Here is a 57,671-nt window from a genome sequence, read left to right as displayed (position 1 = left end):
GGCCGGATAAGCGCAGCGCCATCCGGCAAATATACGGGCACGATGATTACAGCGCGGCGATAACCGCCTGCTGCTCAATCAGCTTCGCTTTGGCTTCCGCGTAACCGTCCAGCTTCTCACGCTCTTTGGCGATCACCGCTTCCGGCGCACGAGCGACGAAACCTTCGTTGGAAAGTTTGCCTTCGATACGGGCAATCTCACCTTCGATTTTCGCCACTTCTTTCGCCAGACGCGCCAGCTCATCTTCTTTGTTGATGAGGCCAGCCATCGGGATCAGCAGTTCGGCGCCGTCGATGATTTTGGTCACGGAAACCGGACCTTTGTCATCGGCAGGCAGCACGGTGATGCTTTCCAGACGCGCCAGGTTCAGCAGGAAGCTACGGTTGTCGTTTACACGACGCATCGCGTCAGCGCTGCAACCACGCAGCAGCAGCTCCAGCGGTTTGCCCGGCGCGATGTTCATTTCCGCACGGATATTACGTACGGCGACGATCGCCTGCTTCAGCCATTCGGTATCGGCCAACGCGGCTTCATCAACCTGCGCGGCGTTATATTCCGGGAACGGCTGCAGCATGATGGTGTCAGCGGTAATACCGCAAATGACCTTCACGCGCTGCCAGATGGTTTCGGTGATGAACGGGATGATCGGATGCGCCAGGCGCAGCAGACCTTCCAGCACGGTGACCAGCGTATTGCGGGTGCCGCGCAGTTCAGACTCGGAACCTCCGGTCATCACCGGTTTGGTCAGCTCCAGATACCAGTCGCAGAACTGGTTCCAGGTGAACTCGTACAGAATGCCCGCGGCGATGTCGAAGCGGAAGTTATCCAGCGCTTCGCGGTACGCTTTAACGGTCTGGTTGAATTCAGCCAGGATCCAGCGGTCTGCCAGCGACAGGGTCATTTCGCCGCCGTTGAAGCCGCAATCCTGACCTTCAGTGTTCATCAGCACAAAGCGGCTGGCGTTCCACAGCTTGTTACAGAAGTTACGGTAACCTTCCAGGCGCTTCATATCCCAGTTGATGTCGCGGCCGGTCGAGGCCAGCGCCGCCAGGGTAAAGCGCAGGGCGTCGGTGCCGTGCGGCTCAATGCCGTTCGGGAACTGCTTCTCGGTACGTTTGGCAATCTTCTCAGCCAGCTGCGGCTGCATCATGTTGCCGGTACGTTTTTCCAGCAGTTCCGGCAGAGAGATGCCGTCGACCATATCCAGCGGGTCAATGACGTTACCCTTGGATTTGGACATCTTCTGGCCTTCGTCGTCACGGATCAGACCGGTCATGTAGACGGTATGGAACGGCACCTGCGGCTTGCCGTTTTCATCTTTGATGAAGTGCATGGTCATCATGATCATGCGGGCAATCCAGAAGAAGATGATGTCGAAGCCGGAGACCATCACGCTGGTTGGGTGGAACTGACGCAGCGCGTCGGTGTTTTCCGGCCAGCCGAGGGTGGAGAAAGTCCACAGCGCGGAGGAGAACCAGGTGTCGAGAACGTCTTCGTCCTGACGAAGCGCAACGTCGGCGCCGAGGTTGTTTTCCTGGCGGACTTCGTCTTCGGTACGGCCTACATAAACGTTGCCGTCGTTGTCGTACCATGCCGGGATACGGTGACCCCACCACAGCTGACGAGAGATACACCAGTCCTGAATATCACGCATCCAGGAGAAGTACATGTTTTCGTACTGCTTCGGCACGAACTGAATGCTACCGTTTTCAACGGCTTCAACCGCTGGTTTCGCCAGCACGTCGGCACGGACGTACCACTGGTCGGTCAGCATCGGTTCGATAACCACGCCGCCACGGTCGCCGTAAGGAACGGTCAGGTCGTGCGGTTTAATTTCTTCCAGCAGGCCCAGCGCGTCAACGGCTGCGACGATGGCTTTACGGGCAGCAAAGCGTTCCAGCTTCTGGAATTCAGCCGGAATCGCGTTGGAGTAAACGTCGGACTCTTCGCCTTTGGTGTCGTACACTTCCGCAGTTTCACGGATGTCGCCGTCAAAGGTCAGAATGTTGATCATCGGCAGGCCGTGACGTTTCCCGACTTCGTAGTCATTAAAGTCGTGCGCCGGGGTGATCTTCACGCAGCCGGTGCCTTTTTCCATGTCGGCGTGTTCGTCGCCCACGATCGGAATACGGCGGTCAACCAGCGGCAGGACAACGAATTTACCGATCAGATCTTTGTAGCGCGGATCTTCCGGGTTAACGGCCACGCCGGTATCCCCGAGAATGGTTTCCGGACGGGTGGTAGCGACGACCAGGTAATCTTTACCGTCTGCGGTCTTCACGCCGTCGGCCAGCGGATAGCGGATGTGCCACATCGAGCCTTTGGACTCGCGGTTTTCCACTTCCAGGTCAGAGATGGCGGTGCGCAGTTTCGGATCCCAGTTCACCAGGCGTTTGCCACGGTAAATCAGGTCTTCTTTGTACAGGCGAACAAAGACTTCTTTCACGGCATTGGAAAGACCTTCGTCCATGGTGAAGCGCTCGCGCTCCCAGTCAACGGAGTTGCCGAGACGGCGCATCTGACGGGTAATGGTGCCGCCAGATTCCGCTTTCCACTGCCAGATTTTGTCGATAAACGCTTCGCGACCGTAGTCGTGACGAGTTTTACCTTCTTCAGCGGCAATCTTACGCTCAACCACCATCTGGGTCGCGATACCCGCGTGGTCGGTACCGGCCTGCCACAGGGTGTTTTTGCCCTGCATGCGCTGGTAGCGGATCATCGTGTCCATGATGGTTTGCTGGAAAGCATGACCCATATGCAAACTGCCGGTGACGTTCGGCGGCGGGATCATGATGCAGAAGGACTCTTTGCTTTCATCGCCGTTAGGTTTGAAATAGCCCTGCTTTTCCCAGTGCTCGTAAAGCGGCTGTTCGATATCTTGTGGGTTATATGTCTTTTCCATTATTTCCAGGTTGCCGTATTCAGGTTAAAACCAGCCACGCGGTATGCTTTGTAGCGATCGCGTGCCGATTGTTTCAAAGAATCTTCGTAAGGGACGAAGTCTATCACTTCTGTGAAAGCGGTGGCAAAATCTGCAAAGCCAACGCGCAAACTGATCAGCAGGTCGCGCGGGCTGCTGTTGCGTTTTTCCGGCCAGGCAATCTCTACCGGCGAGCCGCCTCTGGGACCTTCACCCGCCAGATTATGCGGCACGAAGCTTTCTGCCGGTCTTGCCCACAGGGCTTCATCAAGGCGAAAGGCCTGCTTTTCGTTTTCGCAGGCGATCAGCACACGCTTGCCAGCACGCCAACGTTCTGCGGCAATTTCACACACCAGTTGCTCGACGGCGCTTAAGCCATCAACGGTAGTGTCATTATCCAGAAGATAGAACGTCGCATTCTTCATATATGGGGCTTCTTGTGGTGGATTTAAATACAAGGCCGGGTGACCCGGCCTTTTCGCCTGATGGCGACGCTCGCGCGTCTTATCAGGCCTACAGCTTACTGCTTTGTAGGCCGGATAAGCGTAGCGCCATCCGGCATTTACACATTACTCGTCGCCGTTAAATCCGGCGCGATTGAGCAGGAACTGCGACAGCAGCGCTACCGGACGACCGGTGGCGCCTTTGGCTTTACCGGAACGCCATGCGGTACCCGCGATGTCCAGGTGCGCCCAGTTATATTTACGGGTAAAGCGCGACAGGAAGCAGCCCGCGGTGATAGCGCCGCCAGGACGGCCGCCGATGTTGGCCATATCCGCAAAGTTGGACTCCAGTTGTTCCTGGAATTCATCACCCAACGGCAGGCGCCACGCGCGGTCGCCCGCCTGCTCGGAAGCACCGATCAGCTCGTGCGCCAGCGGATTGTGGTTCGACATCAGGCCGGTGATGTGATGACCCAATGCAATCACGCACGCGCCGGTCAGCGTTGCCACATCAATGACCGCTTCCGGTTCAAAACGCTCGACGTAGGTTAACACGTCGCACAGTACCAGACGGCCTTCAGCATCGGTGTTCAGTACTTCAACGGTTTGACCAGACATGGTCGTCAGCACATCGCCTGGGCGATACGCGCGGCCGCCCGGCATGTTTTCGCAGCCCGCCAGTACGCCGACGACGTTGATTGGCAACTGTAGCTCCGCCACCATGCGCATCACGCCGTAAACCGCTGCCGCGCCGCACATGTCGTATTTCATCTCATCCATACCTTCGGCAGGTTTGATGGAGATACCGCCGGAGTCAAAGGTTAACCCTTTACCCACCAACACGATCGGGCGTACGTCTTCGGATTCGACACCTTTATACTCAATCACCGACATCAGCGATTCATTTTGCGAACCATTGCCGACCGCAAGATAGGAGTGCATGCCCAGCTCTTTCATCTGCTGCTCACCGATGACGCGAGTGACAACATTTTTGCTATAGCTGTCAGCCAACTGACGCGCCTGAGAAGCCAGGTAGGCGGCGTTACAGATATTCGGCGGCATATTGCCGAGATCTTTTGCCGCTTTGATCCCGGCGGCAATCGCCAGGCCGTGCTGAATGGCACGTTCACCGCTGGTCAGTTCGCGGCGGGTCGGTACGTTGAAGACCATTTTACGCAGCGGACGACGTGGTTCGCTTTTGTTAGTCTTCAACTGATCAAAGCTGTACAGCGTTTCCTGGGCCGTCTCAACGGCCTGACGTACTTTCCAGTAGTTATTGCGGCCTTTGACGTGCAGCTCAGTCAGGAAACAGACGGCTTCCATCGAGCCTGTATCATTCAGGGTATTTATAGTTTTCTGAATGACCTGCTTATACTGACGTTCATCAAGCTCACGCTCTTTACCACAACCGATGAGGAGAATTCGCTCCGACAGGACATTAGGAACATGGTGTAGCAACAGGGTTTGACCCGGTTTGCCTTCCAGTTCGCCACGACGCAGCAGCGCGCTGATGTACCCGTCGCTGATCTTGTCGAGCTGCTCTGCAATCGGAGAGAGGCGGCGTGGTTCAAAGACGCCCACAACGATGCAGGCACTCCGCTGTTTCTCCGGGCTACCGCTTTTTACACTGAACTCCATGCACTACGCTCCTGAATCTTAAAGACAACGGCGGTGGCTACGGATAGAATTGCAAGCTTTCGTAACTCATTCCCGCTGTTGCGGTGACTTCGTGTTAATCTTAACGTTATTACGGCATTGGCACGTCAGAACAATTTCTGAGAGGTGGATCCGTTGAGTATAATGATCTTAGCGACGATTTCGACGACTCAAGAGAATAAATGACGTTTAAGCCATGAAACAAGCTAAATTCCGGCAAAAGACGGGTTTTTACGGGCGTATTTAAAGTGATAATCATAAGATATCTGGTTCGGGAAACGCTCAAAAGCCAACTTGCGATCCTTTTCATCCTGCTTTTGATCTTCTTTTGTCAAAAGTTAGTCAGGATCCTTGGTGCGGCGGTTGACGGTGATATCCCGGCGAATCTGGTGCTCTCGCTGCTGGGGCTGGGCGTGCCAGAAATGGCGCAACTTATCTTGCCCTTAAGCCTGTTCCTCGGGCTGCTGATGACGCTGGGCAAACTGTATACCGAAAGTGAAATTACGGTCATGCACGCCTGTGGGCTGAGCAAGGCTGTGCTCGTGAAAGCGGCGATGGTGCTGGCGTTGTTTACCAGTATTATTGCGGCGGTTAACGTGATGTGGGCCGGACCATGGTCCTCCAGGCATCAGGACGAAGTGCTGGCGGAAGCGAAAGCTAACCCCGGCATGGCTGCGCTTGCTCAGGGGCAATTCCAGCAGGCGACTAACGGCGGTTCGGTGCTGTTTATCGAAAGCGTTGACGGCAGCAACTTCAAAGATGTGTTCCTCGCGCAAATCCGCCCGAAAGGTAATGCCCGTCCTTCGGTGGTGGTGGCTGATTCCGGACATCTTACCCAGATGCGCGATGGCTCCCAGGTCGTGACGCTGAACCAGGGCACGCGCTTTGAAGGGACTGCGCTGCTGCGTGATTTCCGCATCACTGACTTCCAGGATTATCAGGCGATTATTGGCCATCAGGCTGTGGCGCTGGATCCAAACGATACCGACCAGATGGATATGCGTACGCTGTGGACGACCGACAACGATCGTGCTCGCGCGGAGCTGACCTGGCGTATCACGTTAGTATTCACCGTATTTATGATGGCGCTGATGGTCGTACCGCTGAGCGTGGTGAACCCGCGTCAGGGGCGCGTACTGTCGATGCTGCCCGCCATGCTGCTCTATTTGCTGTTCTTCCTGGTCCAGACATCCCTGAAGTCGAACGGCGGCAAAGGTAAGCTGGATCCGGTGTTCTGGATGTGGACGGTTAACCTGGCGTATCTGGCGCTGGCGATTGTACTTAACCTCTGGGATACGGTGCCTATGCGCCGCTTGCGTGCCCGTTTTATGCGTAAAGGAGCGGTATAATGCAGCCCTTTGGTGTACTTGACCGCTATATCGGTAAAACCATTTTCACCACCATCATGATGACGTTGTTCATGCTGGTGTCGCTCTCCGGGATCATCAAGTTCGTCGACCAGCTGAAAAAAGCCGGGCAGGGGAGCTACGATGCGATGGGCGCCGGGCTGTATACCCTGCTCAGCGCACCAAAAGATATCCAGATTTTCTTCCCGATGGCGGCGCTGCTCGGCGCGTTGTTGGGGCTGGGCATGTTGGCCCAGCGTAGTGAACTGGTGGTAATGCAGGCTTCCGGATTTACCCGTATGCAGGTGGCGCTGTCGGTAATGAAAACCGCGATTCCGCTGGTGCTGTTGACGATGGCCATCGGTGAATGGGTGGCGCCGCAGGGCGAACAGATGGCGCGTAACTATCGTGCCCAGCAGATGTACGGTGGCTCGCTGCTCTCTACGCAGCAGGGATTGTGGGCGAAAGATGGTGACAGCTTTGTCTACATCGAGCGGGTGAAAGGCGACGCCGAGTTAGGCGGAATTAGTATTTACTCCTTTAATGATAAACGTCGTTTGCAGTCCGTTCGCTATGCCGCGAGCGCGACGTTTGACCCGGAGCAGAAGGTGTGGCGTCTGTCGCAGGTGGATGAATCTAACCTGACCGATCCAAAGCAAATCACTGGTTCGCAGATGGTGAGCGGGACCTGGAAAACCAACCTTACGCCGGACAAGCTCGGCGTCGTCGCGCTGGATCCTGATGCGCTCTCGATTAGCGGTCTGCATAACTACGTGAAGTATCTGAAGTCGAGCGGCCAGGACGCCGGACGTTACCAGCTCAATATGTGGAGCAAAGTCTTCCAGCCGTTGTCAGTGGCGGTCATGATGCTGATGGCACTGTCGTTTATCTTTGGCCCGCTGCGTAGCGTCCCGATGGGCGTGCGCGTGGTGACAGGGATTAGCTTCGGTTTTGTGTTCTATGTGCTGGACCAAATCTTTGGCCCATTAACGCTGGTGTACGGCATTCCGCCGATTATCGGCGCGTTGCTGCCTAGCGCCAGCTTCTTCCTGATAAGCCTGTGGTTGATGCTGCGTAAGTCGTAATATCCGCCCCTCCCGTAGTGCGGGAGGGGCATTTCACTGCTAGCGTTTTCTGCCGCCCATCAAACTTCCCAACATGCCGCGAATTATCTGATTAGTGACCTGTCGCGCCGCGCTTTTCGCCACGCTCTGTACTACGCCATCGCGCTTACCGCCGCGTGGTCCGGTGCTGCCAAACAGAATATCTTTCAACCCCCCGAGAATACCGCCATCCACGTCGATCGCTTTACCGTTGGCGGGAGGCGTATTTTGCTGCTCGGTGCTGGCCTGTACGCCTTGCTGTAAACGCTCATAGGCGGACTCACGGTCGACCTCTTCCTCATATTTTCCATACAATGAGGAGTGATTAATCAGCCCGTTGCGCTCGTCGTCGGTTACCGGTCCCATGCGCGAGCACGGCGCAATTACCATCGCCCGTTCCACTACGGAGGGGCTACCTTTGGCATCGAGGAAGGAAATTAGCGCTTCGCCGGTACCCAACTCCTGAATGGCTTTTTCAGTATCAAATGCCGGATTGGCGCGCATAGTTTGCGCCGCGGTTTTCACCGCTTTCTGATCTTTCGGCGTGAAGGCGCGCAGGGCATGTTGCACGCGGTTTCCCAACTGCCCGAGTACGTTGTCCGGAATATCGGAAGGGTTTTGTGAAACGAACCACACGCCGACCCCTTTCGAGCGGATCAGGCGGATCACCTGTTCAATTTTATCCAGCAGCACCTGCGGGGCGTCATTGAACAACAGATGGGCTTCGTCGAAGAAGAACACCAGTTTTGGCTTCTCCAGATCGCCGGCTTCCGGCAGTTGTTCATACAGTTCGGAGAGCATCCACAGCAGGCTGGCGGCGTACAGTTTGGGCATCTGGTACAGCTTCTCGGCGCTGAGGATGTTGATTACCCCTTTACCGCTGGCGTCAGTGCGCATCCAGTCTTTGATATCCAGCATCGGCTCGCCAAAGAAGTGCGCCGCTCCCTGTTGTTCCAGCGACAGCAGTCCGCGCTGGATAGCGCCCACCGAGGCGCTGCTGATGTTGCCGTACTGGTTCTGGAACGATTTAGCGTTATCGCCGATGTACTGCGTAATGGCCCGCAGATCTTTGAAATCGAGCAGCAACAGACCCTGGTCATCGGCAATACGGAAGATAATATCCAGCACGCCGGACTGCACATCGTTGAGATTCAGCAGACGCGCCAGCAGCAGCGGCCCGAGGTCAGAGACCGTGGCCCGCACCGGGTGGCCTTTTTCGCCGAAGATATCCCACACCGTGACCGGATTCGCATGCGGTTGCCAGTCGGTAATGCCGATGTTTTTCAGGCGGGCGAGCAGCTTTTCAGAGGCTTGTCCTTCCTGCGCTACGCCGGTTAAGTCACCTTTTACGTCGGCCATAAATACCGGCACGCCAATCTCAGACAGCGATTCGGCCAGTTTCTGTAGCGTGACGGTTTTACCGGTCCCGGTCGCGCCGGTAATCAGCCCGTGACGGTTGGCCATGCCTGGGAGTAAAAACAGTTCGGTGTCCGGCGTGCGGGCGATTAGCAGGGGTGCGCTCATTGAGATTTCCTCCATTTATCCTGCCTGGAGTATAGGCAATATGAATGAAAGAAAGTATGAGCAAGGGAGATAAAAAATCTTAAAGCGTATGGCCGTGATAAATCTGATACCCCAAATCCACGGTGTTGTGGTTATGGTCGTTGTTCTTGATTTTGCTCAGCAACATTTGCGCCGCCATACGGCCAATGTCGAAACGCGGGGTGATCACGCTGGCGAGGCTGGGGATCATCTGCCGCCCCATTTCCAGTCCGTGAAAACCAGCAATCGAGATCTGTTCCGGAACGGCCAGCTCGCGTTCGCGGCACAGCAGCAGCGCGCCCATCGCAATATCGTCGTTGGTGCAAAAGACGCCGTCTAAATCCGGATGCGCGGCGAGCGCGTCCCGCATCATCTGGGTGCCGAGATGAATGGAAGAAATAGAACGCGGATTAACGCGCAGTGGCGACAGACCCCGCCGCGTCATGGCATCGCAATAACCGCGATAGCGCTGTTCATCGCGCACGTCGTCTTTCGAACCCAGATAGAGGATTTTGCGGCGCGGGCGTTTATCCAGCATGGTGCTGACCATATCAAACGCCGCCTGACGGTTATCAAAGCCCACCTCCATGTCCAGACGGTCACCCTGAATATCCATCAGCTCGACCACCGGAATATTGGCTGAACGCAGAAATTTAACCGTGCGCAGAGTGTGATATTTCTCGGACAGAATAATGCCGTCGATATTGTACGACAGCAGGTTGATCACCGACTCTTCCTCGGATTCCCGGTCATAATTGTAGTTGGCGATCAGCGTCTGATAGTTATGGTCCGAGGTGACCGACTCAATACCGGCCAGAATGTCAGCGAACAGCTGGTTTTGAAACGAGGGGATCAGCACGCCGAGCGTATAGCTTTGCGCATTCAGCAGCATCGCGGGCGCGCGGTTGGGGATGTAATTAATCTCCTCCATAATCTGCGCAATGCGTTCACCGGTTTCCTTTGCGACCTTTTTCGGCGAGCGAATGTAGCGGCTCACCGTCATTTTGGTCACGCCCGCCAGTGTGGCGATATCTTGCAAAGAAATTCTGTGGTTCCTCATTTTCTCTCCCGTGCCGGGGAGCGCTGACCTGTGCTCCCCGGTGATGACCGTCTTAATGCAGGATGGCGTTCAGCGCCAGTACGCCCAGCAGACCCATAATGGAAATCAGTGTCTCCATCACCGTCCAGGTACGCAATGTTTCCCCAACGCTGAGATTAAAATAGCCTTTAAACAGCCAGAATCCCGGATCGTTAACGTGGGAGGCAATCACGCTGCCCGCGCCGGTAGCCAGCACCATCAGCGCCGGGTCGGCATGCGTGACGTTAATAATCGGCAGCACCACGCCTGCGGTGGTGATCGCCGCCACGGTCGCAGAACCGAGCGCGATGCGCAGCAACGCGGCGACCGTCCAGCACATCAGCAGCGGAGAGAGCGACGTGCCGGTCATCAGGTGCGAGATATACTGCCCCACGCCGCTGTCGACCAGTACCTGCTTAAACGCACCGCCCCCGGCGATGATGAACACAATCATCGCGATTGCGCCGATAGAGTCGCCAATGATATCCATAATTTGCTCGATCGTCCGTCCGTTACGTCGACCAAGGGTAAAAATGGCCAGCACGATGGCGATAAACAAGGCGACCGCAGGGTTGCCGATAAACTCAAAGAATACCCGCACGCTGTTGGACTTCGGCAGCGTAATTTCACATACCGCCGCCACCGCCATCAGTATGACCGGGATAACCGCCGCAAAGATACTGTTCCAGAACGACGGCATCTCTTCTTCGGTGAACAGATGCGGGTTGAATAACCCTTCCGGCGGCGCTTTCTCAAAGCGGGTCAGCAGTTTAGAAAACAGCGGCCCGGCGACAATTACCGTCGGGATGGTAATAATAAAACCGTACAGCAGGGTGGTGCCGAGATTGGCCTCGAAAATGGTGGCAATCGCGGTGGGGCCCGGATGCGGCGGCAGGAAACAGTGGGTTACGGACAGCGCCGCCACCATCGGCACGCCGACATACAGCAGCGGCAGACCGGAAGAGGCCACCACCGTAAATACCAGCGGCAGCAGCAGAACAAAGCCGACTTCGAAGAACATCGCCAGACCGACGACCAGACCGGTGATCACCAGCGCCCACTGCACACGTTTCTTACCGAACGTGTCAATCAGCGTGGTGGCGATGCGCTGGGCTGCGCCGGTATCGGAGATCAGCTTGCCGAGCATCGCGCCAAACCCGAGGATCATCGCCAGCCCGCCGAGCGTACCGCCGATCCCATTTTGTATAGAGTGCAGAACGGCCTGAGCATCCATCCCTTCGGCAAAACCGACGACCGCCGCCACCAGGACCAGCGCAATAAAGCCGTTAACTTTAAAGCCAATCATCAGGACCAGAAGCAGCGCGACGCCTGCCGCAATTATTATTAATGGCATAATCGTTTCTCTTATATCCCCGTCATACTTCAAGTTGCAGGTGTGTTGGCTGCGCTCACTCACCCGAATCACTTACTCAAGTAAGCTCATCGGGTTCATTCACTTGCCGCGTTACTCGACCTGCGGCCTCGCCCCTTCGGGGCCAGCGCAAGCGCTGTTCAAAATGCTTTTGGCATTTTGTCCTGCAACTCGAATGATTTCGGGTGGGTGCCAAAATGCAGCGCCTGGGCGCTGCGTGATGTTGCGTTGTGTTGTATCAGACGGCGACCAGCATGCCGCCATCGACGAACAACAGGTGCCCGTTAACAAAATCGGATGCTTTGGAAGAGAGGAATACCGCCGCGCCGATCAGCTCCTGCGGATCGCCCCAGCGCGCGGCTGGCGTACGTTTGCACAGCCAGGAGGTAAAGGCTTCATCCTCGACCAACGCTTTAGTCATCTCGGTTTTGAAGTAGCCCGGCGCGATACCGTTGACCTGGATATTGTGGCGCGCCAGCTCAACACACATTCCGCGGGTGAGCATTTTCACCGCGCCTTTGGAGGCGGCGTACGGCGTAATGGTGTCGCGGCCCAGTTCGCTCTGCATCGAGCAGATGTTGATGACCTTCCCGGCCTGGCGTTCCACCATGCGGCGAGTGACCGCCTGCGAGACCAGGAACACCGCCGTCTGGTTAACGGCAATCACATCGTTCCAGTCCTGTTCCGGGAACTCGGTAAAGGGATGGCGGCGCTGGATACCGGCGTTATTCACCAGCACATCAATTTGGCCAATGTCTTTTTCGATATGCTCGATGGCGGCATCAATGTCCTGTTTCTGCGTAACATTAAATGGCGCGGCAACGGCGCGGATCCCTTCCTGCTGCAGTTTGGCGACGGCTGCCTCCGCGCGCTCTGGCGTAATATCATTGACGATAATCTGCGCGCCGTATTTACCCAGGCCGGTCGCCAGTAAATAACCAATACCCTGAGCCGAACCGGTGATCAGAATGTTTTTGCCGTCCAGTGAAAAAAGATCGTTCATCATGTTATTCCTTATTTTGTTTCTGCAAAAACGAGCTGGACCTTTGCCGCCTGGGTTTTGTCCCCGGCGAAGATCAGCGCTTGTTCAAGCTCGGTAAATGGATATTCGGCGCTGAGTAACGGCAGCGGATCGATAACGTTATTCGCCAGCCACGACACCGCGGTGTTGAACTCGGTGGTAAAGCGGAACGAACCTTTGAGCGCGATCTCTTTGCCGATCAGCATCATCATCGGGAAGTCCGGCACCGCGCCGCCCATGCCGACCTGCACCATCACGCCTTTTGCGCGGGTTACTTCCAGACAGGTGGTGATTGAGGACGGATGACCGGAGACTTCGAAGCTAACGTCGAAGTAGCCTTTCTCTTTTTTCCACTCCTCGAGCGAGTCCTGCTGCGGGTTAATCAGCGTGTCGGCCCCCATCTGCTGGGCCAGCGACAGCGAACGCGGGCTGATATCAGCACAGACAATCTCTGCCGCGCCGAGCGTTTTTACCGCGCTGACGATCAGGCAGCCGATAGGACCGACGCCGGAGATAAACACGCGCTTGCCCTGCAGGTCGCCCGCTTCATGCGCGGCGTGGATCGCGACCGCTAACGGTTCGGCAAAGGCCATGACTTTTTCATCGGCCTCTTGGGGGTAGGGGATACACTGCGCGGTATCGACGGTTTTAAACCGGGTAAAACCGCCGTCGACATGGGGAAAATACATGGCGCTACCAAAAAAGCGCATTTCCGTGCACTGGTTTTCTTCGTGCTGCAAACAGTATTTACAGTGGCCGCACGGCTTCGACGGATTAATCGCCACTGACTGACCTTCATGTAATTCTTTGGAGTCGCTGTGCACCACTTTACCAATAACTTCATGGCCTAAAATCATCGGCGCTTTAACAGTGAAATTACCGACTTTCCCTTCCTGATAATAATGTAAATCGGAACCGCAAATACCACCGCGGGTAATTTTTACTAATGTTCCTTTATTATCCCATTCAATATTTTGGTCGGTAATGGCAACAGTTTTCTTACCCGCGACAACGCAGGATTGGGTTTTGACTTGCATAAATGCCTCACTGGTCAGGTAGTAACCTCGACAGCATTTAAGCGGTTTTAATTATTATTATTTGTGAAGTAAGTCACGCTGGAAAATTGTTACACTACAATGTTACGCATAACGTGATGCGCCTTGTAAATCTGTGCGGTCGCGCCGAAAAAAGATGAATTCTGCAATGTGCAAGGCGTAGTATCGCGTCATGGAATATAAATCTGGAGTTTTTTGATGGCCGGGGAAAGTTATATTTTGATGGGCGTTTCGGGGAGCGGTAAATCTTTAATTGGTAGCAAAATTGCCGCTGTATTATCGGCTAAATTCATTGATGGCGACGATCTTCATCCAGCCAAAAATATTGATAAAATGTCTGAGGGTATTCCATTAACCGATGAGGACAGACTTCCCTGGTTAGCGCGATTAAATGATGCCTCATACAGTTTATATAAAAAGAATGAGACCGGATTTATTGTCTGCTCATCATTAAAAAAACAGTACCGCGATATATTGCGGCAGGGCAGCCCGAATGTGCATTTTCTGTGGCTGGATGGTGATTACGAGACCATTCTGGCGCGCATGCAGCGTCGGGCAGGGCATTTTATGCCGGTGGGCTTGTTAAAAAGCCAGTTCGACGCGCTGGAGTGTCCGCAGGAAGATGAACGCGATATTGCCCGCATCGATGTGAACCATGACATCGAGCATGTGACGGAACAGTGCCGCCAGGCGGTGCTTGCGTTTCGTAGCGGGCAATAGGCCCAGCCCCTTGCGGGACTGAGCCCTGCATCAGAAGTCGGCTTTCAGCACCACGCGGTAGCGGGCTTTGCCGTCGCGCACGTGCTGGATAGCGTCGTTAATTTGCGACATCGGGTACAGTTCGGTGGTCGGCGATACCTTGCTGCGCCCGGCAAACTTCATCAGTTTACGCAGCTCGAAGGGCGTACCGGTCGCCGAACCGGAGATGCTACGATCGCCGGCAATTAAGGTAAATGCTGGCACCGGCAGCGGTTTCAGCACCGCGCCGACGGTATGGAAGTTACCGCCGTAGGCCAGCGCTTCAAAATAGGGCTGCCAGTCGAGGTCGACGTTAACCGTGTTAATGATGAGATCGAACTGGCCCGCCAGCGCTTTTAGCGCATCCGGATCGCGGCTGTTGACCACCTTATCCGCTCCCATCGCCAGTACCTCCTGCTCTTTCGCCGGATTGGAGCTGAACGCGGTCACCTCGCAGCCCATCGCGTGTAACAGCTTAATGGCGATATGCCCCAGGCCGCCGATGCCGATCACCCCGACGCGGCTGGTGGCAGTGATGTGGTGCATCAGTAGCGGTTTGAACACCGTGATACCGCCGCACAGCAATGGGCCAGCCGCCGCCAGGTCGATGCTATCCGGCAGCGGGATCACCCACTGCCAGTCGGCCCGCAGCTTCTCGGCAAAGCCACCGCGATTGAGAATCGTGGGAACGGAACCTTGCAGGCAGTTAATCTGATTACCGCTGATACAGGCGTCGCAATGCCCGCAGCTGCGCGCCGTCCAGCCAACGCCGACGCGCTGGCCAACTTTCAGACCCTTATCCTGCGCCGCGCTGCCTAGCGCCGCCACGCGACCAATCACCTCATGCCCGGCAACCAGCGGATACTGAGAGAACCCCCATTCGTTGTCGATCATCGACAAATCGGAATGGCAGATACCGCAGTAATCGACCTGTACCTCGACATCTTCCGGCTTAAGCTCGCCCGCATCATATTCATAGAGTTCGAGTTCGCTGCCCGCCGATTTTGCGGCGTAGCTTTTTATCATCGACATCGTGTTTCCCTCAGTGTGGTGTTGAATTGGAAGTGTAGAGCATGGGGAAACGGGACGCTTCGCAGAACGGGGGCTTAAGGAGGTTATTGCGGGGACTAAACCGTGATGTTGATTGCAGCTCCGAAAGGTAATGCTGAAATTTTCAACACTTAGCGGGCCATACGCACGCTGACGCTTGCATGGTGGCGCATGACAGGTATAATCCACAACGTTTTCCGCATCCCTTCCGTGCCGGAGTGGCGAAATCGGTAGACGCAGTTGATTCAAAATCAACCGTAGAAATACGTGCCGGTTCGAGTCCGGCCTTCGGCACCAAAAGCATGTAAATGGACCTCAACTGAGGTCTTTTTTTATGTCTAAAATCCAGTATTTATCTACCTTTCCCGCTATATTAACTCTCTCAAGGTCAACCGACATCAACGTACATCTACCAACAGATGTTGGTATAGATGATGGTATTTCCGGTTCGATAATGCTTGTACCAACAGGGAGGGGATAAGCATGGCTCTAACAGATATCAAAGTCAGAACAGCCAAGCCAACGGATAAGCAATATAAGCTGACCGATGGCAGCGGTATGCACCTTCTTGTCCATCCAAATGGTTCTAAGTACTGGCGTTTGCAGTACCGTTATGACGGCAAGCAAAAGATGTTGGCACTTGGGGTTTACCCTGAAATCACACTGGCGGATGCCAGAGCACGTCGTGACGAAGCGCGTAAGCTACTAGCGAATGGCGTCGATCCGGGAGACAAAAAGAAAAATGATAAGGTTGAACAGAGTAAAGCACGAACCTTTAAAGAGGTAGCGATCGAGTGGCATGGCACCAATAAAAAGTGGTCTGAAGATCACGCCCATCGCGTGCTAAAAAGCCTGGAAGATAATCTTTTTGCAGCGCTTGGTGAGCGTAATATCGCTGAGTTAAAAACTCGTGATTTATTAGCGCCCATTAAAGCCGTAGAGATGTCTGGACGTCTTGAGGTTGCTGCTCGTCTTCAACAGCGCACTACGGCCATCATGCGGTATGCGGTGCAAAGTGGGTTAATTGATTATAACCCGGCACAAGAGATGGCTGGGGCGGTTGCTTCCGGTAATCGACAACATCGTCCGGCGCTGGAATTAAAGCGCATCTCTGAGTTGCTTGAGAAAATAGACAACTATACCGGCAGGCCGCTAACCCGCTGGGCAACAGAACTTACCCTGCTTATCTTTATTCGATCCAGTGAGCTGCGTTTTGCTCGCTGGTCAGAAATCGATTTTGAAACGTCAATGTGGACCATCCCACCTGAGCGAGAGCCCATTCCTGATGTGAAACATTCTCAGCGAGGTTCAAAGATGCGTACACCGCATTTGGTGCCGCTTTCAAAGCAGGCGCTGGCGATCCTGAAGCAGATAAAACAGTTCTGTGGCGAACATGAGTTGATCTTTATTGGCGATCATGATCCGCGTAAGCCAATGAGTGAGAACACCGTAAACAGTGCGCTCCGGGTGATGGGCTATGACACTAAAGTTGAGGTTTGCGGTCACGGCTTTCGCACAATGGCCTGTAGTTCGTTAATTGAGTCAGGACTATGGTCGAAGGATGCGGTGGAAAGGCAGATGAGCCATATGGAACGCAATTCGGTGAGGGCGGCGTATATCCATAAAGCGGAACACCTGGATGAGCGCAAGCTGATGTTGCAGTGGTGGGCGGATTTTCTGGATGCCAATCGAGGGAAAGGGATTACGCCGTTTGACTATGCGAAGATCAACCGGGGTAATGGCGAGTGAGTTGAATGCCTTTATTTCTCGGTTGATGTTTAAATTAAAATGACCAACCAGCCCTTTAGGACTGGTTGGTCGCTGTATTTTTTACCGTTGTTATCAGAATTCCATCTGCCAGGTACAGAGTCGCCAGACAAAAAGGACGTCTGCAATAATGCCTTGAATGTACATAAAGTTGCGAGCATCATCGCAAATATGTGCTCATGGATTCTTCAACGTAATGACCTCTGACAAAACCCTGAAGCAAGCGATATCAAATATCACCATTTGGCGCAAAGGCGAACAGCGTGCGCCACATAAGCCATTATTGCTGCTGCATGTCCTTTCACGCTATCGGCAGGGTCATGAGCGCCTGTTTAACTATAGTTCTGAAATCTACGAGCCCCTGTTGGATCTTCTGGAACGTTATGGACCGCACCGCCGTGACCAGCGCCCGGACATGCCGTTCTGGCGTCTGAAGGGCGATGGCTTCTGGGAACTACAAAACGCGGAACTGTGCTCAACCAATGGTAGCCGCCAGCCGCCCCGTCGTGAACTCACCGAATATAATGTCGCGGGTGGATTTGATGCCGACAATTTTGCGTTGGTGGCAAAAAATCACAGGTTAATTGATACGCTGGCGCAGCAGCTCCTGGAGGCACATTTCCCGGCCAGTATTCAGGAAGACATCGCTGACGAAATGGGTTTTGATATTCGCACCTCTCTCCGTCAACGCGATCCGAAATTCCGCCAGATGGTGCTACGTGCTTACAATTATCAGTGCGCTATATGCGGCTTTAACATGCGCCACGACAATGCGCCGATTGCTCTGGAAGCTGCCCATATCAGATGGAAGCAGCACCATGGCCCTTGTGAAGTACCTAACGGCCTGGCGTTGTGCGCAATCCATCATAAAGCGTTTGATCGTGGTTCGATTGGTTTGGATGAAAATATGCGTGTGAATGTTTCCGACGCGGTAAATGGTGGTGGGGTGGTACAGCGACTGTTCTGGGATTTTGCGGGAAAGGCGATTGCGTTGCCACCTGTTAAAGAAAATTATCCGGGAGAGAAGTTTGTGGAATGGCACAGGAAAGAGGTGTTCAGAGGAGAGCATTGATTTGAGGTAGGGCAGATATTTTGCGAGTGGCATACAAACCATTCAGTCTTAATGACTAAATGGTTTGTCAGCGATAATCACGATGCTTCACGTTCTGCAAGTTCGGAGTTACTGGCATAAGGGACTTTTCCAGAAGGTACAACCTTTGCCGCTGCGATCAAATGCACATCCTGATCGTCAAAGAAAATGTGTGGCTTAAACGCCTTCAGGACTTTTGTTTTCTCTACACCACCCAGAAAAAAAGCCTCATCGACGTATACTCCCCAGCTTCTGAGCGTTTTAATGACGCGCATTTCTGATGGGCTGTTTCTGGCCGTCACTAGTGCAATACGGACGGGAGAATACTCAACGCGGGTTGGCAGTCGTTCCTGAAGCTTGGCTATTTTTTTTAACAGAGTGGCATATGGCCCTTCTTCCATAGGAATATCCTGCTGCGCGTCTTCCTGAGCATGAAAGGCAGCCATCCCTTGTGTTTTATATACTAACTCGCTTTGATCGGAAAAAAGTACCGCGTCGCCGTCAAAAGCAATGCGCACTTGCCCCTCCGGGATATCGGAGGCGTCGGAAGGCGGATCTTTCAGGATTGCAGCAGCGCAGAATCGGGAATCAATCACCTTTTGCGCATCTTCAACGTTAGTTGTTAAAAATAGATCCACATCAAATGCATCAAGGTAATCGGCAACGGTTTCGCCTGCCGTAAAGGCAGAACGCGTGATATCGAGCCTGTCATGGCGGATAGTATTCAAAACGCGGATACCCGTATCAGGGCTGTTACGCGACATCACAACAACCTCAACCAACGGCGATTTATCATCCGGCTGGCGGTACCGGTTCAGACCCAGCAACGCTTTGACTAAGGGGTAGCCTGTTCCGGGCTGTAAAGGCTGGTTTTCGTGTTCGAGCATGTAGGCGCGGTACTTCTCAATGGCACTATCAGGATCGGTCGCATAGGTTTCCCGAAACATACGATCGGATTCGCTCATGTCGAAAAGCGCAGTTGCGCTGATGCCAATAACTAAAGTGTTACTTAAATCTAAAGGCATGGTTACTTTCCTAAACAATTATCGTGTAAGGGCAGTATATATCTTCAGCAGCAATGATGAGCAGGTTTCTTGGATGCAAACCGGGAGAAAAGGGTTACGCTGTTTTACTACGAAAAAATCAACCGTGGTAATGACATTTGAATTGTTTGCCATATCCGTTTAATTAAAGTTAATCGGCTAGCCTTAATGGGATGGCTGGTTGGTAATTTTTCCCAATGGTATTATCACCAAGAGCAATACATTCACTGATTTTATCGGTAAGAGCGATCCGCGAATTCTTTCAATAGTTTGTTAATTAATAACGTTACTGAGCTCTACGCTCAATCAGTCATGGATGCTATTGTATAACCGGTTGAGTACAAAACACTGTTGCCGCTAGTGAATCCCCACAGTAGATTCAGATGTATCATCTAACGTAAACTCCAAGGGTACAGGAGAAAGTACCCCTTTTTCTTTATTCATTTCAACACCAAGATTAACCTTGCAATTGAAAGTTTGCCACTATTTTATTTAAGTATCATTCTTTATTGCCTTCAATTTTTTGATATAATTGAACGTTGAAAAAAACACTTTCCAACACAAGATGGCACATCTTATTAATGTACGCACAATAAAGCCAAGTATTTTTAAAAGGATAAATTTAACTCTATGTTTTTCAGTTATGCCACGATTCTCTACATTACCTATTTTTGTCATTACATTGGCAATTTTCCCACCAATAAAAAAAGACATAGCAATAAACCACATCCATCTATAATGAGGGGCATTTTTACTTAAGGATAAACGAGCTTGTTCTTTTAATAAAACTTGGCGGTACCTTAATAATGATGTAGTTACACACTCATTGGCGACAGCGAAACGGTCTGACATGCCTGTTTTATATTTTCCCTCTTGAATGGCATTGCAGTAAGCTGGGGGTGGTGTCTGGCACCATCGAGAAGGTGATGGCAATTGTGTTATTGTTTTGGAAAGAGGTTTATTTGGGCATAGTTTTTTATTGAAGTCTTGAAATTCTTGTCTGATTTTATCTGGAGATACTTGATTACTATAGTACTCAGGAATTCGGTAGAAGGTGTCAAGATTTTCAGGTATTACATATTCAATAACAGATGATTTTGTACTAGCAATATTTTCTAGCGTTTCTTGAATGTACGATGCCCACTGACAAGATGACATTTCGGTAAGCCCGTTATTGTCACACATGCGGCTGTAGTCTTTCACCTGAAAAAGAAGGTATTTGGCTGCATCATTAATATCCGTAATTGTTTTCTCATATGCGGTTTTACCGACTGCTACCTCTCTGTCTGATACCCAGAAAATACCGTTACCAACTGCTGTCAGTATTAGGAAAATATCTGTCCACTGTCTGAATTTCTCTCCTGTAGCAAAAATATCACTAATGATTACTGCCAAAATCCAACCGCACAATAGCCCTATGAGGCTAAGACTTCCGAGTCCAGCTGCGTTACCTGTTGCACCTGCACCTCCTATTTCATAGGTCAATGGCAACCACTGGATAGCAGGAAGAAGGTGACAGAGCGATAATAGGCCAGGGGTTATAAGAAGAACAAAACAAATGATGAGTCCCTTTTTTCTGGCAAGTATCCATGAGCTCAAGAAAATAAAGGGTAATAATAAAATAAAGAGCTCAAGAAAACATCCTCCTAAGACTACAGCAACTTTATTGGGAGACCAGTAACTGCTCAAAAGAGCACCCTGTGCGTTCATTTCCACAAAGTTGGTACTAATCACACCCATCCCATCCAGTGTTTGCAATAAAGCGTATCCAGCGCTATAGCAAAGCATTATGTAAGGATAAAAGAATAGGATCATAATTTACTCTCTTTTCTTGCTTTTTCCATCATTTTTATAGCATATTCAATTCGTTGTTTAATATTACTAAAGTCGAAAATTGTCAATTTTTCGCCCTATTTAGAACCAATAACAACTAAATCTGCCATCGTTGTTTTCTTGATAAATAAGGCCGTACTGCCAAGTAACTTAAGGCCTTCTTCATTAATTTTGCTTACTCTAAGTCCTGGTTGAACAATAACAACTTGGAATTTAAGAGGTGTGATTCTGGAGCGCTCTTTCATAGCAGCAAGGTCTTTTATAGTGCCTTTCAGAAAGCGAGAATGACCACGCGATCGCCACTGTTCCTCGCGACGCTTAATGTGATGGTATAAATAGGAAAGATTCAGGTGTTTCCAACGAATGCATCTCTGCGCCTGCCCACATACTTCGTAAAGATCTTTAAGTCTTGCTCCAGCTTCTTCTGAGCCTGAATACTTGCAATGGATTAAAGAGAGAACAATACAGTCATCAACTATTCTCAACCCCACTAAATCTGCTGACTCACCTTTACCATCATCATTAATAATGACATCGTAATTATCTTTAATTTCACTGTACCAACGCCATTGGATGGATGATGGATCACGAGTATAGCCCATTGATTCCACTCGAACATCAGTTCCCTTCCAATCAAAAGCTACAATTTCGTCTTTGTCATAAAGGCCAATATTTTGGCTTACATGGACTATATGAGCGTTGTATGAAAATGAGCCATCGGAGTAATGAATCATTACTGGATCAATTTCCATATACTCTGATAGTGATACAGGTTCAGATTCACCACGCTGTACAAAAACGTCAGGGCCAGATATCAACTGATAGGCATAACCTTTCGCTGTAGCACTTCCCGTGAGACATAATTTATATTCAGATGACGTTTCATCTGTAGAGAAAATGAGTCGCACATTACCATCTTCAAATTTTCCAGCAGTCCTGACCTCTACTAAATATAAATGAGCAGATACAGTATCAAAATGAAAAATAACTTTATCTTCGAACGCAGTAAGCAAATACTCACCCCATTGAGCTGATATTGGATATTCATTATAGGGTTCAAGTAATGGGACAGGACGCAAAAAGTTACGCGTAAGATTGTTTGGATCCGGTTCAGAACTAAAGATCTTGTCCCAGGCTTTCTTAACCCAGTTGCACCAATCAGCAATGCTGCCACCTTTTTGTGGTGACCAGACTTTACCTCTGCGTTGCGAGCATCCCCAGATTACACGGTTTCCGGATTCATAACCTAATGCAGCAATATTGCTTAAGCTTGATTGAGACGCTTCAATTAGTGATAGCCCCTCAGTGACATTTGGGCCAAAATATTGAGTAAAGCTGATTGCCCCAATTTGAGATGCGCCTAAATTTCTTGCCAAAGGATATTCAATACCATTAAATACATTAAAGACTTTTTCACCACTGACAACTTCAAATTTATTATCACAAATAGTACTGACTAGATTCTCAACTCGAAATGCTTTATAGTCATTTGAGAATACAAACAAGGCGGATCTGTCTTGATCCCAATGAGCAATTAGAATTTTATAATTGGTATCTTTAAGATCTTTGTAGCTTCCCCACCGGACTGAAGTTGCCTGGACAGCTAGCACAACAAGCAAATTCTCATCTTCTGCTATTGCATGCCAGGATTCATCGAATCTGGGCAGTTTTTCCTTGTATCTTTCAGGCTCCCAATTGTCACAGTATGTTTGAAATAACATGACTGAACAACTTGGCTCAAGATTCCATAGAGAAATCTGATCGTGTAAATCACCTTTCCTTTTTAAGGCATCCACGACCTCTTGTAACCTAATCTCTCTAGCAATTCGCCCTTCAGAGAGTCGCCTTAATACATTATCCCAATCGGCATCTGTTGAATATAGATGCTGTAATTCACCTTCAACATTCGGGTCTGCAATATTCATGACTACACTGGCTTGACCAATTTTCTGTGCTTTATTGACACGAGTAAAGCGGCCAATGAACTGCAAAGTTACGGCAAGAGACTTATGATGATCATGCAAAGCGGCAATTTTCAGGTTGGGTAGATCATATCCTTCTCCCAACATGTCTACGCAAATAACGATTCTTGAATGTCTTGATAATAATTTATTAAGACGTTTTTTTATTTCCGTTTTAGGATAATCAGAATGAACAACAATTGGATTAAAGTTTGGTGCAATTTTCTGATAAATAGTAAGTATTTCTTCTGCTCGCTGCTTATTGCTAGTACGCGCCATGAGCAAATGGTCAAGGTCATTATTTAAGTCTATACGTAGTTGACCTACAGCTGTATCCGCGATTGCATGATCCATAAGGTCAGAGTAATACTCCTCTACAGGCAGCAAATTTACATTTGTAAAATAGCCTGCTCGTTGGGCTTCCCCCATCGTATAGTTATAGATAATTTTTCCACCAAGGGACTTTTTATCATTCCTAAAGGGAGTAGCTGTAAACTGCACTACACGTTTGTCTGTGAATCGTTCGCGAATTGTCTGCCATGATGAGGCTGAGATATGATGGGCCTCATCAACAAAAAGATGGCTACACGACTCGCAAAGTGCATTTAATGCTGCTTCGGAGCAGGCAGACAAAACGTTGGTCGTAGCAACCAAGACGTTTGATTCACAAACTAATTGCTTAGCTTCTTCCGCTACCTGAATTCCCTTCTTAATAATAGCGACATTAGGGAGGGCAATGTTAGGCGGAACGACTGTTAGCTCTGGCAAATATCCCAACTCAATGAATTTTTTTGATATTTGTGTTCGGAGAGAGTCAGATGGAACTATGAGCAAAATTCGCTCGCATCGCTGGTATATCATGGTAGCCAGCATTGTTTCCGTTTTTCCCGTTCCAGTGGGCAGTACGACGGTAGCAGGTTCTACCTGCAAATCAGTAGCGAAATAGCCTGCAATTGCATGAAGTGCACCCAGTTGGGGTTTTCTGAGACCTGGAGAACGGTGCTCTGGGTCGTCCTCTCTAAACTGAAATTGATGATACCATTGTTCATTAATCTCATTAGGCGAAGTGCTAAATACCTGCTCTGGAAATTGCTCCCAGCTTAACTCAGTATCTTCTCGCCATTTTTCGAATGTAAATGGTTCCTTCGCTTTAAGGGAAGCTACACCATCTGCGCATTTCCCCCTGGAATTTGGATCTTTCAGATAGATATAGTCTAGAGGGGGCTTTAGACCCGTAACAAGTTCAAAATATCCTTGGAAACGTGCATTTCTGACTTGAGCCGATACTGTTGTTGATCGGCAAAGTAATTTATGAACATAATTCCCACCCACTTTTCTTAAAGGGGCAGCTTTCGCGGGCAAGGTAAATTTAATTGTTAACAGGTCAAATAAGTCCATATGTACTTACCTCTTAAGATGTCCTGAAAAAGCCTGCTGACTTAACTTAGAGAAGAGGGCGTCGCTATCAATATCGCCTGACGCCATTTTATTTAAGCTATTATTGATTATTGATACAATCGAATGAAAATTAGCCATAAGTTCGTCGGGTGGAATTAGAACTTCAAAATTTTTAAGTTCAACAGGAGATATATGTGGCACCGTTGTTTCTGTCGGGCAGCAATGCTTTTCGAAAGCTGGCGATTTAATACAACTGTAAATATAGTTTGTGTAAGATTCGCAACGAGGTCGTAACCTAGCTACACGCTGAACTAAGTACGTTTCTCGCTGATTTTCAGGGAATATGCATACTTTTAACCCGCTTGATATCCACGGACGGTCCATAGCAAGGATAATATCACCCGCCTTAATTAAATAATTATCTAGCTTTTCTAGTTTATTTTTTGGCCAGAATTTTGTATCAGCCCAATCTAAATACCCCGTAAGTGTATTTGCCCCTCTGCAAAGCCGTACTGATTCTGGTGCATCACTAATGTACTCATTACTTTTGAATGCAAATCCGGTAATGACCTCTGCCAATTCAGTAATGGGAGCTTTTTTTAGTTTTTTTGGATTTTCAACAGGATCGCCAAACATATTCAAAAACGTAGTACGCAAAAAATCGTTAGCCAGTTTCATGGCTTGCTCGCGTTTTTGACGTAGGCTATCAGCCTTATCAAGAATATCCGCGATACGTTTCTGTTCTTCAAAAGGAGGCAACGGGATTTCAAAATTTTCTACAACTTTTTTAGATACTTCTTTGAAAGTTGCACCATTACCTAATAGCTCCAATTGTGGCACAAATTTCTTAATACAATGATATAAATATTTATTGTGAACATTTCGCCCAGGAATTAAACTTTTAAAACCCTGATTTGTACAAAGTTCAATACCAGCAATAGCTACATTTCCTATTGGTGCTCGTGATGTGAGTAGAATCGTTCCTACAGGTAACATATATGTTGCAGCAGCTTTATACCCTGTTTTAGTTATATATTCCGGTGCCTCGTAAATATAAGGTTCACTAAGATTTGACACATCTTTTGGCGTTATCCACGGAATATCACCGCCCCAGTAGGATACGATGTTACGTTTAGGTGTTGCACCTCCCACAACTTCACAGCAATCTTTAAGCTTCACCATCTGCCAGCTCACAGCATCCCCTCCAGCTCATCCAAATCCGCCAGAATCTCTTTCTCTAGGTCCCTCAGCCGCTTCAGTATCACCTTCGGATCTTCATACTCCTCGGCCTGATACACCACCTCTTTATAGCGATTGATAGAGAGGTCGTATTTCTGTGCGGCAATATCAGCTTTCGGCACCACAAACGCCGCCTGAGTGCGATCTTTAAAATCAACGCCAGCATCAATCCCTTCCGGTTGATGTTGTTTCAGCAACGAGGCTAATTTCTCGCCCATAAAGTTATCAACCGGCAGCCCGCGCAAAGTACGGTAATGCTTCCAGCTTGCCAATAGGTGCGGCAGATCGTTGTCTTTTACCGGGTTACGTTTGTCATCCAGACTGTAGCCGTCATTTCGTAGATCGTAGAACCAGACCTCATCCGTCTGACCGCCTTTGGTAAAGATCAGGATCGCCGTCGCCACACCGGCATAAGGCTTAAATACACCGGAAGGCAGATTGATCACCGCTTCCAGTTGGTTATCTTCCACCAGCGTTTTACGCAGGGACTGGTGCGCCTTACTGGAGCCAAACAGCACCCCCTGAGGCACGATAGTGGCACTGCGTCCGCCCACTTTCAGCATTTGCAGAATTCGCGCCAGGAACAGCAACTCAGTTTTCTTGGTTTTCACCATCGCCGACAGCGTGGAGTCGATATCTTCCTCATCCAGTGAACCGGTAAACGGCGGGTTCGCCAGAATCAGGTTGAAAGCGTTTTTACTGGCCTGTGGGAAATTAGTGCTGAAGCTCTGGCTCATGGTGTCCTGATAATGAATATCCGGCGCTTCCACTCCGTGCATAATCAGGTTCATGGCGGCGATACGCAACATGGTGGTATCAAAGTCGTAACCGTGGAACATATTGTTATCGACATGCACACGCCACGGCGTCAGCAGATCGCCGGTAAAGATTTTTTGCTCTTCTAATTCGCCGCGTTCGTTAGTGCCAATCTCGGTATGAATGGACTCAAGAGAACTGTACTTCTCCAGCAAATATTCATAGCTGGTCGCCAGAAAACCACCGGTGCCACAGGCTGGATCGCAAATTGTCTCACCGCGCGCCGGATTCGGCTCCATCATTTCAACCATCGCGCGGATAATGTGGCGTGGCGTGCGGAACTGACCGTTGATCCCAGCGGTTGTTAGCTTGCTTAACAGATATTCGTAGAGATCGCCTTTGGTGTCACCACGATCCAGTGGCAGGTTTTTGATCACCTCCACTGCTTTAGTCAATAGCGAAGGTTTAACGATCTCCAGACGAGCATCTTTCATAAAGTTGCCCAGCAGCGTCACCTTCGACGCATCGGCTTGGCCGAGTTGACGGAAATGCTGGAATACGCCATCGCGCACTACTTCCATCATCTCATCCGAGCCAAGGTTACTATAGTGACTGAAACGGAACTCCTGCTGTTCTGGCGTAAAGCGCGGTTTAAAATCAATACCCGCGATTTGCTTACGCTTCTCGTCTCGTTGTTCCTGGGTATCCAGCATCCGGGAGTACATCAGGTAGGTGATTTGTTCGATTACGGTCAGCGGGTTAGTGATACCGCCTACCCAGAAATCTTCCCACAGGCCGTCGATTTTACTTTTTAAGTCACCGGTGATCATTGTTAACGTCTATATCCTGTTATAAATACAAAAGCCCCGCTGCCGGGGCTTGTCACGTGCGTATTATACCGTCGCTGCGTCGGTCACAACACCCAACTCTTCGACTATCTTTTGCAACCGGGCGATCTGCTCTATGTCGGGGAACACGCCGGTAACGCCTTCGTTGTGGATATGGGTAAACGGCTGTTCAAAGAGCTGCCGCATTTCAATTGTGCCGTAATCACGTATATGGTTTTTCAGCAATGACAGGAAGCGCAGTTGCTGGCTGGTCAGGCTGTTGTCAGCGGCGAACTGGGCAAAGCGCACTTCCACTGCGTCGCTGTCCATCCCGATGATGGTACGCAAAAGTTTATCCAGGCTAGCTGTTGCCTGCGGATAGAACTCTTTCAGTGCCCGGATATCAACGTTCGGATTCTGGATCAGCACCAGCTTCGCCAGTTCATCCAGCTCGGCTTGCGTGACCGGCTCGCCGTTGCGGATTTTCTTCAGCACCGGGTTTTGCTGGAACAGCGGCTCCAGCGCTCCCTGAACCTGCTGTCGATAGAGTTTGAAATCAATCGAGCGGATATTGGTTTTACGGGTTTCCGTCTGGATCAGGTTCGCATCTTCGGTAATATCCACCTGTATCGAACCAAATTTCGGCGTAGCATCTTTCTCCATCAGGTGCATGATGCCGCGCAGGTGAATGCGGATATCTTCCAGTTCTTCAAGACTGGCCTGCTTCCACCAGCCTAAATCACGAAGCTGATTAATCCGCTGTCCCTGCTGTTGCACCTGAGCCAGATGCGGCGGCAGGCGATCGGCCTTTTCTACTATTACCGGCCAGAGTACGTCCAGCTCTTCCGGGTTGGTATAACGGGCGGTTTGCGCCGCCAGAATATCCATATCGAAGCGCATGGCATCGCTTTGCCCGCGTACGTCCAACCACTGCATTAACGGGGCCAGGACAGAGAGCAAATCCTGCTGTGTTTTCGGGGAAAGCTGGCGCAGCACTTTTTCATCGCTGTACTGCGCTTTTTGCTGCCACTTTTCCTGTACGGCAATCGACTTTTCATCCAGTGCGTTGATCTGCTCACGAAGCTGGTGAGCGACTAAATCCACCGCCTGTTTGTCGAACTTACGCTGAGCAGCGGTCCCTAGCGTGATCCATGCCTCGAAGCGTTTTTGCGCCAGCGATTTTGTCGCTGTGACTTCGGCCTCTTCGGTATGCAGCTCGTGATACTCAAAATTGCCCCAGTGATCGAAGATACGGAATTTTTGTTTATCCAGCGGTTTGCCGTTGTCATCGTTGCCGTACAGCCCTGAGCAAAGACGCGTACCACGGCCAATCATCTGCCAGAACTTCACTTTCGATTTGACCGGCTTGGCAAAGACCAGATTCACAATTTCCGGGACATCAATGCCGGTATCGAGCATGTCAACAGAGATAGCGATGGTCAGCTCTTTGTTGGTGCTTTCATCCAGCCCTTTAAAATCATCAATCAGTTGCTCGGCACGGGGGTCGTAGTTGTCAATAACCTGGCAGAAGCGTCCGGCAAACTGCGGGTACATGTCGTCGAACAATTCATTCAACAGCAGTGCGTGTTTGTGGTTACGGGCGAAAATGATGGTTTTACCTGGCAGTTGGCCGTCTCGATCTTTCAGGCCATTTTCCATCAGGTTACGTAGGATATAGCGGTTGGTGTCTTTGTTATAGATCGCCTCATCCAGCGCCTTACCATCAAATTCCAGCGTATTGGGATCGATACCCTGTTCTTCCAGTTCGCGGATTTGTGCGTCGCTTAACTTCTCCCGTTTGATGCCTTCGCGCAGGAATTCCGTGGTGTGCGTAACAACCTCATAGGGAACCAGATTGTTATCGGCGATGGCATCTTCCAGGCTGTAGTTGGCGGTAGGGATACGTCCTTCACAACCAAACAGGCCGAAAGTGGTTTTACTCACCATGTCGATCGGCGTGGCCGTCAGGCCAATCTGGAGGGCATCAAAATACTTAAACAGGTCGCCGTAGACGTTGTAGATAGAGCGGTGGGATTCATCGGCGATAATCAGATCGAAATAACCGACATCAAAATGGTCCATGATTTTCATCATGCCGGGATAAGTGGCAATGTAGATCCTGGCGTTCTGCCTGTCTGCTTTTTTCGATTTCCCGACCACATACAGCGGCTCATTGGTGAACTGATTGAAGGCATTCGCCGCCTGTTTGCGCAGCTCTTTACGGTCGCAAAGGAACAGAACACGTTTTACCCAACGGGCATCAATCATCAGTTTGCTTAGCGCAATTGCCACGCGGGTTTTACCTGTACCAGTGGCCTGAACAATTAACGATTGCCGGTACTTGTTGGTAAACCGTTCGCTGACGCGGGCAATGGTTTCAAGCTGATACAAACGTCCGGCAACGGCCTTACCTTCGTTATCTTTAACATGCGGCACACTGTTCAGCGGCAGACGGGTTTCACGCTGCTGAATAAGATATTGCAGGCTTTCCTTGCTGTAGAAGCCGAATACTCGACGCGGAGGATAACCATGAGTTTTATGCTCGTCCCACAGCCAGATATCGTAGCCGTTGGTGTAGAAGATGACCGGACGCTGACCATATTCTTTCTCCAGCCAGTCCGCATACAACCGGGCCTGAATTCTCCCCTGCTCGGCGTTGACGCTGGTTTTTTTTGCTTCCACTACCGCCAGCGGTTTGTGCGCCTCATCCCACAAGACATAATCCGCATAACCGTCGCCAGTTGTAGTAGGTTGTTCTTTAACCGGGTGTTCCTGCGTAACCTGATCGGTATTCTTAAGTTCTTCACCTACATTCCAGTCAGCAGCAAGCAGGCGAGAATCAATCAGACGGCGGCGGGTTTCCGCTTCATCAATAGAGAGGATATCGGCAACATGCTGGTTACGCGCCCTGGCTTCGTTCAGGCGCTGAGTGAGGTGTTCGGCCTTTTCCTGCTCCTGCTGTAGTGCGCGTTGTAACGCCAGTTCGCGCTCACGGCTTTCATCTTGAGCCCTGATTGCATCTTCCAGACGTTTTTCATCTGCACGACCTGAAGATTGTGTTAACGGAGGAAGAGAAAATTTGGGGCAATTATCAACATTACCATGGGCATAACGAACATAGAGCCAAACTCCCAGTAAATACGCTTCCTTGAGCAGCCAATAGGTATCTTTAGCTTTAATACGTCCACCGTGTGCGGCGCGGTTGCCATGGATACGCAGTGCATCCATTTTCATGATGATGGCTTCTGGCATCATGCTGGTGAAGACATCGGCGTTCATTAAATCATACAGATTTGCTTTGATGCCTTCAGGCAGCCGTTCCTGGCGGTATAACCAACGTACCATCAATTCAGTGTAGTTGCGTAGCTTGACCAGACAGCTTTCCGGATCGGAGTGAACATATCGTTCCGCCATACACGCGAGTTCTGCCAGTTCCGGCCACTGGCTGCGCAACATTTCAAAATTGAGAGACTGCTCCATCAATCATCGCCTTATGTCGTGGATACAACAGGAGTTGTGGAAAGGATATCACACTAATTTGGCTGACAAAGTGAGCCCAGATTTATTCACTAAACAACATTACTGTTGAATGTTGTCTCATGGTACTGCACTGGCAGCAATGATACAGAAGGCGCAGATGAAAGCATACGTTTCGTACTGTTAACATTTACCTGAAACTCAAATACCTGCGAGCCTTTCTATGTGTTTGTGGAACAAGCGATTGAACGGTTCGGTACTAATTTTCAGAAATAGTGCCCATCGCTTTACGAGGCCTCCCTGACATTGGACGTTGTGGGACTTCATTGCATCCGTATGAACAGAGCCCCTCTTTTTGCTCTTCTTTTGTCAGATAGCTCAATACTCGACGAATATTTAGAATGCTGGCGGGTTCATTATAACGCACGGGAATATTGATATCGGCTTTATAAGGTTCTTTAAACTGGCATATATTAAAATAGCCCTCCTGTTGGGTTAACTGCTTCCAGAATTCTCCTGCCTGCTGTGCAAAAGGATAGGATCTTTGCGTTTGATGCCCATCCAGCCAGTATGCAGCATGTGCATGGAAGCCATGAACGGCTGTCCATTCAATGACCCAGAAATAGCCCACAATAGCAGCTTTTTGCATCATTTTATTCATCAATAATCGCAGGTCACGCTCAAGTGCATGATGATCTTGATGTAAGTAGCGAGGGGTATCCTTTTTATAAAAGAAGTCTAGGCGTAATGTTAGTAAACAAGAATATCTGGCTACCATTGCATCGATATGATTATCCAGAATTACTGAAAGAAACCAGTCTGGATTCCATAATGGGTTATATTGGTGACTATTATTCATAGGTTAGACCTGTTTTTTAAAACGTTGTTAGATGATGGGGGAGTGCAGATAAAATATCTTCAGTGTACGTGATAAGGGTAAGTACGATACGTAATTATGTTTAGTGAATAGATTGGATAGATATTAAATGTAAGTCTGGGGAGAGTATTAATTATACTAAAAAACCCAAATTAATTTATTTGATACAATTCTAAATTCAGCTAATTTTTCTATGTAATCTGTGTTATTTGAAATGGATGTTTAATTGATTTTTGCATGTTTCATTCGTAACTAAGATTTAAGGTCTTTTCTAAAGATTAATAATTACTGTCCTCTTGAATTTTTAATCTGTTCTGTCATCCAGGCTTCGACTTCACTTTTTAGCCAACGAGAACTTCGGCCAAGTTTAATTGGTGCTGGGAACGCATTTTCAGAAATTAATCTATAGAACCATTTGTCGGTCATATTGGTGTAGGCAGTGATAAATGCCATGTCGACGAGCTGATCATTCAATACTGATTTTGAATCCAGGATTTTAGTTAATGGCAAAGTCGTTTGGCTGGTCATAGCGATGCTCCCGTATGGTGGTGTTGAGTTGGGAGAGAGCCTGTTGTCGATGGGAGAGTAACGGGCATCTATCTCATACTATGAGCTCGGAAGTAGAAAGTTACATCTGCCTGAATCATACAGCCCATTGATGTCACTTTTAGCATGATGCGCCCATTGATATGCCTGAAAATTCTTTCGAAAAATGCGTATAGTGTTTGCCGATGATTACGACAGTAAAAAATCATAACGGCATAGTTATTTTTTAGATTTTAGCCATCTATTGTGGGCTTATTCTCATAATTAGCATTACATTAAACTCACTAGTTGACTCCAGTAAAAATACAATTTAAATACGTAGTATAGTGTTTTTAAATACAGGTGTTTATAATGAATAAGAATGATAAGGATAGTCATTTAGGTGCTTTTGGAGAATTATTCTCTATTGAATTATCACAGAAAGAAATGGTTTCGACTGAGCAGCCGCCCACTTCTGTCAATCCTGAAAATAACAAGGAAGGCTCTTTATTGCAGGCATCAGAGGTGAAGCAACTTCCTGGCGATGATAGTAAGCACGAGTGCGCAGATGTAGATCTTTCTCCTGCTACTCTGGTGTCCGAAATAAATCAAACTGACCCTGCGATAGAACGTGTGATGCGGCAGGTATTGGCTCAGGAAGATACTCCCCCTAAAAAGCAAGTCTTAAATGGAGGTGAAGATCCCTACCTTCGTGATGTTGATTTTAGGTGGTTAAAAGGAGATGCCAATGAGCGAGCCATTTTCTGGTTTTGGATATATATCCGCACTGCATCAAATAGCCGTCTCAATTTGCCAGAATTAAAGTTGCAAAATGGCTGGGATTCAGAGGATCATTGTTTATATTCTTTTTTTAGACTTCCGGATAATCCCGTCAGCTCCGCTGAAAGGAGTCGGTTAATTATTACCTTCTTCAATAAACTCTCGGGTTTCTTCAATCCTATCCAAATTAAAGAGTCATTCGAACATATTCGTAGTATCTGGCTTCACTTGATTAGCCCTGTTCGACAATTTAAATGGTTAAAGAAAAAAGACTCTGAGGGTATTGAATGGGCGTGGGATTATTTATTAAAAAGGAAGGATGTCAATGATAACATCCTTTTTTGGTTTAAGCCCGCAGATGCAAATGAGAAATATATTGCAATCATGGGGGCAATTGATTGCTGGGTTATACGGGGGAATAAAATTGATTGTCAGGATAAAAAATTACTTCTGGATAACATGAAAAAAGCGTTTCAGCAGCGCGGGCGACGAGATAAAAAGAAAAGCTTCAATCTTAATACTGAAATTTCTATAAAAACCCGTAGAGAGCTTAAAGAGCTGGTTAAATTGCATGGTGTTAATATAAATAAATTTATTGAAAGGCTGATTGATGATGAATATGGGAAATATAAAGGCAATCCTAATGAATATAAAATATCTTTATTAAAGAAAAAACAATAACTCCACTAATTTTCATGCCTATATTACTTATGTGAATAGCCGGTTGATTTCCTTCCGGCTTTGCTTTTCACAGGAGTAAAACATGTCCCAAGCCCCCGAATCGCAGGATACCAGTGATATCCTGCGTGCCTGCCTTAATTTCTTACCCCAACAAACGACCGAACGTATTCTTTCCCGCCTGCAACACGCCATCAACTACGAGCCCGTGATTGGCATTATGGGCAAAAGCGGGGCGGGTAAGAGCTCGCTTTGCAACGCCCTGTTTCAACAACCGGTATGCCTGACCAGCGATTTGCTGGGCTGTACCCGTGAACCTCAGCGGATAGTGCTCACCGTGGGCGAGCGCAGCATGACACTGGTGGATTTGCCTGGAGTTGGCGAGACACCGGAATACGATGCGGAATATTCGGCGCTGTATCAGAAGTTGCTGACGGAGCTGGATTTGATTATCTGGGTCCTGCGTGCTGATGATCGTGCGCGGGCGGTGGATATTGTCACGCACCGGTCACTACTTGCTTATGGCGCGGATGCTTCCCGTTTCCTGTTTGTCATCAGCCAGGCAGATCGCATTCCTCCGTTGCCAGAACCTGCCGGTCAGGCTGTTCCTTCAACTGAGCAGTGCCTTTCACTTGCGGTTATCAGTTCGCAGATTGCTGGTCAGTTGCCGTCCTCTTTCCCGGTGATGGCTGTTTCAGCACATACCGGCTACAACCTGCATGCTCTGGTGGAACTGATGATACACGCGTTACCTGTACAGGCCAGTAGCGCTTTTTATTGCCAGTTAAAGCCAGAAAATCATACGGAGGAGAGTGATGTCGCTGTACGTCAGCGTTTTGGTGAAATAGCCGGTTCGGCTTTTGATACGGTGATCACTTCTGAGCGTCTGCCTTCTGGCTGGAGCTTGTTGCTGAGGAGGCTGCGGGAAAAACTGGTACAGCTTGCATCGGAATTATGGGAGAGGATTTTTGGCTGAACCGGACAGACTCAGCCACGGACAGATGTAAACCCGTTACTTTTTATACCTTACGGATAAGGTTCGTTTTACGTAGTTCTTACCGATTTCATAGTCCGGGTTCCATGTCGCCAGATTATGCACACCGATTGCGGCGGCGCTTACCGCTCCCAGAAGTGCTGTTGGTGACCACAGGGAGCCTGCCACCGCAGTGCTTCTGTATTCGGTGTATACACGGCAGGTTAATTTCTTCTGCTGATGTTCAATCGCGTACCCCTCTCTTTCTTTGAATCTATAAATGTCCCTGGGCATGCGCCTTAGGGTCAAACGTTGCACTTTTTCAGGGCAGTGTATGTCAGAAAAGAATATATCGATCTGTATAAACGATCAATAATAAGAAATTGATCGTTATTATCTATCAATAATAACTTTCGATATCCATGAATTGATCGTCTTAACCTATCAAAAAGTAAGGATATCCTAGCTCGTTTCGCGCCGTTTCCTGCTCCTTTGACAGATGTTGACTGATTAATAACTTATGCAGTGGTTCTTTCCCGACCGCTGCTGCCAATCCACAGGTGATTTATGAAAACCAGAACAATAATTGCTCTTTTTCTCTCCGCCGCCTCTGTCTCTGCGCAAGCAGGCAACTGGATGGTGAAAAACGGATGGTGCCAGACCATGACGGAAGACGGTCAGGCGCTGGTTATGCTGAAAAAAGACACTATTGGTATCTTCGGCCAGTTGCAGGGTTGCCCCAACGGTCAGCAGGAACTGATGGGAAGCCGTATCAGTATTAACGGGAATTTGATCCCCACCTCTCAGATGTGTAATCAACAGACAGGCTATAAAGCTGTTGAAATCGAAGGCGGACAGGCACCCGCCGCAGCCAGGAAAGCCATTGAATCAATTGCCGCTCAGGATAATTCCAGCGTGCAGGTCTTTGGCACACAAATGAAATTTACCCGTGGTGATATGCTCCAGGTTTGTCCGAAATATGTCAACGCTCTTACAGGCGCATCAGCAGATGCCACCGGGAACAAGCCGCTGAAAGTCAACAAAGGTTCGGTAATGAAAGCGGCCAGACAGGCGTACACGAAAGAATATGACCGTGAAACGGCAGACGCCGCTGATTTTGGCAGCTATGAAGTGAAGGGAAATACGGTGGTATATGAAGTCTACAATGCCGCTTACCGCACCTACGATAAAATCGTTGTTACTGTAGGATCTGATGGTAACGCCACCGATGCAAAGGTGGAGTACATGGGGCAATAACCCCCTGGTATTGTTTCTGACTCAGTCATAAAGGCCGTGCCTCCATCGGGAAGCATGGCCTTTTTGTTTTTATGCCGCCTCACTCATTGCATCACCTGTCACAAGAGTAGGCAGAAATGACTTCTCACCGCGTTTTAACCCCCCTGATTTAACGACTCATCATCACGCCAGCCCTGACCGGCTGGCTTTTTTATTTTCGGAGTGATTAATCATGAATACTGCAATTACTGACGCCACCTTATTGTCAGACACTATTTTCGCCACGCCTGTCGCAGATGAACAGCGCCCCGGCTTCTGGCCGCAGCATTTTGCCGCTATTCCACAGTGGATATTACTGGAGCCGCGTATCTTTGCGTGGATGGACCGTTTCTGTGCGGATTACAGCGGCGGAATCTGGAATTTTTACACGCTCAGTAACGACGGCGCTTTTATGGTGCCGGATACTGACAGCGATGTGCAATGGCAACTCTTTAACAGCATGAACGGCAATAACACGCAAATGAGTGCAGAGGCCGCCGGAATTGCCGTCTGTCTTATCGAGTACAGCCATCATGCCTGCCGTACCGGATGCGATGCCATGACAGCGCACTTTTATCGTCTGCGTGAGTATGCTCTGCACCATCAGGAATGCTCCGCCATCATGCGCATTATTGACTGAGGAATAGGTATGACTTTCAACTTATCACTACCGCAGGAACTACCGCTGACAACCCGGCGTACTGTTCAGCGTGCTCTGGCGCTGCTTGAACACCATCTGCGCGAACCAGGCGCATCATTCACGTCCACAACGGTTGTCCGGGATTGGCTGCGTCTGAAAATGACCGGGCTGGAGCGCGAAATGTTTCTTGTGCTGTATCTTAACCAGCAAAATCAGCTAATTACTCACGAAACCCTGTTTACCGGCACTATCAACAGCACGGAAGTGCATCCCCGCGAAGTGGTGAAATCAGCCCTTCGCCATAATGCAGCCGCCGTGCTTTTTGCCCACAACCATCCCTCCGGTGAAGCTGAGCCCAGCCAGGCCGACAGACAGATTACCGCCAGACTGGTAAAGGCGCTGTCGCTGGTAGAAATCCGGGTGCTGGATCACTGCATAGTCGGAGGCATGACAGTGGTTTCATTTGCCGAACGTGGCTGGTTATGAAGGAGAGCAAAAGATGCCACTGACTGATGCCATACAGTGGGGATTAAAGCGAAGTTTCACACCGAATTTTGGCGCAAGGCTGGTACAGGAAGGCAACCGACTGCACTACCTGGCTGACCGGGCCAATATCACCGGTAAATTTGGTGACGCCGAATGTCTGAAGCTGGAAGAAGCATTCCCGCATTTTATCCGCCAGATGGAACTGATGCTGAGCACTGGCGAACTTAATCCCCGTCATGCGCACAGCGTCACTCTCTACCACAACGCTTTCACCTGTGAAGCCGATACTCTCGGTAGTTGTGGTTACGTCTACATCGTTATTTATCCCACTCAACGTTAAACCTTTTTCACACGCGAGAAAAAATGAAAACCTTACCTGCAACAATTCAGCGGGCGGCTAAGCCGCGCCCGTCTCCCGTGACGGTCTGGCAGATGCTGCTTACCCGTCTGCTGGAGCAACATTATGGCCTTACCCTGAATGACACGCCGTTCAGCGATGAAACCGTTATTCAGAAACATATCAACGCAGGCATCACACTGGTTGATGCCGTTAATTTTCTGGTGGAAAAGTACGAACTGGTACGTATCGATCGCAGAGGGTTTAACTGTCAGGAACAGTCACCTTATCTGGGCGCAGTGGATATTTTGCGGGCGCGGCAGGCAACCGGCCTGTTACGGCAAAGACATCTTCCTTCGATACGCTGAATCTTGCGAGCCGTCTTCCCGATTTACATCACCAATCTTTTTTCCTTATTAACTCATTGCATAATGCGCCTGCCATTCCCGGCGGGCGTGTTTGCTTTTTACGGACAAAATACCATGCAAGCAGAAGCTGAAATTTTAACCGATCATAATGAGCTGATTTGCTCCACCAGTATTGAACGCATCGTCACAGGACGTAATGCTGCGTTGAAACAGATTGAGGCGCTGATTTGTCAGCTAGATGACGTTTCCCGACTCACTTCAGAAATTGGCGGCGACATAGCGAGTCATTGGGCGATGCGGCAGGGCCATGCTTTCGACTGCTGGCTGGTGCAACCTGTAGATAAAGCGATGCCTGTCATCACCCGCAATATCGACCGCAGCATCTGGCGCGATCTGATGCTGAAGTCCGGGATGTTAACGTTGATGGATGCTGAAGCCCGCAGTCAGTGGGCGAAGAACCTGGAGGAGGGCGATCTTCCGGCCATCAGTGAAGCCAATATCCTGAGTACCTTTGAGCAGTTGCACCATAACAAGCAGGACGTTTTTGAGCGCGGGATAATTAATTTATTCAAGGGATTGAGCTGGGACTACAAAACCAATAATCCTTGTTACTTCGGCAAGAAGATTATCGTCAACAATCTGGTGAAGCATGACAGATGGGGCTACAGCCTGAACTGGGGCTGGCGACGCGATCAGCTCGCCGATCTGGAGAGGATGCTGTACCTACTTGACGGGAAGACCATTCCCGATAACCGGCATGATATCTCTATCCGGTTTATGGACTTTGTGCGCGACAACCCGCATCAGCAGGTCTTCGAGGATGAGCTGTTCACCATTCGCTACTTTCAGAAGGGCAGCGGGCATATCACGTTTAATCGTCTGGATCTGGTGGAGAAGATGAATGACATTGTGGCGAAGTACTATCCAGGGATGTTGCCTGCCAAATGAGAAATAATGTTTTTATAAGTAGGGCTATGTTCAAATTACCACGAGTTATTAAACGAGGTAGTCCCTATGGGTTCGCTTACAAACAAATCATTAGCGCAAAGATTGGCGAGGATGGTGATGCGAATGAAGGAAAATATGGAAATGTCCATATCACCATGGTGAATGGTGGCCCGGTTATTGAGCTTTTTTGTGAGCCAGATGAGTCTAAGGAAGAAAGTGATGGCGATATCGGTCAGTTGAATGCATTTTTTGACATTTTGGAATTAGAGCCGGAATCAACAGAGCGATATCAGTTAACCAATATTGATGGAGAAGACGCGTTTATCCGTATTGGTTCCATCGCTATGGTGCGAGTCCCACTTGATGTGCTGGAGCCTGTCGAGGAAGATGATATATAACAGATTTCGTCATCTTAACTCAGTTGTATTAGCTCAGACTTGATGTGACGGTTTTCCCTAGCAGCACACAATCAAATCTGATAGTCTGCGAAGAGCGAAGAGCGAAGAGCGAAGAGCGAAGAGCGAAGAGCAGATTGTGTTACTCTGTACAGAATTATGATCCTTTTTTCCAGATAAAATCCAGCAATAAAGAAGTTTTTTGATTTTAATTTATAAGAGGAATTTGTGTTGTGTGTCTATAAAAATAATTAATTTTACAATGATGAACTTCTCAATAATTTATCAAAGTAAAAATTATCCTGGAATGAGGCTAATAGCAATGCGGAATTAAAAACTTCCATCTTTGAAATATTTCAGCACCTCTTCATCACTAGACTGGCAATAAATAAAGAGCTAAAATACAATTATTTCAAATTATTGAAGAGAGATTTATGAATAGCACATTAAAAGAACTTGAGAGAAATTGCGCACCAATAGATTTTATTGAACCACTGGCTCGATTGGTCTTGGATGATTTAGCTATGTGGGCAAATGATAATATATACTCAAAAAAATCTGGGTGTTTAACTTATGAACTGCCTCTTGATGGAAACATCAATGCAGCTTGTACAAGTTATCATGATTCACGCTATCGAACCCATATTGAAATTAACCTTGGAATGGTTCAGGAAATCTACATCCAGTCATTTACCTATCCAGGTTACATTAAAAATCTAGAAAGCGGAAATTGGCATTTCAACGCTCTTGATGAGCCCTTTAGTGATGCTGAATTTTTATTCGAAGGTGGTATCCCCCCAAGAATCAGCGCGTCTGACACGGTCGCTCATATGGTCGAGCTATACAAAAATATTCCCAACAACAGAAATACCATGTGGACTGATGAAGAATTAATTTGCCGTTTTGCCATGTTTGAATTAATGATTGCGTGGATATTTTTTCATGAACTTGCACATCACGTTCAAGGGCATTACAAGATAAAAAAAGAAATAAAAGAATCGGTTACTTATCATGAACTAGATTACTCAAGCAACACTAATAATTCCAATCCTGAGGTAACTCCCAGCGTCATCCAAAAGAACATTGACCAGCATGCCAGAGAGATACTTGCAGACCTCGAAGGCATGTATTTAACACTGAGGATGATGGTGAGAAATGATACATTAACACCACCTAACACTTTTTTGCTTTTATATGTCCAAACTTCAATGTTTAATGTATTCTATAAATTATCTGAGGGAAAGTATACGGAATTAGATAGCGTTAAAGTTTCTCACCCCCACCCTGTAATTAGAAACAAATTTGTGCACGCCCTGTATGTCTCTGTGATGAGTTGGGAATTGGGTAATGAGATATACCAAGATTATCGTCAATCTGTTAGCCGAGGTTTTGAATATTATACTGTAAAATCATCATTGTTAGCTGGAATGATATGGGCAATGAGACAATCTGATTACAGTCCGGATGCAATGCCCCAATTTCTTAAATTTAGTGATGAGACCGAGTATTCCACAGATTATAACTACCTTAGAGAATTGACCTTAAGCGCTGAAAGGCAATCATCCATGATATCACTCTTGCATATCATCGATAATGATTCAGATAATATTTTTAAATTAACAAAATTAGACAATCTATTCACTCATTTTTTAAATGTTAATGAAGAATAAGTTCCAATGATTAGTGTTCAATTTCATCAGAGGTCTGAACTCCAGTCATTTGTACAGGGCTACTGTTGTAGCCCTAACAACCCTAGATTTCAATCAACTCAGAGATATCTAACTCATCACCGACTTAATGCCTATATAGCGGAATGAGCTTTTCATGTCAGATATAACAATGTCCGCATATTGCACATAACGGCCAGAATTTTGGCGGGCTGGTCTGCTCTGAGCGAGGTGCGGGCATTAACACTTAGAAGATGGTTATCTTGTTATAGCCTTGATTTTTATCCACTAGATTTCAAATACTTGCTAAAACAGAAAGTGAAAATCATAGCATACAAGCCATTTTGGAACTGTCGAAATCCATGGGTTAACTCATAAAACTCAGTTACAGCTGGCGGTCTTGAGGTTAAATGGCGGAAGTCTAAAACAATCATTACATTATATGCACATTTTAGAGTCGAAAATGAATATGTGGGCTTGATATAGGGCTCCGAAGGTAAAAGTGGTCAATGAGCCCTCTGTTTGCTATTTGTTTTCTGCTAACTGATCGGGGCGAATAATATATAGCTCTGGAGACTGATCGGTAGCGTTGTCAGGAGGCATCATCATAACCCATGGACGGCCTATAAATTTACCGCCTTCAAAAAACATGCCTACTTCATCGCGCCAAAAACGTTTTGTCGCCAACACAGCTCCAGGCCAAATTGATTCAACGATTTCTTTCAACGTTGGAGTCATATAACTCACAAGGTTCATTAATCGATTAGCATGATGGGTGGCACTTTCAGGACCTATACTTTTAGCTATTAACATCACCATTGCAAATAACCGTTCTGTGCGCCTTCCCATTTTGACATCCAGCTTAAGTGTCAACCCATCCGGAAGTTGGGCTTCTAAAGCTCTAATGTCTATATCCACTTCAAAAACAGATTCATCAAAGCTTTCCCACATTTGTAAGTAAGTCATGTTACGATCGAGTAAATAAATAGGTGATGGTATATTATCGTAATATTCTAAAATCTGTGCTGCAGGTGCTCTATCAAATGACTTTGTATAGACCAGTGGTCTTGCTAATGCAGCGGCCAAATGAATTGCTCGAGCAGGTTCAAACTCATCAATACCCATTATTTTAAGTTGATGACGAATATTTTCTGCTTCTACAAAAAATCTTTCTGCTTCAGGATGATAAGGAATATATTTTCCATCTTCAACTTTGATACTTCTTTGTTGCTCTTTTTTATTATGACACAAAAAAGGATGTAGCCATCCTAGAACAGTTTCCCCTCCCAGGCTTTCAAACCAATCAGGTTGAGGAACAAGAGCTTGAAGTATCAATTCAAGTTGTTCGTCATTTACAGCGGCAAAAAGTGATTGATTAACGGCCTCTCGTTCAGAATGCTCATAAACATCAACTAGGTGATTGCTTCCAGTGACATAAGGCCATAGGAGTTCGTACATCAAGAATGCATCATGATTTTCTGAAAACCAACCGGCCCACTCAACTTCAGCTACTGAAATATTATCAGGGAATTGCCAGTCCTCTCCCAGTTCAGGAAGAAGCCATTCCTTTTCAGTCTTTATCTCCCCATTAAAATTTATGATGTAACTCTCTGGCTCAATCCCTCCTATCCAAATATTGTCGTCCTCATTATTAGATTTGGGGTTAATCAAAGCGGGTTTACCAAATCTTACAGTCACTCCAGAATAAGTTCCCTTCAATGTTTGCAATACATTCTGTTTCATATCAGCAATAGCACTAGGTAGTTCTGTCAGGGATAGTCTACGCTCTCCGCTAATCGAATTAGCCGACAAATCACCAATGCCTCCAGACTTAATTGATGCTCGGAATGGTTCAAATAATTCACGTGGTCCCCAATAGCTAGAAATATCTTTATATTGATTTGCATTTAATTTTACAGTGCTATCGTCACTTACATTCCTAATGATGAAGGGGATAAGCAAGCGATGGGTGATCATTCCCAAGGTAGAATCATGGAGCCACATTCGCGATAGTAACGGGCTTTCTTCAACATATTGCAACATTAAGTCGCCGTCAATATAGTCCAGAGAATAACCTGGAAAATTATCAATGTATTCACGCTTTCCCTGTGGAGAAATGCGGCCATTCGTAAAAAATAAAGCAGACTTAACTCCAAACTTTGCCAAAGCTATAACAATTTCATCTGTTTCTCGTGAGCTAACAGATTTTGTGTCGTCAGAGTGGTGTTTGCATTGGGTTAAATGCGGTATACCTTCAGGAGTTATTGAAAGTATATCTCTTCTACCATCGCCAGGGCCATCAAGAATGCGAACCTTAGTATGACCAAGAGACCATTTAAGAATGTCAGCAGCAAGTATGGGAAGCGAACTGGGGTTTAAAGACCCGCTTAGTTTGTATCGAGAATCAATATCAGCCATTTATCTGCTCCTATAAATATCATTGTAGAGATTCGCCTTGCTTAGTTATATCAAATATAGATAATCTATTCTTGCCCTCATTGAATATCAAGATGATGTAAGCAACGTCCGCAACTGGGTCAGATTAGGTTTAGATCTGTGCTAGAGCTGTGTCAGCTCAAATCTGAGCTAATACAACTCAGTCATGTTTGTCCGGGTTCGATGCCGAAGAACAATGAATTTTCGCGTTGGTATCTGTGTTGGTATAAAATGAAAGTGTTTTTAATTAGATGTTTTAAATCATGAGGTTATGATTTATGTGCGAGTCCGGCCTTCGCACTCACCGTCTAAACACCTCTTTCCTGTGCCACTCTACAAACCCTTCTTTTGGATAATTCTCGCGCATCATCGGCAGCGCTATCGATTTACCGTCGAAATCCCAGAACAGTCTTCCCACCATACCGCTGCCATTAACTGCGGGTGATACCTGAACCCGCATGCTTTCATCCAGCCCAATCGAACCTTTATCAAAGGCTTTATGGTGAATTGCGCACAGCGCCAGGCCGTTTGAAATCTCGCACGGGCCGCCGTGCTGTTTCCATTTGATGTGGGCGGCTTCCAGGGCGACTGAGGTGCTGTCGTGGCGCATATTGAAGCCACAGATGGCGCATTCATAGTTATAAGCACGCAGAACCTGCTGGCGGAACAATGGGTCCCGTTGTTTGCGGATTTGCAGGATATCAAATCCCAGTTCATCCGCGATCTCTTCCTGAATGCTTTCGGTGAAGTGCGCCTCGAGGATTTGCTGGGCCAGGACATTAATAAGATTCTTGCTCTTTTTCAGCAGGGCAAAATGTTGTTCATCAAAGCCTCCGGCAACGTTATGTGTCACCAGTTCTCCGGCAAGGGGCTGTTTGCTGCTGCCGGATGTTGAACAATGCTCGGCGTTTTGTAGCTCCCAGAACCCATCTCCCTGTAAGCGCCAGAAGGGCATATCCGGGCGGTACTGCGCGCGCTGTGGTCCAAATCGCTCCAGCAGGCTATGCAACGGGTCGCGAACCTCCGAACCGTAGTCAAACAGGCGACCATGACCCTGCTGATAACCCGCCAGCACATGAAGCAGCAGCAGAGGCTTATGCGGCGCACGCTGCTCGCCTTTACGCCAGATGGTAATGTCGGCAATTGCCTGTTGCAGGGTTTTACTGGAAGCCATTGATTTCATTATCAGGTAAATAATTGCGATGATGCTCGCAAAATATCATCTGTTCAAGGGGGGGAGACCGATACACTATGGATGTCACTTTATCGCATGCCGTTATTTCAGAAAGCCTTTGGTTAAAGGAACCAGCCCCATGAATGAACTACCTGACACGCTGCCGCGCGAGTACATCATCAAGGCCATTCACGCCTATGAGTCGGGCTTCTCACATCGTTTCAAAGAGGCACGGCTTTATGAGCTGGAATTTCAGGGGCGTCGATATCCGTCAAAAGCTATTGCCGGAATTGCGGCGACGCTTTTGACGGGCAAAGCGTTTACCCCGCAGGATTTCTCCGGCGGTATCAGTTCGAAATGCGTCAGATTATTGACTGAGCAAGGTTTTCATATTGTTCAGGATAAAAATCGTGCTGCGGCGGTGAGCGACACGATCTTTCCTGAAGAACTCGAAGCGCAAACTGAATATATCAAGGGGGCAGCGACCCTGGTTGCTGTGAATCGCTATGAGCGCGACCGCAACGCCCGACAGGCAGCGCTTCACCACCACGGCTATCAGTGCAAAGTGTGTGGCATGGATATGTCAAAGGTCTACGGTAAGATTGCTGAAGGGTTTATTCATGTACATCACCTGGTACCCTTATCGGTAATAAAAGAAAACTACCGCCTTGATCCCATCAATGACCTGATCCCTGTGTGTCCAAATTGTCATGCTATGCTGCACCGGCGCTGCCCGCCGTATACCCCGGAAGAACTGAAAAATATGCTGTGCTAAATGCTCAAAAAGGCACCCCGCAGGCACCTCAAGGACTATCACACTCTCACCCCTTTGACGCTTTCCCCGCAATCACTCCGATAAACTCCAGCACCTGCTTTTGCTTGCGCGCGGAGAGCTTTTCCACGGCGCGCAGGGATTTCATCAGTTCTGACTCTTCGGGTTCGGCTGTGCGTGCGGCATGCACTTCTGGATCAAATGAAACTGCAATACAATGCGTATCAGTCATGGTGACTATTCTCCGATAATAGTTACTGCGATCAGCGATGCGCAGGTGTTGGCGCACCTTTGCATCGCGCTAATAAAACCCCTGTAAATTCCCCCTGTATCTTGGGTGAAGTCCAGATGTAAATAAGATGATATAAGCGCGAATAGCACGCTTTTGGAATAAATAGAAAACGCCTTCATCCCAATAAATCCGGTATTATTCAGCGTATAAATTCATTACCTTCCACACGCCTGAATATCCCCGCGCTCCAGAAAACAACGCCTGTCGATATCTGCCAAAAATGCGATCTAACTCACTGAAGCAAATAGCAAACTCTGAAACAACACCGTTTTGTACACTTTGCTTTACACTTTTAGTGATATGTATCACAAATAGTAACCCGCGAAGTGATCCGACTCTCACAAAATGGGGTGTACTCATTCACCAATACAAAATGAGAACAGCCTGGAAAGTTAAGTTTTCAGTATTTCCGGTCGCAGGTAACGCTCAACAGCGAACGACAAAACAACACGCAAAAAAAAACTTGTTGAATATGAATAGGTAAAAAAATGACGTGTGATTTGCATCACTCACATTTACAGATTTTTGAATTATTGCCAGTGATTAATGTTGCTCGAGCTATTTCCATAATCAATTAAATCTTGCATAGTGCCTCCACATTATTTCTCCCCCTGGCTCAGGAGGCGAATAGTTATATTTCATCAGACTTTATTGATGAACCAGGTATGCTTTACTTCACATTAATACGTACATGACCACTGTTACTGGAGAAACAAAATGAATTATCCGGCAGAACCCTTCCGTATTAAAAGCGTTGAAACTGTATCTATGATCCCGCGTGATGAACGCCTTAAGAAAATGCAGGAAGCGGGTTACAATACTTTCCTGTTAAATTCGAAAGATATTTATATTGACCTGCTGACCGACAGTGGCACCAACGCAATGAGCGACAAGCAGTGGGCCGGAATGATGATGGGTGATGAAGCGTACGCGGGCAGCGAAAACTTCTACCATCTGGAAAGAACGGTTCAGGAACTGTTTGGCTTTAAACATATTGTTCCGACTCACCAGGGCCGCGGCGCTGAAAACCTGTTATCGCAGCTGGCTATTAAACCTGGGCAATATGTTGCCGGGAATATGTATTTCACCACTACCCGTTATCACCAGGAAAAAAATGGCGCGGTGTTTGTCGATATCGTTCGTGACGAAGCGCACGATGCCGGTCTGAATATTGCATTTAAAGGTGATATCGATCTTAAAAAATTACAAAAGCTGATTGATGAAAAAGGCGCCGAGAATATTGCCTATATTTGCCTGGCGGTGACGGTTAACCTCGCGGGCGGGCAGCCGGTATCGATGGCTAACATGCGTGCGGTACGTGAACTGACAAAAGCACACGGCATTAAAGTGTTCTACGACGCCACCCGCTGCGTAGAAAACGCCTACTTTATCAAAGAGCAAGAGCAGGGCTTTGAGAACAAGAGCATCGCAGAGATCGTGCATGAGATGTTCAGCTACGCCGACGGTTGTACCATGAGTGGTAAAAAAGACTGTCTGGTAAACATCGGCGGCTTCCTGTGCATGAATGATGACGAAATGTTCTCTGCTGCCAAAGAGTTAGTCGTGGTCTACGAAGGGATGCCATCCTACGGCGGCCTGGCCGGACGCGACATGGAAGCCATGGCGATTGGCCTGCGCGAAGCCATGCAGTATGAGTACATTGAGCACCGCGTGAAGCAGGTGCGCTACCTGGGCGACAAGCTGAAAGCTGCTGGCGTACCGATTGTTGAACCGGTGGGCGGTCATGCGGTATTCCTCGATGCGCGCCGCTTCTGCGAGCATCTGACGCAGGACGAGTTCCCGGCGCAAAGCCTGGCTGCCAGCATCTATGTAGAAACTGGTGTACGTAGTATGGAGCGCGGAATTATCTCTGCGGGTCGTAATAACGTCACCGGCGAACACCACAGACCGAAACTGGAAACCGTGCGTCTGACGATTCCACGTCGCGTTTATACCTACGCGCATATGGATGTGGTGGCCGACGGTATTATTAAACTTTACCAGCACAAAGAAGATATTCGCGGGCTGAAGTTTATTTACGAGCCGAAGCAGTTGCGTTTCTTTACCGCGCGCTTTGATTATATCTAAATAAGCATTATGGCCCCATCTGGCGATGGGGCTTTTTTGTCTTCTTTTTCCATGAACAGGAAGCCTTTGCGGTGTCCGTTACCGTGACAGAACTATAAAAAGTAAACCCTGACTCCGACATTTTTATTATCCGCATGATGTACAAATGACAGCTGTAATTATAACGAATAGTCTACAGGAACATTTATCATGGATATTAATGCCATTGAGCGACAGAGTAGTACCCCCGGACTGATTAGCGGAACCATGTTGGTTATCGCGACCGTAGTGGGTGGCGGAATGTTTTCCCTGCCGATTGCGATGGCCGGCGTATGGTTCCCCGGTGCGTCGGTTATTCTTCTCTTTATTGCCATCATGATGTTATTAACCGGCCTGATGCTGGTTGAAGTTAACCTACATTATGGCGCTGGTGCCAGTTTTAATACCTTTACCCAAGATTTATTAGGCCGTAAGTGGAATATCGTGGTGGGTATCGCTTTCGGCTTTGTGCTGTATATTCTGACCTATGCCTATATCTCCGGTTCATCGGCGGTGATGGCGCAAACCGTATTTAAATACAGCGGAGTGCGTTTTCCGGCAAATATCTCGGTGATTATCGTCAGTATGCTGGTTGGGGCAATTGCCTGGTACAGTTCCTTGCTGGTTGGACGCATCACTACCGTGCTGATTATCGGTAAATTTGTGGCGTTCTTTGCCACCTTCTCCGGGCTAGTGGGCCATATCGAAGTGGCAAAACTCGTCGACAGCGTGGCGGTGGCGCTGCCCAATTCGCAGTATCTGCCGTATATCCTGATGACGCTGCCGTTCTGCATTATCTCGTTTGGTTTTCACGGTAACGTGCCGAGCCTGGTCAAGCTGTACGGCACGAGCGGGATTTCGAATATTACGCGCTCTATTATCATCGGCACGCTGTTTGCCCTGCTGCTGTATATCTTCTGGTTAGCCGTTACGATGGGCAACATTAGCCGTTCCTCGTTCCCGCCAATTATCGCCAAAGGCGGCAATATCGACGTGTTTGTCGAGGCCATCAGCGGGCTGTTCACCAGCCGTTATATGGATCTGATCCTGACCTTCTTCGGCAACTTCGCGGTAGCCAGTTCCCTGCTGGCGGCGACGCTTGGCCTGTTTGATTACATCGCCGATCTGTTTCATTTCCCGGATGACGGCATGGGCCGCCTGAAAACCGCGCTGGTGACTTACTTCCCGCCAGCCGCCGTGTGCTTCTTCTTCCCGAACGGTTTTGTGCACGCGATTGGTTACGCCGGTCTGGCCTTTACCATCTGGAGCGTGATCCTGCCGCCGTTCCTGGTGAAAGCGGCGAGGAAGTGTTTTCCGACCGCCAGCTATACCGCGCCGTGTAATAACACCGTGCTCAATCTGGTGATTGTCTGTGGGGCGATTGTTTATCTGACGGTTGTTCTCGACGTATTTGGTCTGCTGCCAACGTTTCGTTAGACGGAGTCAAAATGAAAAACGTGTTGTCTGTTCAGTCGTCAGTCGTTTATGGCTATGCCGGAAATAAAGCCGCCGTGTTGCCGATGCAGCTTTCGGGGATCGATGTCTGGCCGTTTTACACCGTGCAGTTTTCCAACCACACCCAGTACGGGATGTGGCAGGGCATGGCGATGCCGCACGGCGAGTTGAGCGCCATCATCAGCGGGCTGGATGACCTGCAAAAGCTGGCGCAATGTGATGCCGTATTGTCAGGGTATCTTGGAGATAAACGCCATTGCGAAGAGGTCAAGCACGCGGTCACCACCATTCGCCAGCGTAATCCGCAGGCGCTCTATTTTTGCGATCCAGTAATGGGCGACCCGCAAAAAGGCTGCATTGTCGCGCAGGGCGTGGAGTCCTATTTTGTCGATGACGCCATTCAACTGGCCGACATAATGGGGCCGAATCTCTATGAGCTGGGTGTGCTGACGGGCAGACAACTGCGTAGTTTTGACGAGGTGGTGGAAGCGGCGCAGCAGCTGGTGTCATGGGGCGTGAACAAGGTACTGGTGAAGCATCTCGGCGACTGCTCGCGTGACAAACAGGCGTTTGAAATGCTGCTGGTGACGGCGGAACAGACGTTACACATCGCCCGGCCGCTGTATAGCTTTGCCAAAATGCCGGTGGGCGTAGGGGATCTGATTTGCAGCGTGATGCTGGCCTCACTGCTCAATGGTTATGATGACAAGCTGGCGCTGGAGCGGACCACCAGTATTGTTGACGCGGTGATGCGACTAACGAAAGAGCGCGACTCGTATGAACTGCGGCTGATAGACGCGCGTCACCAGATAATGGAGCCGCAGATTCGCTATCAGGCAACGGTACTGTAGCGCCGCAAGGAGGCTCTATGTTTCTGACATTGCTACGATTTCAGCATCCGCTGGTCTACCGTTTTGCGTGGCTTCGTCTGTGGGTCAGGGTGTTAAGAGCGTGCGGGCTGCGCAAGTGAAAGGGGGCCAGTTGCCGGATGCGGCGCTTGCGCCTTATCCGGCCGACAAATGAGCGTGAAACGCAGACATTACACGCGGAAGTAGCGTGGTGGGATCAACGCAGAAAAGGCGTCGAACTTCTTCACCATCTTTTTCCAGAACAACATAACAACAACCCTCGATTTGAAACATCGGCGCTATTTTAGTCAGCGCCGACAAATCGTAAAGCCTGTCACCTCGTTCCGATCCCAGGGCGGTGTAAACCTTTATGGTCACCGCGTCGTCAAATACGATTGCCGCGAATTTGGCGGGGTTGACAACGGGTTACGCCATAAACCAGTAATAAAAGAGACCGACTTTCAGGCCGAGGATCACAATGTAGGCGCAGCAGTATTTCATGGTGCCAGACATTATCTGGTTGGCCTGGCCGTCCATTTTGGTGGCTGAAACTGCGATGGCGATGCTCTGCGGCGAAATCATTTTTCCGCCCGTTGCGCCGGAGGTATTGGCCGCCGCCAGCCAGTTGGGATCGATATGCAGCTTACTGGCGGCAATAGTTTGCAACTTACCGAACAGAATGTTCGAGTTGGTATCGCTGCCGGTCACAAACGTGCCCAGCGCGCCAATCACCGGGGCGAGGAAGACGTATGAGCTGCCGGTCAGATCGACAATCGACTGGGCCAGCGTGGAAATAATTCCGCTGAGATCCATCACCGTGGCCAGCGCGACGATCGCCATAATCGCCACAATGGAATTTTTAAGCTGGAAAATGGTTTTGATAAACACTTCCAGCATCCCACGTGCCGAAGCCCCCTGAATAAAACCGCCGATAATGGTCGCAAAGATGATCAGCATCCCCGGCGTGGTCACCCATTCCACTTTCAGCGCCAGGGTTTTGCCGTCGGCTAGCGTGAAATGCAGTACCGAGGCCAGTTGGGACGCCGCGGCTTTTATCGTCGGGAACAGCGGTGAACACAGCAGGATAAAGACAAAAATAAACAGATAGATAGAGCCCACGCGGAACAACACTTTTGCCGAGCGCGGCGTGGTTTCGCGGGTATGGCTGACCTCAATGCGCCATTCGGGATCGGTTTTCCCTTTGCGCAGGCGGCTGACTATCGCGACGGCAAACAGGCTGACCAGGCTCCCGGCAAAGGCAGGCAATTCCGCGCCAAGATGGATAGCAACAAAATATTGCGGAACCAGCGTGGTGATGCCGCACATCAGCGTGATCAGAAATACGCCGCGAATGGCTTTCAGGCCGCCGCCAATTATGCAGACAATGACAAACGGCAGCAGGATATTAAACAGCGCCAGTTGCAAAATAATGGTTCCGCCTAAGGTATAAACCGGCAGATTAACCTGTTCCGCCAGAATAGAAACCGGGATCCCGACCGCGCCGAATGCGGTGGGAACGGTATTTGCAACCAGAGAGGCGATCGCCGCCTTCAGCGGGTTGAATCCGAGCGCAATAAGAATGCCGATTGGAATGGCGACCGCCGTACCATAACCCGCCGCAGCTTCAAGGAATCCGCCAAAGCACCATGAAATCAGCAGCACCTGAATACGCTTATCTTCGCTAATGCTGGCGAGAATATCGCGCAGAATATCCAGCGCTTTGGTCGCCTGCATGACGTTATAACTGAAGATAGCGCCGAGGATCACTATCACGATCGGCCATAATCCCTTCAGTGCGCCATAGCCTATTGCGGCTTTCAGATTCTGTACGGGCATTTCCCAGAATAGTGCTGATAACGCGGCAGTGAAAACTAAAGAGATTAGCACGGAATAATGGATGGCCATTTTTAGTTTTAATATTAAAAATACCATCAGTAGTAACGGAGAGAGTGCCAGGGCAAACATAAAATATTCGTTCATTGCTATTCCCGATTGGTTTATTAAACCTGATTTATATTTATGGCGGGGAGGCTACATTGCTGGATTAATAAAAGCTGTAAACTGAATCGCTTCAGTGGATAAAGTAATTATGATTTGTGGTTTTGTAACTATTGTAATCTTTTAATTAAAGTTTAATGCCGAATAAATATACTTAAGAGTAAGCGGAATACCTATAAGTAGTTATTTAACAACATGTTTGATAATGGTGGTGACGAGAATAGTTATCTCCTGAAACTATTCTTAAGGTGTTAATAATGCTGTGGTTTTAAATATAAAAATGTGAGCGATGCCGAAATAAATAAACCTGGCTATTGCATGTCCGAGTCGATTAGGGGATTCTTTTGTTTTGTCATACAAATGAAAATGCAGACATTTGCGATTGTCCTGATATAAGAAACGGAGAGTCGCCATCAAAGGAAAACGATCTGAGCAACATTATGAACCCAGGCATTAGTAAAACGAGCAAACCGAAAAACTGGGTGTGAAAGACGATTGAACCTTTGCTTGATATAGCAATATCAAGCGCAATAAACAGAAATGAAGCAATGGAGTGGTTATTGTGAATGTAAATTTCTTTGTTACCTGCATTGGTGACGCACTGAAATCACGGATGGCACGAGACTCCGTATTGCTGCTGGAAAAACTGGGTTGTCGCGTGAATTTCCCCGAGAAGCAAGGGTGTTGCGGTCAGCCAGCCATCAACAGCGGTTACATCAAAGAAGCGATCCCCGGGATGAAAAACCTGATCGCCGCGCTGGAAGACAACGACGATCCGATTATCTCTCCGGCAGGCTCCTGCACCTATGCGGTAAAAAGCTACCCGACCTATCTGGCCGATGAACCTGAGTGGGCGATCCGTGCTGAGAACGTTGCCGCGCGTATGCAGGATCTCACTTCCTTTATTGTCAACAAACTGGGCGTGGTGGATGTCGGCGCCAGTCTGCATGGCCGCGCCGTATATCACCCCTCCTGTAGCCTGACCCGCAAGCTGGGTGTGAAGGAAGAGCCGCTCACACTGCTGAAAAACGTGCGCGGGCTGGAGCTGCTGACGTTTGCCGATCAGGACACCTGCTGCGGCTTTGGCGGAACATTCTCGGTCAAAATGGCTGAAATATCCGGCGAGATGGTGAAAGAGAAAGTTTTCCATCTGATGGATGCGAAGCCGGAATACTTGATTGGCGCAGATGTCAGCTGCCTGCTGAACATTGGCGGTCGACTGCAACGGGAAGGTCAGCCGGTCAAAGTGATGCATATTGCTGAAGTGCTGATGAGCCGCTGAGGGGAAAGAAATGTCGATAAAAACCAGCGATGTAGAATTTAAACTGCGCATTCGTCAGCAGATTGAAGACCCGATCATGCGCAAAGCCGTGGCTAATGCGCAGGAGCGTATCGGCGCGAATCGACAGAAAATGGTCGAGGAGTTAGGCCACTGGGAAGACTGGCGCGATCGTGCCAGCCAGATCCGCGATCACGTTCTGAGCAATCTCGACGCTTACCTGTATCAACTCTCCGAGAAAGTGACGCAAAACGGCGGGCACGTCTATTTCGCCAAAACCAAAGAAGAGGCTACCCGCTACATTCTGCAGGTCGCACAGAATAAAAATGCGAAGAAGGTGGTGAAGTCCAAGTCGATGGTGACCGAAGAGATCGGCGTCAATCATGTGCTGCAGGATGCCGGAATTCAGGTGATCGAAACCGATCTCGGCGAATACATCCTGCAACTGGATCAGGATCCGCCTTCGCACGTCGTGGTCCCGGCCATTCATAAAGATCGTTATCAGATCCGCCGTGTGCTGAACGAACGTCTGGGCTACGACGGCCCGGAAACGCCGGAAGCCATGACCTTATTCATTCGCCAGAAGATACGCGAAGATTTCCTGAGTGCCGAAATCGGCATTACCGGTTGCAACTTTGCCGTGGCGGAAACTGGCTCGGTGTGTCTGGTGACCAACGAAGGCAACGCGCGCATGTGCACCACGCTGCCGAAAACGCACATTGCGGTGATGGGTATGGAGCGTATCGCACCGACGTTTGCCGATGTGGATGTACTGATCACTATGCTGGCGCGCAGCGCCGTGGGCGCACGTCTGACGGGCTACAACACCTGGCTGACCGGCCCGCGTGAGGCGGATAACGTTGACGGACCGGAAGAATTTCATCTGGTGATTGTCGATAACGGGCGCTCGCAGGTGCTGGGTTCAGCGTTTCGTGATGTGCTGCGCTGCATCCGCTGCGGAGCCTGTATGAACACCTGTCCGGCGTATCGTCATATCGGCGGGCATGGCTATGGCTCCATCTATCCAGGTCCCATCGGCGCAGTGATCTCTCCGCTGCTCGGCGGCTATAAAGATTTTAAAGACCTGCCGTATGCCTGTTCACTGTGCACGGCCTGTGACAGCGTCTGTCCGGTGCGGATCCCGCTGTCAAAACTGATCCTGCGGCATCGCCGGGTGATGGCCGAAGAGGGCATTACCCCGAAAGCCGAGCGACGGGCGATCAAAATGTTCGCTTATGCCAACAGCCATCCAGGGCTGTGGAAGGTCGGCATGATGGCCGGGGCCCACGCGGCGAGCTGGTTTATCAATGGCGGTAAAACGCCGCTTAAGGTTGGCGCGATTGGTGACTGGATGGAGGCGCGCGATCTGCCTGATGCTGACGGCGAGAGTTTCCGCAGCTGGTTTAAGAAACATCAGGCGCAGGAGAAAAAAAATGGATAACCGTACCGCATTTTTAAACACCGTCGCCCAGGCGTTGGGTCGCCCGCTGCGTTTCGAACCGCACGCGGATGCCGCGCCGGTTAACAACTATGCCAACGAGCGCCTGACCGAACTGAGCCCCGAGCAGCGCTGCGAGGCGTTTATCCAGTTTGCCAGCGAGGTGATGCTGGCCCGCTGCGAACTGACCCGCGAGGATCAGGCCGCAGACGCGGCGCTCCGCCTGTGTGAGGAGCTGGGGCCACAACCGGTGGTACTGAGCGGCGACAGTCGGCTGGTGGAACTGGGCATTACCGAACGCTTACAGCAGGCATGCAACGCTGTGGTCTGGGACCCGGCGCGCGGTAGCGAAAATATTACCCAGGCCGAGCAGGCGAAAGTCGGCGTGGTCTATGCCGAGTATGGCCTGACCGAGTCCGGCGGCGTGGTGCTGTTTTCCGCGCCGGAGCGCGGGCGTTCCCTGAGCCTGTTGCCGGAGTCGTCGATTTTCGTGCTGCGTAAAAGCACCATCCTGCCGCGCGTAGCACAACTGGCGGAAAAACTGCATCAGAAAGCGCAGGCCGGTGAGCGGATGCCGTCGTGCATTAACATTATCAGTGGACCCAGTTCGACGGCGGATATTGAGCTTATCAAGGTGGTTGGGGTGCATGGCCCGGTGAAGGCGGTGTATCTGATTATTGAGGATTGCTAAGACAGGATGGAAAACCGCTCTGGCGCTACTGCCAGAGCGGGACAGACTTTATGCAATCATGCTGATGATCAACACGATTATCAAACCCACCACGGAGTTTACCAGTTCCAGCAGACCCCAGGTTTTCAGCGTATCCTTCACCGACAGGTCAAAGTAGCCTTTGAACAGCCAGAACGAGGCATCGTTGATGTGGGTCAGGGTGTTGGAGCCTGCCGCCGTTGCCAGCACCAGTAACGCCGGATCGACGCCCACCAGTTGACCGGTTGCCGGGTCGAGGATGGCTGCGCTGATAATTCCCGCCGCCGTCATGGCTGAGACCACGCCCTGACCGGTTGCCAGACGAATTAATACGGTTATCAACCACGCCATGATGTACGGAGAAATATTGCCGTGCGACATCAACATACCGATGGTATCGCCAATGCCGGTATCGATGATGGTCTGCTTCAGTACGCCGCCCGCGCCGATGATCAGGATCACCATCGCGATACTTTTCACCGCGTTTTCAAAGGCGTTCATGACCCATTGCATATCATGACCACGCGCGGTACCAAACAGCACGAAGGCAACAATCATGGCGATGAACATTGCAATCGGTGAAGAACCGAGGAAGTTGACCACTTCCCATGCTTGTGTCCCTTTTACCAGCCAGATGTTGGCAATGGTGGTGGAGATCATGATGATCGCCGGGATCAGCGGCACCAGAATAGACACGCCGAATGACGGCAGATTGTTCTGGTCAACCGGGACGTCGGCTTTCATGAATGACGGCGTCGGACGATCGAGGTTGCCAAGGAACTTCGGCAGGATAAGTCCGGCGCAGATTACGCTCGGAATGGTTACCAGAATACCGTAGATGTAGACCATGCCCATGTCAGCGCCGTAGGCGTTAACCAGTGCCACCGGGCCTGGTTGCGGTGGGAACAGGGAGTGCGCGGTGGTGGCGGCGGCAACGGCGGGGATCGCCAGCTTGAGGAACGGGATCTTCGCTTCCGCAGCAATAACGATCACCAGCGGCGCCAGCATAATAAACGCTACTTCATAGAACATCGCCAGGCCGAAGATCAGACCAATAATGATCACCGACAACTGCACATAGCGCAGGCCGAGGCGCGCCAGTAGCGTATGGGCAATCTGATGTGCCGCCCCGGAATCAACCATCAGCTTACCGATGACCGCCCCGAATACCACGATAATCGCCAGCTCTCCCAGCGTACTGCCGAAACCGGATTTCATGGTGTGCAGCAGCTCCATTAAATCCATACCCGCCAGCATGCCGACCGAGAGCGCCGCCAGCAGCAGGGCGACCATCGAGTTTATTTTGAATCTTAGATTAAGTACCAGCATCAGACCGATGCCGAATACGACCCACAGAATATTGAGAACGTGCATAAAACGTCTACCTTCTTTTGGTTGAACCATTATGATTTTGGTTGAGATGTTACATATATTGGTTAACCATTGATGCGATAGATGTCACATTGCGTTACATGTTTACATATTCACCGTGTATTTTTGCGGCGCACATAGGATTAAATCGGCTTTCATTGTGATTTGGTTAACCAATATCGCCATTGAGGTTGACATGTAATACCAAAAGGAGGAATTTATGCGCCATATCGTCGAGTCCATAATGTAAACGAGGAACAAAACATGGAACAGACATGGCGCTGGTATGGCCCTAACGATCCGGTCACCTTAGCGGATGTGCGTCAGGCGGGTGCCACGGGCGTTGTCACCGCTTTGCACCATATCCCGAACGGGGAAGTGTGGACGGTTGATGAGATCCTAAAGCGCAAAGCGATTATTGAGCAGGCGGGCCTGGTCTGGTCGGTCGTCGAAAGCGTGCCGATCCACGAAGACATTAAAACCCGTTCTGGCAACTATCAGCAGTGGATCGCCAATTACCAGCAGAGCCTGCGTAACCTGGCCCAGTGCGGCATTCGTACCGTGTGCTATAACTTTATGCCGGTTCTCGACTGGACCCGTACCGATCTGGAATACGTCCTGCCGGACGGCTCCAAAGCGTTGCGTTTTGACCAGATTGAATTTGCCGCCTTTGAGCTGCATATCCTCAAACGTCCGGGCGCGGAAGCAGACTACACCGCCGAAGAGATTGCTCAGGCCAATGAACGCTTCGCAACCATGAGCGATGAAGACAAAGCGCGTTTGACCCGCAATATCATCGCCGGTCTGCCGGGTGCGGAAGAAGGCTATACCCTCGATCAGTTCCGTCAGCATCTTGAGCGTTACAAAGATATCGATAAAGCCGCGCTGCGCGAGAATTTTGCCGTCTTCCTGAAAGCGATCATTCCGGTGGCAGAAGAAGCTGGTGTGCGTATGGCGGTACACCCGGACGATCCGCCGCGCCCGATCCTCGGCCTGCCGCGTATTGTTTCCACCGTGGAAGATATGCAGTGGATGGTGGATACGGTCAGCAGCATGGCGAACGGTTTTACCATGTGCACCGGCTCCTACGGCGTTCGTGCGGACAACGACCTGGTTGACATGATCAAAC

The 57,671-nt window shown here is 49.3% G+C and carries 46 protein-coding genes and 1 tRNA gene (1 of these 47 only partly in view); 25 read left to right on the top strand and 22 right to left on the bottom strand.

Annotated features, from left to right (window positions below; genetic code table 11):
* Nucleotides 1-46 precede the first annotated feature (46 nt).
* From AC534G_RS22025 to pepA, 3 genes are all read right to left on the bottom strand, one after another.
* The gene (locus AC534G_RS22025; RefSeq protein WP_038636776.1) at nt 47-2,902 is read right to left on the bottom strand and encodes a valine--tRNA ligase; all 2,856 of its coding nucleotides are present in this window, start codon (nt 2,900-2,902) and stop codon (nt 47-49) included.
* Entirely contained in the window at nt 2,902-3,345 is a 444-nt protein-coding gene (holC, locus tag AC534G_RS22020; protein ID WP_038636780.1) for a DNA polymerase III subunit chi, read from the bottom strand. Before holC ends, AC534G_RS22025 begins: the two co-directional genes overlap by 1 nt.
* Before the next feature lie 144 nt (nt 3,346-3,489).
* Nucleotides 3,490-5,001, bottom strand: coding sequence for a leucyl aminopeptidase (gene pepA, locus AC534G_RS22015; protein WP_038636783.1), 1,512 nt, complete (start codon nt 4,999-5,001; stop codon nt 3,490-3,492).
* Nucleotides 5,002-5,154: 153 nt separating this feature from the next.
* Here pepA and AC534G_RS22010 point away from each other — a divergent pair, with 153 nt between their 5' ends.
* The 3 genes from AC534G_RS22010 (at nt 5,155) to lptG (ending at nt 7,450) form a co-directional block, all read left to right on the top strand.
* On the top strand, nt 5,155-5,205 hold the full coding sequence (locus AC534G_RS22010) for a hypothetical protein (RefSeq protein WP_212723231.1): 51 nt from the start codon (nt 5,155-5,157) through the stop codon (nt 5,203-5,205).
* Between the two features lie 62 nt (nt 5,206-5,267).
* Nucleotides 5,268-6,368 carry an LPS export ABC transporter permease LptF gene (gene lptF / locus AC534G_RS22005; RefSeq protein WP_038636786.1) on the top strand — a complete coding sequence of 367 codons (1,101 nt, stop codon included), beginning with the start codon at nt 5,268-5,270 and terminating at the stop codon, nt 6,366-6,368.
* Nucleotides 6,368-7,450 (top strand): LPS export ABC transporter permease LptG, encoded by a 1,083-nt coding sequence (gene lptG / locus AC534G_RS22000; protein ID WP_038636788.1) that lies wholly within the window; start codon nt 6,368-6,370, stop codon nt 7,448-7,450. Before lptF ends, lptG begins: the two co-directional genes overlap by 1 nt.
* Before the next feature lie 39 nt (nt 7,451-7,489).
* Here lptG and AC534G_RS21995 read toward each other — a convergent pair whose 3' ends face one another.
* The 5 genes from AC534G_RS21995 to idnD form a co-directional block, all read right to left on the bottom strand.
* Complete coding sequence (locus AC534G_RS21995) at nt 7,490-8,992, bottom strand: helicase HerA-like C-terminal domain-containing protein (protein ID WP_085048488.1); 1,503 nt, start codon at nt 8,990-8,992, stop codon at nt 7,490-7,492.
* A gap of 79 nt (nt 8,993-9,071) precedes the next feature.
* Nucleotides 9,072-10,070, bottom strand: coding sequence for a DNA-binding transcriptional regulator IdnR (gene idnR, locus AC534G_RS21990; protein WP_038636791.1), 999 nt, complete (start codon nt 10,068-10,070; stop codon nt 9,072-9,074).
* A gap of 52 nt (nt 10,071-10,122) precedes the next feature.
* Entirely contained in the window at nt 10,123-11,442 is a 1,320-nt protein-coding gene (idnT, locus tag AC534G_RS21985) for a gnt-II system L-idonate transporter (RefSeq protein WP_038636794.1), read from the bottom strand.
* Nucleotides 11,443-11,698: 256 nt separating this feature from the next.
* Nucleotides 11,699-12,463, bottom strand: a complete 765-nt coding sequence (gene idnO / locus AC534G_RS21980) for a gluconate 5-dehydrogenase (protein WP_038636797.1) — start codon at nt 12,461-12,463, stop codon at nt 11,699-11,701.
* Between the two features lie 11 nt (nt 12,464-12,474).
* Nucleotides 12,475-13,518 (bottom strand): L-idonate 5-dehydrogenase, encoded by a 1,044-nt coding sequence (gene idnD, locus AC534G_RS21975; RefSeq protein ID WP_038636800.1) that lies wholly within the window; start codon nt 13,516-13,518, stop codon nt 12,475-12,477.
* A 216-nt stretch (nt 13,519-13,734) separates the two neighbouring features.
* Between idnD and idnK the strand changes: the two genes are divergently transcribed.
* Complete coding sequence (idnK, locus tag AC534G_RS21970) at nt 13,735-14,256, top strand: gluconokinase (protein ID WP_110496134.1); 522 nt, start codon at nt 13,735-13,737, stop codon at nt 14,254-14,256.
* Nucleotides 14,257-14,286: 30 nt separating this feature from the next.
* On the opposite strand, the gene ahr is transcribed toward idnK, so the two are convergent.
* On the bottom strand, nt 14,287-15,306 hold the full coding sequence (gene ahr / locus AC534G_RS21965) for an NADPH-dependent aldehyde reductase Ahr (RefSeq protein WP_110496133.1): 1,020 nt from the start codon (nt 15,304-15,306) through the stop codon (nt 14,287-14,289).
* 230 nt (nt 15,307-15,536) lie between these two features.
* Here ahr and AC534G_RS21960 point away from each other — a divergent pair.
* From AC534G_RS21960 to AC534G_RS21950, 3 genes are all read left to right on the top strand, one after another.
* Nucleotides 15,537-15,621 (top strand) — tRNA-Leu (locus AC534G_RS21960).
* Nucleotides 15,622-15,807: 186 nt separating this feature from the next.
* On the top strand, nt 15,808-17,073 hold the full coding sequence (locus tag AC534G_RS21955) for a tyrosine-type recombinase/integrase (RefSeq protein ID WP_019724876.1): 1,266 nt from the start codon (nt 15,808-15,810) through the stop codon (nt 17,071-17,073).
* Between the two features lie 214 nt (nt 17,074-17,287).
* Nucleotides 17,288-18,163 carry a phosphorothioated DNA-binding restriction endonuclease gene (locus AC534G_RS21950; RefSeq protein WP_040173629.1) on the top strand — a complete coding sequence of 292 codons (876 nt, stop codon included), beginning with the start codon at nt 17,288-17,290 and terminating at the stop codon, nt 18,161-18,163.
* A 77-nt stretch (nt 18,164-18,240) separates the two neighbouring features.
* On the opposite strand, the gene AC534G_RS21945 is transcribed toward AC534G_RS21950, so the two are convergent.
* The 8 genes from AC534G_RS21945 to AC534G_RS21910 all read right to left on the bottom strand — a co-directional run bounded on the left by AC534G_RS21945 (nt 18,241) and on the right by AC534G_RS21910 (nt 32,120).
* Nucleotides 18,241-19,206 (bottom strand): 5'-nucleotidase, encoded by a 966-nt coding sequence (locus AC534G_RS21945; protein ID WP_040173626.1) that lies wholly within the window; start codon nt 19,204-19,206, stop codon nt 18,241-18,243.
* A 510-nt stretch (nt 19,207-19,716) separates the two neighbouring features.
* On the bottom strand, nt 19,717-20,982 hold the full coding sequence (locus tag AC534G_RS21940) for a hypothetical protein (protein ID WP_223369728.1): 1,266 nt from the start codon (nt 20,980-20,982) through the stop codon (nt 19,717-19,719).
* 152 nt (nt 20,983-21,134) lie between these two features.
* Nucleotides 21,135-24,416 carry a DEAD/DEAH box helicase gene (locus tag AC534G_RS21935; RefSeq protein WP_240726113.1) on the bottom strand — a complete coding sequence of 1,094 codons (3,282 nt, stop codon included), beginning with the start codon at nt 24,414-24,416 and terminating at the stop codon, nt 21,135-21,137.
* A gap of 6 nt (nt 24,417-24,422) precedes the next feature.
* On the bottom strand, nt 24,423-25,610 hold the full coding sequence (locus tag AC534G_RS21930) for a restriction endonuclease subunit S (RefSeq protein WP_216422475.1): 1,188 nt from the start codon (nt 25,608-25,610) through the stop codon (nt 24,423-24,425).
* Nucleotides 25,607-27,241 (bottom strand): type I restriction-modification system subunit M, encoded by a 1,635-nt coding sequence (locus AC534G_RS21925; RefSeq protein WP_216422476.1) that lies wholly within the window; start codon nt 27,239-27,241, stop codon nt 25,607-25,609. The genes AC534G_RS21930 and AC534G_RS21925 overlap by 4 nt, the downstream gene beginning before the upstream one ends.
* 63 nt (nt 27,242-27,304) lie before the next feature.
* Nucleotides 27,305-30,718 carry a DEAD/DEAH box helicase family protein gene (locus AC534G_RS21920; protein WP_216422477.1) on the bottom strand — a complete coding sequence of 1,138 codons (3,414 nt, stop codon included), beginning with the start codon at nt 30,716-30,718 and terminating at the stop codon, nt 27,305-27,307.
* A gap of 256 nt (nt 30,719-30,974) precedes the next feature.
* Complete coding sequence (locus AC534G_RS21915; RefSeq protein ID WP_240726112.1) at nt 30,975-31,574, bottom strand: YagK/YfjJ domain-containing protein; 600 nt, start codon at nt 31,572-31,574, stop codon at nt 30,975-30,977.
* 303 nt (nt 31,575-31,877) lie between these two features.
* Nucleotides 31,878-32,120 (bottom strand): helix-turn-helix transcriptional regulator, encoded by a 243-nt coding sequence (locus AC534G_RS21910; RefSeq protein WP_040190205.1) that lies wholly within the window; start codon nt 32,118-32,120, stop codon nt 31,878-31,880.
* Between the two features lie 369 nt (nt 32,121-32,489).
* On the opposite strand from AC534G_RS21910, the gene AC534G_RS21905 reads away from it, so the two are divergent.
* From AC534G_RS21905 to AC534G_RS21860, 10 genes are all read left to right on the top strand, one after another.
* Complete coding sequence (locus tag AC534G_RS21905; protein ID WP_216422887.1) at nt 32,490-33,578, top strand: hypothetical protein; 1,089 nt, start codon at nt 32,490-32,492, stop codon at nt 33,576-33,578.
* Nucleotides 33,579-33,660: 82 nt separating this feature from the next.
* Nucleotides 33,661-34,551: a GTPase family protein gene (locus AC534G_RS21900; protein WP_019725276.1), complete on the top strand. Its 891-nt coding sequence runs from the start codon at nt 33,661-33,663 to the stop codon at nt 34,549-34,551.
* A gap of 564 nt (nt 34,552-35,115) precedes the next feature.
* On the top strand, nt 35,116-35,805 hold the full coding sequence (locus AC534G_RS21895) for a hypothetical protein (RefSeq protein WP_009309812.1): 690 nt from the start codon (nt 35,116-35,118) through the stop codon (nt 35,803-35,805).
* A 211-nt stretch (nt 35,806-36,016) separates the two neighbouring features.
* Complete coding sequence (locus AC534G_RS21890; protein ID WP_025987722.1) at nt 36,017-36,463, top strand: antirestriction protein; 447 nt, start codon at nt 36,017-36,019, stop codon at nt 36,461-36,463.
* A 9-nt stretch (nt 36,464-36,472) separates the two neighbouring features.
* Complete coding sequence (radC, locus tag AC534G_RS21885) at nt 36,473-36,949, top strand: RadC family protein (protein WP_019725273.1); 477 nt, start codon at nt 36,473-36,475, stop codon at nt 36,947-36,949.
* Between the two features lie 13 nt (nt 36,950-36,962).
* Nucleotides 36,963-37,289 (top strand): type IV toxin-antitoxin system YeeU family antitoxin, encoded by a 327-nt coding sequence (locus AC534G_RS21880; protein WP_019725272.1) that lies wholly within the window; start codon nt 36,963-36,965, stop codon nt 37,287-37,289.
* 23 nt (nt 37,290-37,312) lie between these two features.
* Nucleotides 37,313-37,654 carry a TA system toxin CbtA family protein gene (locus tag AC534G_RS21875; RefSeq protein WP_216422548.1) on the top strand — a complete coding sequence of 114 codons (342 nt, stop codon included), beginning with the start codon at nt 37,313-37,315 and terminating at the stop codon, nt 37,652-37,654.
* A gap of 114 nt (nt 37,655-37,768) precedes the next feature.
* On the top strand, nt 37,769-38,602 hold the full coding sequence (locus AC534G_RS21870) for a DUF4942 domain-containing protein (protein ID WP_025987720.1): 834 nt from the start codon (nt 37,769-37,771) through the stop codon (nt 38,600-38,602).
* A gap of 26 nt (nt 38,603-38,628) precedes the next feature.
* Nucleotides 38,629-39,000 (top strand): hypothetical protein, encoded by a 372-nt coding sequence (locus AC534G_RS21865; protein WP_223369725.1) that lies wholly within the window; start codon nt 38,629-38,631, stop codon nt 38,998-39,000.
* Nucleotides 39,001-39,431: 431 nt separating this feature from the next.
* Entirely contained in the window at nt 39,432-40,667 is a 1,236-nt protein-coding gene (locus AC534G_RS21860; RefSeq protein WP_141400004.1) for a hypothetical protein, read from the top strand.
* 522 nt (nt 40,668-41,189) lie between these two features.
* Here AC534G_RS21860 and AC534G_RS21855 read toward each other — a convergent pair.
* Nucleotides 41,190-43,082, bottom strand: coding sequence for a restriction endonuclease (locus AC534G_RS21855; RefSeq protein WP_071814223.1), 1,893 nt, complete (start codon nt 43,080-43,082; stop codon nt 41,190-41,192).
* Between the two features lie 319 nt (nt 43,083-43,401).
* The gene (locus tag AC534G_RS21850; RefSeq protein ID WP_110496118.1) at nt 43,402-44,274 is read right to left on the bottom strand and encodes a phosphorothioated DNA-binding restriction endonuclease; all 873 of its coding nucleotides are present in this window, start codon (nt 44,272-44,274) and stop codon (nt 43,402-43,404) included.
* Nucleotides 44,275-44,413: 139 nt separating this feature from the next.
* Between AC534G_RS21850 and AC534G_RS21845 the strand changes: the two genes are divergently transcribed.
* Nucleotides 44,414-45,049, top strand: coding sequence for an HNH endonuclease (locus AC534G_RS21845; RefSeq protein WP_110496117.1), 636 nt, complete (start codon nt 44,414-44,416; stop codon nt 45,047-45,049).
* A 46-nt stretch (nt 45,050-45,095) separates the two neighbouring features.
* Here AC534G_RS21845 and AC534G_RS21840 read toward each other — a convergent pair whose 3' ends face one another.
* Nucleotides 45,096-45,278: a SymE family type I addiction module toxin gene (locus AC534G_RS21840; protein WP_110496116.1), complete on the bottom strand. Its 183-nt coding sequence runs from the start codon at nt 45,276-45,278 to the stop codon at nt 45,096-45,098.
* Between the two features lie 777 nt (nt 45,279-46,055).
* Here AC534G_RS21840 and AC534G_RS21835 point away from each other — a divergent pair.
* The 3 genes from AC534G_RS21835 (at nt 46,056) to pdxY (ending at nt 49,750) form a co-directional block, all read left to right on the top strand.
* Nucleotides 46,056-47,426, top strand: coding sequence for a tyrosine phenol-lyase (locus tag AC534G_RS21835; RefSeq protein ID WP_038636869.1), 1,371 nt, complete (start codon nt 46,056-46,058; stop codon nt 47,424-47,426).
* Nucleotides 47,427-47,615: 189 nt separating this feature from the next.
* Nucleotides 47,616-48,881 (top strand): aromatic amino acid transporter, encoded by a 1,266-nt coding sequence (locus tag AC534G_RS21830; protein WP_496594465.1) that lies wholly within the window; start codon nt 47,616-47,618, stop codon nt 48,879-48,881.
* Between the two features lie 11 nt (nt 48,882-48,892).
* On the top strand, nt 48,893-49,750 hold the full coding sequence (pdxY, locus tag AC534G_RS21825; RefSeq protein ID WP_110496115.1) for a pyridoxal kinase PdxY: 858 nt from the start codon (nt 48,893-48,895) through the stop codon (nt 49,748-49,750).
* Nucleotides 49,751-50,173: 423 nt separating this feature from the next.
* Here the strand turns inward: pdxY and AC534G_RS21820 are convergent, their stop codons facing one another.
* On the bottom strand, nt 50,174-51,727 hold the full coding sequence (locus tag AC534G_RS21820) for an L-lactate permease (protein WP_085048380.1): 1,554 nt from the start codon (nt 51,725-51,727) through the stop codon (nt 50,174-50,176).
* 580 nt (nt 51,728-52,307) lie between these two features.
* Here AC534G_RS21820 and AC534G_RS21815 point away from each other — a divergent pair.
* Genes AC534G_RS21815 through AC534G_RS21805 form a run of 3 tightly spaced genes read left to right on the top strand, consistent with a single transcriptional unit; the run spans nt 52,308 to nt 55,153 of the window.
* The gene (locus AC534G_RS21815) at nt 52,308-53,027 is read left to right on the top strand and encodes a (Fe-S)-binding protein (protein WP_042312620.1); all 720 of its coding nucleotides are present in this window, start codon (nt 52,308-52,310) and stop codon (nt 53,025-53,027) included.
* Between the two features lie 10 nt (nt 53,028-53,037).
* The gene (locus AC534G_RS21810) at nt 53,038-54,465 is read left to right on the top strand and encodes a LutB/LldF family L-lactate oxidation iron-sulfur protein (RefSeq protein WP_038636879.1); all 1,428 of its coding nucleotides are present in this window, start codon (nt 53,038-53,040) and stop codon (nt 54,463-54,465) included.
* The gene (locus tag AC534G_RS21805) at nt 54,458-55,153 is read left to right on the top strand and encodes a LutC/YkgG family protein (protein WP_038636881.1); all 696 of its coding nucleotides are present in this window, start codon (nt 54,458-54,460) and stop codon (nt 55,151-55,153) included. Before AC534G_RS21810 ends, AC534G_RS21805 begins: the two co-directional genes overlap by 8 nt.
* A 48-nt stretch (nt 55,154-55,201) precedes the next feature.
* On the opposite strand, the gene gntP is transcribed toward AC534G_RS21805, so the two are convergent.
* Nucleotides 55,202-56,545 (bottom strand): gluconate permease GntP, encoded by a 1,344-nt coding sequence (gene gntP / locus AC534G_RS21800; RefSeq protein ID WP_038636883.1) that lies wholly within the window; start codon nt 56,543-56,545, stop codon nt 55,202-55,204.
* Between the two features lie 261 nt (nt 56,546-56,806).
* Here gntP and uxuA point away from each other — a divergent pair, with 261 nt between their 5' ends.
* On the top strand, nt 56,807-57,671 hold the 5' portion of the coding sequence (gene uxuA / locus AC534G_RS21795; RefSeq protein ID WP_110496114.1) for a mannonate dehydratase. 320 nt of this gene lie beyond the right edge of the window; the window shows 865 of its 1,185 coding nt (coding positions 1-865); it begins with the start codon at nt 56,807-56,809; its stop codon lies off the right edge, out of view.

Source organism: Citrobacter sp. CRE-46 (genome assembly GCF_059615875.1).
Note: the sequence above shows the minus strand (reverse complement) of the source record. Positions and strands in the feature narration are given on the sequence as shown.

Excerpts from the sequence above, each read along its gene's own strand:
- pdxY (WP_110496115.1), top strand. The coding sequence starts at position 48,893 with ATGAAAAACGTGTTGTCTGTTCAGTCGTCAGTCGTTTATGGCTATGCC.
- AC534G_RS21935 (WP_240726113.1), bottom strand. The coding sequence starts at position 24,416 with ATGGACTTATTTGACCTGTTAACAATTAAATTTACCTTGCCCGCGAAA.
- AC534G_RS21925 (WP_216422476.1), bottom strand. The coding sequence starts at position 27,241 with ATGATCACCGGTGACTTAAAAAGTAAAATCGACGGCCTGTGGGAAGAT.
- AC534G_RS21915 (WP_240726112.1), bottom strand. The coding sequence starts at position 31,574 with ATGAATAATAGTCACCAATATAACCCATTATGGAATCCAGACTGGTTT.
- AC534G_RS21830 (WP_496594465.1), top strand. The coding sequence starts at position 47,616 with ATGGATATTAATGCCATTGAGCGACAGAGTAGTACCCCCGGACTGATT.
- AC534G_RS21860 (WP_141400004.1), top strand. The coding sequence starts at position 39,432 with ATGAATAGCACATTAAAAGAACTTGAGAGAAATTGCGCACCAATAGAT.
- AC534G_RS21820 (WP_085048380.1), bottom strand. The coding sequence starts at position 51,727 with ATGAACGAATATTTTATGTTTGCCCTGGCACTCTCTCCGTTACTACTG.
- AC534G_RS21895 (WP_009309812.1), top strand. The coding sequence starts at position 35,116 with ATGAAAACCAGAACAATAATTGCTCTTTTTCTCTCCGCCGCCTCTGTC.
- holC (WP_038636780.1), bottom strand. The coding sequence starts at position 3,345 with ATGAAGAATGCGACGTTCTATCTTCTGGATAATGACACTACCGTTGAT.
- AC534G_RS21835 (WP_038636869.1), top strand. The coding sequence starts at position 46,056 with ATGAATTATCCGGCAGAACCCTTCCGTATTAAAAGCGTTGAAACTGTA.
- radC (WP_019725273.1), top strand. The coding sequence starts at position 36,473 with ATGACTTTCAACTTATCACTACCGCAGGAACTACCGCTGACAACCCGG.
- AC534G_RS21850 (WP_110496118.1), bottom strand. The coding sequence starts at position 44,274 with ATGGCTTCCAGTAAAACCCTGCAACAGGCAATTGCCGACATTACCATC.
- AC534G_RS21805 (WP_038636881.1), top strand. The coding sequence starts at position 54,458 with ATGGATAACCGTACCGCATTTTTAAACACCGTCGCCCAGGCGTTGGGT.
- AC534G_RS21995 (WP_085048488.1), bottom strand. The coding sequence starts at position 8,992 with ATGAGCGCACCCCTGCTAATCGCCCGCACGCCGGACACCGAACTGTTT.
- lptG (WP_038636788.1), top strand. The coding sequence starts at position 6,368 with ATGCAGCCCTTTGGTGTACTTGACCGCTATATCGGTAAAACCATTTTC.
- AC534G_RS21870 (WP_025987720.1), top strand. The coding sequence starts at position 37,769 with ATGCAAGCAGAAGCTGAAATTTTAACCGATCATAATGAGCTGATTTGC.
- AC534G_RS21865 (WP_223369725.1), top strand. The coding sequence starts at position 38,629 with ATGTTCAAATTACCACGAGTTATTAAACGAGGTAGTCCCTATGGGTTC.
- idnD (WP_038636800.1), bottom strand. The coding sequence starts at position 13,518 with ATGCAAGTCAAAACCCAATCCTGCGTTGTCGCGGGTAAGAAAACTGTT.
- AC534G_RS21945 (WP_040173626.1), bottom strand. The coding sequence starts at position 19,206 with ATGCCTTTAGATTTAAGTAACACTTTAGTTATTGGCATCAGCGCAACT.
- idnR (WP_038636791.1), bottom strand. The coding sequence starts at position 10,070 with ATGAGGAACCACAGAATTTCTTTGCAAGATATCGCCACACTGGCGGGC.
- pepA (WP_038636783.1), bottom strand. The coding sequence starts at position 5,001 with ATGGAGTTCAGTGTAAAAAGCGGTAGCCCGGAGAAACAGCGGAGTGCC.
- AC534G_RS21955 (WP_019724876.1), top strand. The coding sequence starts at position 15,808 with ATGGCTCTAACAGATATCAAAGTCAGAACAGCCAAGCCAACGGATAAG.
- AC534G_RS21880 (WP_019725272.1), top strand. The coding sequence starts at position 36,963 with ATGCCACTGACTGATGCCATACAGTGGGGATTAAAGCGAAGTTTCACA.
- gntP (WP_038636883.1), bottom strand. The coding sequence starts at position 56,545 with ATGCACGTTCTCAATATTCTGTGGGTCGTATTCGGCATCGGTCTGATG.
- AC534G_RS21950 (WP_040173629.1), top strand. The coding sequence starts at position 17,288 with ATGACCTCTGACAAAACCCTGAAGCAAGCGATATCAAATATCACCATT.
- AC534G_RS21875 (WP_216422548.1), top strand. The coding sequence starts at position 37,313 with ATGAAAACCTTACCTGCAACAATTCAGCGGGCGGCTAAGCCGCGCCCG.
- AC534G_RS21920 (WP_216422477.1), bottom strand. The coding sequence starts at position 30,718 with ATGGAGCAGTCTCTCAATTTTGAAATGTTGCGCAGCCAGTGGCCGGAA.
- AC534G_RS21840 (WP_110496116.1), bottom strand. The coding sequence starts at position 45,278 with ATGACTGATACGCATTGTATTGCAGTTTCATTTGATCCAGAAGTGCAT.
- AC534G_RS21900 (WP_019725276.1), top strand. The coding sequence starts at position 33,661 with ATGTCCCAAGCCCCCGAATCGCAGGATACCAGTGATATCCTGCGTGCC.
- AC534G_RS21905 (WP_216422887.1), top strand. The coding sequence starts at position 32,490 with ATGAATAAGAATGATAAGGATAGTCATTTAGGTGCTTTTGGAGAATTA.
- AC534G_RS21890 (WP_025987722.1), top strand. The coding sequence starts at position 36,017 with ATGAATACTGCAATTACTGACGCCACCTTATTGTCAGACACTATTTTC.
- AC534G_RS21845 (WP_110496117.1), top strand. The coding sequence starts at position 44,414 with ATGAATGAACTACCTGACACGCTGCCGCGCGAGTACATCATCAAGGCC.
- ahr (WP_110496133.1), bottom strand. The coding sequence starts at position 15,306 with ATGTCGATGATAAAAAGCTACGCCGCAAAATCGGCGGGCAGCGAACTC.
- idnT (WP_038636794.1), bottom strand. The coding sequence starts at position 11,442 with ATGCCATTAATAATAATTGCGGCAGGCGTCGCGCTGCTTCTGGTCCTG.
- AC534G_RS21910 (WP_040190205.1), bottom strand. The coding sequence starts at position 32,120 with ATGACCAGCCAAACGACTTTGCCATTAACTAAAATCCTGGATTCAAAA.
- AC534G_RS22025 (WP_038636776.1), bottom strand. The coding sequence starts at position 2,902 with ATGGAAAAGACATATAACCCACAAGATATCGAACAGCCGCTTTACGAG.
- AC534G_RS21810 (WP_038636879.1), top strand. The coding sequence starts at position 53,038 with ATGTCGATAAAAACCAGCGATGTAGAATTTAAACTGCGCATTCGTCAG.
- idnO (WP_038636797.1), bottom strand. The coding sequence starts at position 12,463 with ATGAACGATCTTTTTTCACTGGACGGCAAAAACATTCTGATCACCGGT.
- AC534G_RS21855 (WP_071814223.1), bottom strand. The coding sequence starts at position 43,082 with ATGGCTGATATTGATTCTCGATACAAACTAAGCGGGTCTTTAAACCCC.
- idnK (WP_110496134.1), top strand. The coding sequence starts at position 13,735 with ATGGCCGGGGAAAGTTATATTTTGATGGGCGTTTCGGGGAGCGGTAAA.